This is a genomic window from Pseudorhodoferax soli, assembly GCF_003337555.1.
Classification (GTDB): domain Bacteria; phylum Pseudomonadota; class Gammaproteobacteria; order Burkholderiales; family Burkholderiaceae_C; genus Pseudorhodoferax; species Pseudorhodoferax soli.
Genome location: NZ_QPJK01000008.1, coordinates 54,427 through 109,001, shown reverse-complemented (window position 1 = coordinate 109,001; position 54,575 = coordinate 54,427). Strand labels below are relative to the sequence as shown.

The window sequence follows — 54,575 nt, the reverse complement described above, 5'->3', positions numbered from 1 at the left end:
TTCTACGAGCGCCACTTGGCGCTCGAAACCGCGAACATTCAACATTGCGGTGTAGTCGGGGTTATCGCGCATCGTTGGATACATTTGTGCGATGGTGGCCTTCGCCTGTCCGACGAATTCATCGACACGACTCGCATGGATCAACACATAGTCGGGGGACAGACAAATCTGGCCGGCGTTGAACGTCTTCATCGTGAGGATACGTTCGGCGACGCAGCGCAGGTCGGCGTCGTGTCCCACGACGACCGGAGACTTGCCACCCAACTCCAACGTGACCGGAACCAGATTTTCCGACGCCGCGCGCATCACATGATGAGCTACTTGTGTGCTGCCGGTGAAAATAAGGTGGTCAAACGGCTGGGCGCTGAACGCCGCCGCGGTTTCCGGGCCGCCCTTTACCGTCGTCAGCTCGTCGCTGTCGAAGTACCGAGAGATGAGATCAGCTACCACCTCCGACGTTTGCGGCGTCAGTTCAGACGGTTTGATGATGGCCCGATTGCCGGCGGCGAATGCGGAAGCCAATGGCCCAATTGCCAGATGGACTGGGAAATTCCACGGGCTGATGATGCCCACTACGCCGAGAGGCTGATATTCGACCCATGCCTTCACGCCTGGGAACGGCTCGATTTGTGTGGGCGCCTTCATCCAGGCTTCGAGATGCTCAAGGTTGTAGCGCAGTGACTCGATGGGAGCAAGAATATCCGCGACCAGTGTCTGATGCCGGCTTCTGGTGCCATAGTCGGCGTTCACGGCGTCGATGAGCGTTTCCCGATGAGTGCGCAGCATGTCGATCGAGCGTTTGATACGATCCTTGCGAACCCCAATCGAAGGTGGCCCCGACCTGAGTTGCGCCTGCTTCATGACCTGGACTTGACTTCCGATCTGTTCAGCGGTCGGATCGGGAGGAAGTATGAAATTCGTCGCCATTGCATTTTTTCCTTACTGTGGATGTCTTCTCAAACACATGCGCGTCGGTGCCAGGCGGCATCTCACGCAACCGTAAACCCATTCCCATCTAATTACGCGTGTTGACGCGCGATGCCGAAGGGCACCGCTTGACCTCAGTCGACTGCTACGACAAGAGTTGCAGTGGTGAATTATCGGGAACAGCCATCAATGCCGCAGCTCTCGCCTTCGCCGGCACCGGTCATCTCTTCGGGCGCCTGGCGCGCAGCATCCAGAATGGCTCGCTCGAAGACGCCGACCTCTCGCGCTCCGGACACATAAACGCTGCCGTTGAACAGGAACAAAGGCACACCATTGGCAACGCGATTTGCCTCGGTCTCGTCGCGTCGAATTTTGGCAAAGATAAGAACGCATTCAAGGTCGAATGACGTGTCGGTAACGCCAACTTCGTTGGCCAACGAAATCAGCACATCCCGATCGAAAATATCGAGTCCGTCGGTGGTGGCAGCCTTGTACAGACGCTCCATCAGCCGCTCAGCGATCAGTGGCTCGTTAATGTGCTTGATCAGCGCGTGCGCTTGCGTCGTGTCTCCAAAACGCATGGTGTCGAAGTTGTAGACGAGGCCTTCCGCAAGCCCATTGGCACTGACCGCCGCCATCATCTGATCCGCGGCCGCGGCGCCGCCAAGTTTCTGGTGCAGGATGCTCTTGTAGTCCATCGGAAGCACGCCCCTTCCAAGGCGATAGGCTCGGTTGGTCACCACGACCTGAACCTGCCCGGCCAGCGACGCAACCGCTTTGTCAAAGCGCTTCTTTGCAATCCAGCACCACGGACATACAAAGTCGGACCACACTTCCACGTTCACTGTTTTCATCAGTATCTCCGTCGGATCATCCCACCCTACCATGCAGTAGGTAGGTTTTCGGGTTAAAAAAAGGGGCTGCATCTATCCCCTTCTGGAGGTGAACACAGTATTCTCAAGCATGTTGGGCGATCACTTGAATGACACTTGGGTTCAGCGGCGCTTTTCCCTTGGTGGCCCAGTTAATGAAGCAGGAACCTTCCAGAAGGCTCAGCAGCAAAAAAGCCTTATCTTTGGCTCCGCTGCCCTCGGTAATTTCCCCAAGATCGATGCCCTCGCTCAGTATCCTGGTCAGCCAAGTCAACTGCATGTCAAAGAACTGATGCGTCAGCTGTTGCAGCTTCGGCGGCAATACAGCCCTCTCGGCGGCAAGCGCGCCGCAAAGAGGCAGTAGACCACCATCGGCACTGGACCTGAAAATCTGAAAAAAGCTCTCCAGACGGCCGATGACGTGGCGATGCTGAATGTGGATTCGTTCGAGCTCGATGCGTAGGCGGACAAGATAGGCCTCGACGATCACTTGCCCCAAGTCTTCCTTGGTCGGGAAATGATGATGGATGCTTGCTTTGCGAATGCCTACCGCTTCGGCGAGATCAGCGTAGCTGAACGCGGTATAGCCTCGGGTACGCATCAGGGTTTCGGCAGTTTGAAGCAGAGCCTCGCGTGTGCCGGCGGCCATATCTTTCCCTCGTTTATAATTGCACTTCTTGCAATACTACCTACCCATAGGTAGGCTGTCAACAGCTCAAGCGCGGTGCGACAACGATGGTCGCCGTAATGATCACATGGTCACCATAGGCGGCCCCAAAAAACTGGAACAACCGTCGAGCTTCAGGCCTCTTACTACCCAACCCAGGATCGATATGCACGCTATCCAGGACCATTACCCCGCCGAATTCGCGCACTGTTACGGCTGCGGATCGGCCAACCCGCATGGGCTTCACCTCAAAAGCTTCATTGAAGGCGAGCGAACCCATGCGCGCTTTACGCCGGCGGCGATGTACAGCGGTGGCTACCCAGGCAATGTCTATGGCGGCCTGCTGGCTTCGCTGCTGGACTGCCATGGTACCGCCACTGCGGCGGCCTTTGCGTACCGGGCACAGGGCCGCGCCTTGGGCGACGGTGGCGCACCCATCCGCTTTGTCACCGGCTCACTGAAAGTGGACTACAAGCGGCCCACCCCGCTGGGCATTGAACTGCTCATCGAGGGTACGCTGCGCTCACTGGAAGGCCGAAAGGCCGTCATCGATCTGACGCTGAGCGCAGATGGTGAGGTATGTGTCACGGGCGAGATGCTGGCGGTGCAGTTCGTGGCGAAGGCTTGACGTCAGAAAAAACGTGCTTCCAGCCGTCACCGCGCGCGCTGCCTCCATCGAATAGGACGATTTCGTCGCCGTCAATATCGGTGTCTTTAAGGTCGGCACTGTCGATATGATGCATGAGGGTGCCGCTGACGCGTGAACACCTGCATCTGGCCGATGGTGTCCTCCTGGCTCATGGCGCTGACGAAGGCTCCAAGTTGATTCTCGAAGTCGGACACGAGCGAGGTGTGGTTGGGGAACATGAGATTGACGGCGGCGCAGAAATGCCAGCTCTTTCGTTGGGGCAACGGCAGGAACCCGCGCCAGCATGGGTTGGCTTCTGACGTCCCGTTGAATGTGGCATCGCGACTCAGAGAGAGCGTTTCTCTACCCAGTACAAAATGGAATTCGCGCATCGCCAGTGGACGCGAGTAGCGTGAGACCGGACTGACGACAATACCCTGCGCACGGCCCGCCGGGGACACTCGACATGTCGCTAGGCGGCGTTCTGACGGAGGACTCCCCAAAGATGCTCCAGCGAGTGCTCTCGATCATTTTGCTTCGACTAATAGCTTATGTTGAAGCCGTCTCCCGTCAGCGAACGAACATGCCATCGCGGCACTTTAGTCTCGCTTAATCGAGTCAGTGCATCATCCAGGCGGCTTTGCTTGGAGGATTCGATTTGGCTTTTTATCGACGCGCACTTGCAGTCCTTTTACTTTATTGTTTGGCGATTGGCAGTGCGTGGGCGGATGGCCTTCTTCCCGCCTGGGGCAATAGTGATCGGCAATTCCTGGATGCTGCTGAAGTCTTCAAGCTGGAGCCTGTCGAGCAGCAGGGTGATTCATTCTCGGCCGCGGGGCGTGTTGCCGATGGCTACTACGTCTATCGCCACGCCGTCAAATTGGTCAACGCGCAAGGCCATGAGGTCAGCCTAACCCTGCCGGCAGGAACGGCCAAACACGATGAGTTCTTTGGCGACACGGAAATCTATACGGGCGACGCGCTCAATCTGCGCTTTCCCGCCGCTGCCCCCGGCCCGCTGACACTGCACTGGCAAGGGTGCGCGGAAGCAGGTATCTGCTATCCGCCGCAGACCATGAATGTGGCATTGCCGGCAGTGGCGGCAGTGGCGGCCGGAGCATCCCCGGCCAGCGATGACTCGGTACAGGCGAGTTCGGCCGCGGCACCCACCACTACAGGCAGCGTGGGCGGCGCTGCCGAGATGGCCGAGGATCAAGTAGCAGCGCAGCGGCTTGCAGCGCTAGGTCCCGTATGGGGAACGCTGCTGTTCTTCGGCTTCGGGTTGCTGCTGGCTTTCACACCATGCTCGCTACCGATGATCCCCATCGTCTCCACGATGGTCGTAGGCAGCCAGGCCAAGCCGCGGCGGGCTTTATTCCTTTCTCTGTCCTATGTCCTGGCGATGGCGGGTACCTACGCAGCGGTGGGCGTGGCCGCTGGCTTGGCCGGCGCCAACTTGCAGGCCACACTGCAGTCGCCTTGGCTGCTGGGCGCGTTTGCAGCCTTGTTCCTGGTCCTGGCGAGTTCACTGTTCGGCCTGTTCGAGCTGCAGATCCCCTCGGCGCTGATGAATCGGGTTGGATCCGCCAGCAGAGATCAATCGGGCGGGAGCATCACGGGCGCGGCGGTGCTGGGCTTCCTCTCGGCGCTTCTGGTCGGGCCTTGCATGACCGCGCCATTGGCAGGCGCATTGCTGTACATCGGGCAGACCGGCAGCGCGGTCTACGGCGGAATGGCTTTGTTCGCGCTGGGTTTGGGCATGGGACTGCCCCTGCTGGCCATTGCCGTGTTCGGTGCCCGGGTTCTGCCGCGGCCTGGCGCGTGGATGGACCGCGTGCGCGTGGCTTTCGGCTATGTCATGGTGGGCATGGCCGTGATGATGCTCTCACGCTTCCTGCCCGGCACGGTCAGCCTGGTTCTGTGGGGAGCGTGGGTCTTGTCGGTGGCGATTGGCCTGATCGCGTGGGGACAGGCCGTGGCAGCGAAGCATCGGCTGGCATGGACGCTGCGGTCCGGCGCAATCTTCGCTGGCTTGTGGTCCGTCCTGATGCTGGTCGGCGCGGCCTCTGGCGGCGAATCGGCATTGCAGCCGCTGGCACACCTGCGCGGTGAATCGACTTCGACAGCACCGGCTGCGGCCGGTGTCGCTTACGTGCAGGCGAAATCGGTCGAGGACGTCGATGCGCATTTGGCGCAGGCCGCTTCGCGTGGCCAATGGACGCTGATCGACTTCTACGCCGACTGGTGCGTCAGTTGTCATGTGATCGAACGAAACGTATTCGGCGACCCCACCGTCGCGTCCCGACTGGCCCGGATGCAGGTCGTGCGACCGGACGTAACGCGCAATGACGCGACCGACCAGGCCCTGCTCAAGCGCTGGGGTGTCATGGGGCCGCCCACGCTCATTCTGGTCGGCCCGGACGGCACGGAACGCCGGGATCTGCGCGTAATTGGCGAGATCGACGCCCGCGCCTTCTTGGAGCGTTTGGACAAGGCAGGTTCCTGATGATCAGCATAGGTCCATTCTCCGTCCGTCTCGTTGCCGTCTTCTTAGCCGTCTTGCTGGCCTGGGCGGTAGCGCGCATGGTTGCCAAGCGCTTGCCCGACTCGCCGTACAAGGCGGCCAGTGGAATGCTGCTGGACGCAATGTTTGTGGGGTTTGTGGCGGCTCGCATCGGCTACATCGCGCAATGGTGGGACGAGTACGCGCAGTCGCCCATGTCCATGATTTTCATCGGCGACCAAGGTTTCTCCTGGTGGGTCGGTGTGCTGGCAGCGCTGGCGTTCGTCTGGTGGCGCACCCGTTCAATCCGGGCATTGCGCCGCCCTGTCCTGGTGGGAGTTACAGCCGGACTTTTGGCCTGGTTTGCCGCAGGTGGCGTGCTTGATCTGTTGCAGCGCTCCGCGCCGCCATTGCCGGCCTTGACACTCGCCACGCTCGACGAAAAACCTGTCGTCCTGAATTCCTATACCGGGCGGCCAGTCGTGCTCAACCTCTGGGCTTCGTGGTGTCCACCATGCCGTCGAGAGATGCCGGTGTTCGAGCAGGCGCAAGTGCAGTATCCCGATATCGCTTTCGTCATGGTCAACCAAGGAGAGAGCGCCCAGCAGGCGCGCGCCTTCCTTGAAACCCAGGGCTTGCAACTCAAGGACGTACTGCTCGACCCGGCCTCCCAGACCATGCAGGCCGTCGCATCGAGAGGCCTGCCCACCACCTTGTTCTTCGATGAGCACGGGCGTCTGGTGGATACACACCTGGGCGAACTCTCGATGGCCAGCCTCAAACACACGGTGTCGCGCCGTTTCGCGCCATCCCAACAGATCAAGACAGATAAGGAGTAACTATGTCTGCACAGCGCTCGCGCATTTCTTTCCTTCTGGCTGCCAGCTTCATGGTGGTCACCGGTTGCAGCCAGGCAGAAACCGCTGAGAAGCCGCCCGTCCTCAAGGTGCTGGAAGGCCAGGGCCTGACCGTCACGCAGGAATTCAAGGTCGGTGGCGGACTGCGCGCCTTCGCCGCAGTCGCAGGTGACCGGCCCATTGCCGTGTACATCACGAGCGATGGCAATGCCATCGTGGGAACTCGCCTGAACGCCAAGGGCGAGCCGATGGACGAAGCGGACCTGGAAAAGCTGGCCGCCAAGCCGGTCAGCGACAAGGAATGGTCGCAGCTCCAATCGTCTACCTGGGTGTTGGACGGCAAGGCAGACGCCCCGCGCGTCATCTATACCTTCAGCGATGCAAACTGCCCCTATTGCCACACCTTCTGGGAAGCTGCACGTCCCTGGGTGGATTCCGGCAAGGTCCAGTTGCGGCACATTCTGGTAGGGATCATCAAGGATGACAGCCCGGCCAAAGCCGCAGCTATTCTTGGCGCGCCTGACCGGACAGCGGCACTGGTGACGAACGAGCGGCAGTTTGGCCAGGGCGGGATTGCGCCAGCCAAGACCGTGCCTGCCGATGTGCGCAAGATCCTCGATGACAACCTGGCACTCATGATGAACACAGGCTTCCGGGGAACGCCCGGCATCGTTGTCCGCGGCCCCAATGGGGTTCTCAAGAAATATAACGGCATGCCACAAGGGGCTCAATTGGGTGAAGTGTTGGGACCACGCTGAATCAGCCGCAGAGTCGCCGAACTTGATGGCCGCTTCTCGCAGACCGCATCCCAGGCTGCTCACGGGAAATAGTGGAAAGGATCATTCACCATGCTTTTGCTGACGGGTGGACTGCTGGGCCTCATCAGCGGAGCCGTGCTGGGATTGACCGGTGCCGGCGGCGGCATCTTCGCGGTGCCGGCGCTGGTGTTCGGTCTGGGCATGGACATACGTCATGCCGCGCCTGTGGCGCTCCTCGCCGTGGGCGCTGCAGCGGCCCTGGGCGCTTTGCAGGGATTGCGCCAGGGCGTTGTTCGGTATAAGGCAGCGATGATGCTGGCGGCTGCTGGCGCCGTGACGGCTCCGCTGGGCGTGCAGTTTGCCCACTGGCTTTCGCCTCGATGGCTGAACCTGATCTTCGTCGCCATCATGCTCGTGGTGGCCTACCGGATGTTCATGTCCTCACGCGGCAGCCAGACCGAGGACGCTTTGGCCGACGAGCAAGCCCGGATCTGCAAGATCTCCAAGGACACCGGCCGCTTTGTCTGGAACCTGCGAACAGCGACCATGCTGGGAAGCATCGGTGTCATGTCCGGCTTGGCCACGGGCATGTTGGGCGTGGGCGGCGGATTCATCATCGTCCCGGCCCTGGCGCATTTCAGCGAACTGCGCATGCACAGCATCGTTGCGACCTCGCTCATGGTGATTGCGTTGCTGTCCGCCGTGACCGTGTTCATCGCGTGGAGCCACGGCCTGACGCTCACCGCGCCCGCATGGACATTCGTTCTCGCGGCGCTCGTGGGTATGTCGCTTGGCCGCGTTCTGGCGCGGAGGATTCCCTCAAGGTTGCTCCAGCGGATGTTCTCGATCTCCTGCGTGGCCGTGGCGGCCCTCATGCTGATGCGCAATGTTGGCTAAAAATTCGATATTTGGTTGATTGTGGACGGAGATTTTCAATGCAGACAAGGAAAGTAGATATCGCCATCATCGGCGCTGGAACCGCCGGCGTCGCGGCATTTAATACGCTCAAGGCGGCAGGCAAGGAGGTCGTCCTGATCGACCATGGACCGCTGGGGACGACATGCGCGCGTGTAGGCTGCATGCCGTCAAAGGCTGTTTTGCATGCGGGGATGAGGTGGATCACGGCCAAGAAGTTGCCCGCAGGCGCCACGCTCTTGGCGCACGGACCGCAGGCCCTGTGGGCACATGCCCGCCAGACACGCGATGCCCTGGCCGGCGGTGCTGCGGAGCGCATACGCAAGGCGGTCGGAAATAGCCTGATCATGGCCGAGGCGCGCTTTGTCGCGCCAGGCGCCTTGGAAGCTGGCGACCAGCGCATCGAGGCGAAGGCGTTCATCGTAGCCACGGGCTCGCGTCCGGTGATCCCCAAACCGCTCGATGGCGTCGCTTTCCGCATCCTGACCACCGATACCCTGTTCGAGCAGGAGCAACTGCCGCAGGGCTTGGGGATTCTCGGGCTGGGAGCCATCGGCCTGGAACTTGGCTTGGCTCTGACACGCCTAGACGTGCAGGTGATCGGTGCCGACCAACAGGATACGATCGCCGGCATTCAAGATCCTGAGGTGCAGGCCCGGGCGCGTTCGAAATTTGGCGACGAACTGCCCATGTGGCTGGGCGCGCCCGTCGAAGTCACCTTGGCAGGCAACAAGGTGCGCATGCGCACCGACGCGCATGAAGCGCTTGTGGATCGCCTGCTGGTCGTGACCGGCCGCCGACCCAATATCGACGCGCTCGACCTGGAAGCGGCCGGCGTCCCATTGGACAAGGCCGGCCGGCCGAACATCGATCCCGTCACGATGCGGGCATCGGACGCACCGATCTTCTTCGCGGGCGACGTGCAGCCGGATCGCCCGTTGTTGCATGAGTCCGTCGACGAAGGCCAGATGGCAGCCCAGGCCGCCTTGGCGAGCCTGCATGGAGAACAGTGGCAGGGAGCACCGCGTTGCGTGCCGATCACCATCCTGTTCACCGACCCCGACGTCTGCACGGTCGGCATGTCCTACCAGGCCGCAATGCGGAAAGATGCCGTGGTCGGTATTGCGGAAGGAAGTGGCAACGGGCGCTCGAAGATCCTCGGTGCCCAGGACAACCTGCTGCGCATCTACGTGAAACCTGACTCTGGCGCGTTGCTCGGGGCCAGCATGCTGCTGACGCAAGGCGAGCATCTGGCGCACCTGCTCGCCTGGGCGATCCAGGCCAAGCAGACCATCCATGATTTACTGGCGATGCCGTTCTACCACCCCTCCATCGAGGAGATGCTGCAGAGCGCCCTGAAGTCGGCTTCGCAGCAACTCAACCCGTAAACAAATCCCTTTTCCGCTGTCACGCCCAAACCATCATGAGCCAAGACATCCAACACCAAGCATTGAAAGTGATCCTGCATGCGCCGACGCCGGCAGCACTGGAGCGCGCACGCAAGAATGCTGTCAACCTCCTGCGTGATGCCCCCGATACAGACCTGCGCATCGTTCTCAATGCAGAGGCCGTCGAGGCCGCCCTTGACCATGCACATGCCGACATGGACGCCCGCACCTGGGTGTGCCCCACGACCCTGAATCGAATCGGCAGGGAAAACCGGCCACCGCTTCAGGTGATGACCAGTTCGGCCATCATCGAGATCGCTTATATGCTGCGAGCCGGATGGGTCTATATCCGATCCTAACAAAGGTGGAGCGATTTATCGTGCGACTGCGCGGCATTTTGGTGGCTCACGAATCTAATCGATTGGACTGTCATTCCGTCCCGCGACAAAGGACGCAGAACACACTGCGCCTAGAGGCCTGCCCCTGCAACGCCGTTGGCACGCCCAAGTCTCCCTGCGTCAACAATAGCACCAGCATCTAGCGTTGAGACTGCGCTTGATTTGATGCCGTGAGCACCACAGCCAAGACTGTTCGTGATGAAGGACATGCGACGAGCGAGGAAAGATGGAGCGCATGTTCACATCGCCTGGCCGGCCTGGGGACCGAGATGCGACGCGCAACAGCCTCAAACTAGCCACAGCCCATAATCGCTGGATGCTATGTCGATATATCAGGATGTAGAAACATGCATGACATGCGCGAATTACTCAACGCCCATCTGGAGCTAGAGCAACGAACCGCTATCCAGCGCGACTTGTGAAACCGTAGGGATATCAGACCATATCGAATCGGTCTTGATGGGCCTGACGCGTCGCATGATGCTGACGCCGTGAGCGCCATTGTCGAGCGCACCTCTTCCTTGTTGCTAGACGGGCCGGCAACTGGCTGGTACTTGCACACTGAGCAAGACAGGACCACCTGTGGCCGATGCCATGATCTCGTCGCCCACGTTGCAGGGCATCGTCCCAGGCATCAGCCACAGACATAACGACACAACCGCCCTTGGTGGGGCAAGAAAGGAGCCGGTGATGTAGCGCTTCCGAAAGGAGACAAGAAGATGCACACGGAACCACCATTATCAAAGGTTTTCTATCGTCCCATCGAGGCTGCGATACGGTGGGCTGGGTTGTTGCGGTACAAGGCGTTGATCCTCGCCTCGATCGCATCACCGCGGTGCCTGCCGCAGATGTTGGATTGCCCGCGGTGGAACGAGTGTCGGCTGTACTCGGAACGCATCTACGACGGAATCCTAAATGGAGAACTGCCGTACGGGAAAGGCGGCATCACGGCACACGATACTGCATTGATCGACTCGCCTGATCTGACGGTTCGTCACATTGATCTGAAACGCTGGATGCGCACCCACTATCCCGAGCATCGGCCGGGATTCCTGTTCAGCCGTGGCGAGCGCATGGCCCATCCTTTCATCACCCTGGAAACAGGACAGGCGCTCCTGCTGGAACGGCTGGCTCTGCAGGCCGCGCTGGACCATGGCCGGCGTGAGATGCGCGAACTGCAAGCGCAGCACGAAGCCTTGCTTAAGCAGTCCACCGTGCTCCTGGCATCCAAACAGTGCGCGATCAGTGACCGGGCGGAGACCACGTACCTGAACATCATTGGCGGCATGCTGACGTTGATGCTGGGTCAATCTCCATCGGGCGTGCCGTATTCCAGCTTCAAGACGCAGGAGGCCATCGTCACTGCATTGCTTGCCCACTATGGCGGCACCATGGGCATCACAGAGCGAACCTTGAACGGCAAGTTCGCCAATGCCAAGAAGAATGTGCGTAGCGCAGCAGCATGAATCCTTCCATCTTGTATGTGCAGTCGCGGAGATTGCATTTGCAGTGTCTTTCCGCAGCCATGTCTATTGAATAGAGGTCACGCCAACAAACGCCACTGAGCGTTCAGGAGTGACCGCCATGTCGCAAGTACCTGCACTGCCACCGCACGAGCGCCGCATCCTGCGGCTCGATGAAGTTGAAGCGAAGTCCGGCTTCAAACGCGCCCACATCTACAACCTGATGAAGAAGCGCCAGTTCCCACAGGCGCTGCGCCTGGGCGTGCGCGCCGTGGGCTGGGATTCGGTCGAGATCGACCAGTGGATCGCCGAACGCCTCAACAACCGCACCTGACCCGCTCCCCTCGGATTTCCCATCGCCAAACGGAGAGCGCCATGCAGGTCGTATCCATCATTTCAACGAAAGGTGGCGTCGGCAAGACGACCACGGCCGCCAACCTCGGCGGCCTCGCCGCCGACGCGGGGCTGCGCGTGCTGCTGCTCGATCTAGACGTGCAGCCCACCTTGTCCTCCTACTACGAACTGACCCACCGTGCGCCCGGTGGCATCTACGATCTGCTGGCGTTCAACGAGCGCGCCCTCGACCAGCTCGTATCTCGCACCATCATCGCGGGCCTGGACCTGGTGCTCTCGAACGATCACCGGGGTGAACTGAACACCTTGCTGTTGCACGCGCCAGATGGGCGCCTGCGGCTGCGCCATCTGCTGCCGGCGCTGGCGCCACTATACGACCTGGTGCTGATCGACACCCAGGGCGCGCGCTCAGTGCTGCTGGAGATGGCGGTGCTCGCCTCCGGCATGGCGCTGTCGCCCGTGACCCCGGAAATTCTCGCTGCTCGCGAACTGCGACGCGGCACCATGCAGTTGCTGGAGGACATCGCGCCATACCGGCACCTCGGCATCGAACCGCCATCCCTGCACCTGCTCATCAATCGCGTCCACCCCGTGTCCGCGAATGCACGGATGATCCAGCAGGCGCTGCGCGACCTGTTCCAGGACCATGCCGGCATATGCGTGCTGGGCACCGACGTGCCGGCCATCGAAGCCTATCCGCGCGCTGCGACGCGCGGCCTGCCGGTGCATCGCGTCGAGCATCGCCAGCCACCGGGCAGAGTTGCGCCCGCCGCGCTCGACACCATGCGCGCGCTCGCCGGCGAACTGTTCCCGCAGTGGCAAGACAGATTCGCCCTCGTGTCCGGTCGTCCTCCACGTTCTATTGCAACCGGGAGGCCCAATGGCGAACGCACATGAACTGGCCCGTGGCCACAAGCGGCTGCGCGCCCTGATCGAGTTCGCGGTGAGCGAAGGCTGGCACGTCAAACGCACCCGGGGCGGACACCTCAAATTCACCAAGACCGGCTGCGCCGCCATCTATACCAGCTCGACCGCGAGTGATTACCGGGCGGATCTCAACGCCCGTGCGCAGATCCGCCGCGCCGAGCGCGAGGCCCGCATGGCCCGGGCCGCCAACGCAGAGGGATGCGGCCATGGCTGAGATGACCTCCCAGGACATGGCCGGCAAGCTGCTTGCCGCCGGGTTCGAGCGCAGCGGCCCATCGGCCACGGCTCTGAGCGACCCCATCGCCGACACGCCGATGGTCGTGACACTGGACCAGTTGCGACCCTACGACCACGACCCCCGCAAAAAGCGCAACTCGGCCTACGATGAAATCAAGGCTTCCATTCGAGAGCGCGGCCTGGATGCGGCGCCAGCCATCACACGCCGTCCTGGCGAGGCGCACTACATCATCCGCAACGGCGGCAACACCAGGCTGGCGATCCTGCGTGAACTCTGGGCAGAGACGAAGGACGAGCGCTTTTTCCGCATATCGTGCCTGTTCCGGCCATGGCCTGCGCGCGGAGAGATCGTTGCGCTGACCGGGCATCTCGCCGAGAACGAACTGCGCGGCGGCCTCACGTTCATCGAGCGCGCTCTGGGCGTCGAGAAAGCCCGCGAGTTCTATGAAGCGGAAAGCGGCACCACCCTGAGCCAGTCCGAGCTGGCCCGCCGCTTGGGCGCCGACGGCTTCCCCGTGCAGCAGTCGCACATCAGCCGCATGGCCGATGCGGTGCGCTACCTGCTGCCCGCGATCCCGACCGTGCTCTATGGTGGCCTCGGCCGCCACCAGGTCGAGCGGCTGTCGGTCATGCGCAAAGCCAGCGAGCGCACGTGGGAACACTATGCCAAGGGCCGCTCCCTGCCGCTGGACTTCGACAGCTTCTTTCTGGAGGTGCTGTCGCAGTTCGACGCCCAGGCCGATGAATTCTCCCCGCAGCGTGTGCAGGACGAGTTGATCGGTCAGATGTCCGAGCTGCTGGGCATCGACTACGACGTGCTCGCCTTGGACCTGACCGAATCCGAGAGCCGCCACCGCGCCCTGGTCAGCGACCCAACACCGCCATCGGCGCCGCCGGCATTGCCTGAGCCTGGGGCCATCGCACGGCCGCCGATCGAACCGGCACCGTCCCCCGCTACAGCAGGACCTTCTGCAGGCCACCCTGCCGCCGCGCCGACAAGGCCCCAGGACGATGTGGCCCCGAGCGAGGCATCCGCAGCCCGCCCTGCGGCAGCGGCTGGCGATCGGCTTGCCGAGCACATCGTCTCTCCGGCACCGACGACCGAGCGGCTCCAATCCATCCAACGCATGGTCGCCGACCAGTTGGGCGATGCGCTGCCGCCCGACTTCTCCGCCAACGTGTTGCAGTCGATTCCCGTGCAGGCCGGTGGCCTCTATCCCATCTCGGATATCTGGCATATCGACCCAGGCCTCGACACACCCGACCGCCTGCGCATCCACATCGCGCAGTTCGCGCGCGAGATCGCGGGCGAGGCCGACCTGGACGCGTGTGTCGAGGATCGTTCTGATGGCATCGGGTTCGCGTGTCGTGCCCCGACCCAGGCTTCGTCGCCCCTCGCACGTGCCGTGCTCGCGCTGCTGGTTTCCCTGGCCGGTCAGCAGCCCGGTGACGTCGGCTTGGACTGCGGGCACCTCGTCAACGACCTGCCGGCGCTGTTGCACGGCCAGGGCCAACGTCATGCCGACGGGACCCGGCGACTGAGCGACACCGCGCTGGTCAAGCTGTTTCGGCTGCTGCGGCTGGCCCGGCGCCTGCTGGATCTGGAAGCCGGCGCTGTCGGTCCTGGGACCTGAGCGAGGGAGGCCCGCATGTCCGCACCGAACCCCCTCAACCAGGCCGTCATCGCGCAGGCGCTCTACGACCTGCGCAACGGGCAACTGCGCCGCTGCAAGGCGATGGGGTTCGGTGAGGAAGATTTGGATGCGCTCAAACATCCGGCGCTGATCAGCGTGCTGGCCAATGCCAACGTCTCCTGGTGCTCAGTCTCCGTGAACCGGGAAGTGCTCCGGCGATTGCTCAAACAGGCGCGGGACGTGGAGAAAGAGATCGCCACCGTCGATCGCATGCTCCGCCTGGGTGCCAGTACCGACATGGTGAGCCGCTTCTACGGACTGACGCATCAGGAAGTCGCGCTACGGCGCGAAGTTCTCGGCCTGCCCAAACGCAAGGGGCGCCATCCGGTTCTGGACGAGGAGCAGGACACCGAGCTGTGGCGGCGCTGGAAGGCCGTGACCAGCAGCAGGAATGTCGAGCTGGAGGATGAGACCTCGGTTCTTGATGCGGCAATGGACCTCGCCGAAGGCATGGCACTGCCACTGTCGGTGGTCTGGGCTGCGATCAAGAACTGGATCGATCAGGGATTGGGCTGAATCATGGCCGCGGATGACGCTGCACCAAGAACACCACGCCAAGGCCCCATCGCCCTCGCTGATCTGTTCGACAGCGCGCTGAAAGACCTTGCGCCAAAACCTCGCCCGCCCGCGCCCGAGCCGGCTCCCGCATCCGCATCCGCATCCGCATCGGCGCCGTCGCCTTCGCCTGCGTCCGCAACCGGCGACGGTTTCCTGTTCAGCGGCAATCGGCACGAGAGCGTACCGCGACGGTTGTTCCTCGACCGACGCCTGACGCCGCTGGAACGCAATGCCTGGCAAGTCTTCCGGATGATGCTCAACGAGGATGGCGTCACGGCGTTTCCGACGTATGAGCAACTTCGCCCGTGGCTCGCGTCAATGCCCTGCGCCGGGCAAGCCTCCCACGAGACCGTGGCACGGGCGCTGACGCTGTTGCGCCTGACGCGCTGGTTGAGTCTCGTGCGCCGCAGGCGTGACCCCAAGACCGGGCGCATCCTCGGCAACCTCTACGTCCTGCACGATGAGCCCCTGACGCCTTTCGAGGCGATGCAGCTCGACCCGGACTACTTGGAGCTCGTCAGCCAAGCCCTGGGCCATTCGGCCAAGGCCGTCCAGGTCGTGGGCTTGCACACCCTCAAGGAAATCGCCGAAGACCCGTTGTTGTCTGGCCGCACGTTGCCCTCGCGGCTGCAGGTCCTTGCCGAACGCCTCGCGAGCCAGGGCATTGGGTCGCAGGAGAGTTATCCACAGAAGGATAGGGTTCACGATTCCGAAGAAGGGGCGCCGAGCCTTCTTCGGAATTCTGATGACCCCTCTTCGGATTCCGAAGCAGGGCCGAAACCCGCGTCAGACGGCGCTCTTCGGAATCCGAAGCAGGACCGTACTGTACGTAGTAGTCGTATGAATGAAGTACGTACTACCGCGCGTGAGCGTGGGCAGGCGCGTGCGATGCCAGGAGTTCGCCTGCCTGATCGCTTTCTCGGCTTGAAGGAAGAGCAGCAGGCCGCCGCCATCGTGGCATTGCAGCAGGTCGATGCTCCGCTACGCCAGGCCGTGCTGGACGAATGGGCGGATCGCTGTCGCGGCAGCACCATCCGCAACCCGGCAGGCTACCTGTTCGGCATCATCCAGCGCGCCATCCGTGGCGAGTTCAACGCCTGGGCCAAGCAAGCCGGGTCAGCACCGCCACCTGCCCCTGCACGAGATGCACCGCCTGAACCACCGCGCAATGTGGTTCCACCCGAGGTGGCCCGGCAGCACATTGACCGGCTGCGCGACCTTCTGCGCAGTAGCTGAGCGCGACGAGCGACAAGGGCGTGAAGCAGACGTCGATGGCCGTCAGTAGAGCTATCCCCAGGGGATAGATGTACTACAAGCTGTAACGCCGACAGGCACGGCATGGCACTTCGGTCCAGGGGGGCCGTAATGGCGTCGGTTGCATGAGCGCACGCACCATTTGCGCGAGCAGCGCTCCATGGCTTTCGATGGAGCTATCCCCTGGGGATAGCTCGTGTCACAGGCCACCGCTGCCACGACAACCGGGTCCCGGTTCATTTCGGTTTGTTGACTGACTGCCTTCCGTTGCGTGCCGATCCTGACCGCTCCTTTTCCCAAGCGAGCGGACGCCATGGCAACCAACGAACCTCTGCAACTCAATCTCGGCTCTTTGCGCAGCGCGATGTCGCTGACGCTTCACACCCACCACGCCTCGCGCATCTGGCATGGCCGCGCCGCCGCCGAGGGGCGACCCGGCATCGTCGGCCTGAACGGCTACATCGCCGTGATGAACAAGATGAAGCGCGGCTCGGAGCAGGACGACCCGTACAGCGACTGGTGGATGTTGCGCATCGAGGAAAAGCTCGACCAGACCAGGACCACGTTGCAATCGCTGCGCGAGCAGGTTGACCAGGCACTGGCCGGCGTGCCTGCGGCGTTGAGCCTGGGTGAGAACCTCAACGTGCAGCCGGTGAAGCTCCCCTTGTTCGTGAACGCGCAGCTCGGCTTTGCCGCCGTCTATCTGCTGGCCGACTACGACGACATCGCCCGCAAGCTGATCCTCGCCCACCACACCGCGCTGATCGATCGCTCGACGTTGGAGCGCTGGCTCAACGAAGGTGCCCACGCGCTGCGCAGCCTGTTCAGCCTGGCCCAGCAATACCGCTACTCGGGCTGCACCCGCGACGACTTCGCGGCCAAGAACGCCGCAGCTCGGGCAGCATTGGAGAAGTTCGGCGAACTGCCGCAGGACGTGCTCGAAGGCATGCGCCGCTCGAAGTTTGCGCCGCCCGTCGTGCGCCGTGGTCTGCAACAGCGTGGTGATAGCGCTGCCGCAGCCGCATCTCCCACCGACGAAGGCGCTGCCGCCGATTCGGCCGAGGCCAAGTCCACAGCCGCCGGCGAGGACGAACCGGCATGAGCGACCCGAACCGCGAACCGCGCTACTTCCGTCGTCTGGAACAGCCAGCCTTCATGCGGCTGGAACACGCGGCCTCTCTAAAAGGCCTTTTAAAGCCTTTTAAAGGTAAAGGGGACTTCGAGGCCTGGGCCAGCCAGTGCTTCGCCATGCGCGACGAGTTGATTGCCCTGGCGCAGCGACAGGTGCTGCCACAGGCGTGCGGGCATCCCTTCCACCTGCTTCCCGTCGAGCTGGCCCAGCAGACCACTGGCGCAGGCACGACCTTTCTTCGCTGGCGCAAGCACGATCGATCGGCCATGGGCGTGGCGTTGTGGCAGGAGCTGATGGCGAGCCCCAGCACGCCGGTCAACCTGCTGCACGACCTGCACGAGATCGAACTGCAGCGCGTCATGCTGAACATGCAGATCAGCCTGCTGCACACCCTGGGCAGGCAAGCACAGGAATGCGCCAGCAAGGCCGCGCAGGCGGACAACACCTACCTGCGCCGGCTCGCGTCCGTTCCTGCCGCAGTGCGCGATCGGTGATTGCGCCTGCCATCCGAGCACGCGCCCGAGCCCAACGAGGCACGGGTATTTCAACCACCACGGAGATTCCAACATGAGCACACAATTCATCGGCGAGGGCAACATCGGATCGCCTCCCGAGTACCGCGAATTCCCCAATGGCAACGACGATCCTCGCCGGTTGCTCCGGCTGAACGTGTACTTCGACAACCCCGTCCCCACCAAGGGCGGCGAGTTCGAGGACCGCGGCGGCTTCTGGGCGCCGGTGGAACTCTGGCACCACGACGCCGACCGCTGGCAGCAGCTCTACCAGAAGGGCATGCGGGTGCTGGTCGTCGGCCGCATGGAGCGCGACCCCTGGACGGACAACGAAGATCAGCCGCGTGAGACTTGGCAGGTCAACGCGCGCAGTGTCGGCATCCTGCCGTACCGCATCGAGTCTGTGGCCCTCAGCCCGAAGCCACAGGAGGCAGAGCCGAAGCCCCAGGCCACCCAGGAATCGACGGCGCCGAAAGAGACCAAGCGCAGGAAGTGATCGGGCATGGAGGGCGGCTGCCGCAGTGCTTCGCCGCCCTCCATGCGCTGCGAATTATCCCCAGGGGATAGCTCCACCAACGTCCACCGAGTTCCACGCGCGCTCCCGGAAATCGCGGCTCTCGGCCCGCACACTTCCGGCCACGCACCTTCCCCGCACTCGCCATTTCATCGGCGTGAAAGCGGTCGCTGCCGCATGCGGCTTGTTTGCTGCTGCCAGGGGCTGCGCTCGGCATCCTCGATCCCAGCAACTCCATGAACAACAGGAATCGGGATGGACGGATATGCGGCTGTTCTTGTGCGAGAAGCCCTCCCAGGGCAAAGACATTGGCCGGATTCTCGGCGCCACGCAGCGCGGTGAAGGCTGCCTCAACGGTTCCGGCGTCACGGTCACCTGGTGCATCGGCCATCTCGTGGAGGCGGCGCCGCCCGAGGCCTACGACGAGCAGCTCAAACGATGGTCCGTTGAGCAGTTGCCCATCATTCCCCAGCACTGGCGGGTCGAGGTCAAACCGAAGACCGCCACGCAATTCAAGGTCGTCAAGGCGCTCTTGGCGAAGGCGACTCACCTGGTTATCGCCACCGATGCCGACCGCGAGGGCGAATTGATCGCCCGCGAGATCGTGGAGCTTTGCGGCTACCGCGGCCCCATCGAACGCCTGTGGCTGTCGGCGCTCAACGATGCGTCCATTCGGGCGGCACTGGGCAAGCTGCGGCCTTCGGCCGAGACGCTTTCGATGTACCACTCGGCGCTGGCGCGCTCCCGTGCGGATTGGCTCGTGGGCATGAACCTGAGCCGGCTGTTCACGGTGCTGGGGCGACAGGCGGGTTACGACGGCGTGCTGTCGGTCGGCCGCGTACAGACCCCGACGCTCAAGCTCGTTGTGGACCGCGACCGCGAGATCGCGCGCTTCGTGTCCGTACCATACTGGGCCATCGCCGTGTCCCTGTTCGCAGGCGGTTCGACTTTCGCCGCGCAATGGGTTCCACCCGATGCGTGCACCGACGACGCAGGCCGCTGCCTGCGGCAGCCGGTCGCACAGCAGACCATGCAGCAGATCCGCGCTGCGGGCAGTGCCCACGTCGTGTCGGTGGAGACTGAGCGTGTCCGCGAAGGCCCGCCGCTGCCGTTCGACCTGGGCACCTTGCAGGAAGTGTGTTCCAAGCAGCTTGGGCTGGACGTGCAGGAAACCTTGGAGATTGCCCAAGCCCTGTACGAGACGCACAAGGCCACGACGTACCCCCGCTCGGACTCCGGCTACCTGCCCGAGAGCATGTTTGCCGAAGTGCCCACCGTTCTCGACAGCCTGCTCAAGACCGATCCCTCGCTGCGCTCGATCATGGGCCAGCTCGACCGCTCGCAGCGCTCGCGCGCCTGGAACGATGGCAAGGTCACGGCGCACCACGGCATCATCCCGACGCTCGAACCGGCGAAGCTCTCCGCCATGAGCGAGAAGGAACTGGCCGTGTACAGGCTCATCCGGTCGCATTACCTGGCGCAGTTCCTCCCTCACCACGAGTTCGACCGCACTGTGGCCAAGTTTTCGTGCGGGGGGCAGAACCTGGCGGCCACGGGCAAGCAGGTTGTCATCCCGGGTTGGCGCCAGGTGCTCGCCGAGCCGCAGGCCGAAGACGGTGATGGCGAGGGCGATACTGCGGTCCGCGCCCAGGTGCTGCCCGCGCTGCCGAAACTGTATGAGGGCCTGGCATGCCAGGTGGCCGACGTCGATCTCAAGGCACTCAAGACGCTGCCGCCCAAACCGTACACGCAAGGCGAGTTGGTCAAGTCCATGAAAGGCGTCGCCAAGCTGGTGTCCGATCCCCGCCTGAAGCAGAAGCTCAAGGATACGGTTGGCATCGGCACCGAAGCGACGCGGGCCAACATCATCGGCGGCCTGATCGCTCGCGGCTACCTCGTGAAGAAGGGGCGCGCCATCCGCGCCTCGGATGCGGCTTTCACTTTGATCGATGCCGTGCCTGCGGCGATTGCCGACCCTGGCACCACCGCCGTCTGGGAACAGGCGCTCGACATGATCGAGGCCGGACAGCTCACCCTGGACGTGTTCATCGGCAAGCAGGCCGCGTGGATTTCGCAGTTGATTGCGCAGTACGGCAGCGCCTCCCTGTCCATCAAGGTTCCCCAAGGGCCGGCATGCCCGCAGTGCGGCGCACCCACGCGCCAGCGCAGCGGCAAGAGCGGCCCGTTCTGGTCGTGCAGCCGCTACCCGGACTGCAAAGGCACGCTGCCAGTCGAATCCGGCAGCTCCAAGCGCGGCGCCTCGCGCCCGCGCCGTAGCGGCCGCAAAGGCTCCTGACCGCCCCCGTTCCCCGTGAGCCGTGCCCGCCTTCGGCGGCGTGGCCCCTGTCCCGCACTCCGCCGCATGCCCTGCGGGACGCCCAGCGCGCAACGCCTTCTTGATCCGTGTGCGCGTCCCGCCCAGCCGTCCCCGGCCGCGGGACCTGAAGGTAGCTTCTCTGCGAGCCGCACCACGCGCGTTCTGTTGATCTGCGTTTCTTCCGCCCTCTGCGAAGGGTCTCCCGGTGGCTTGCCAGGCTGCACGAGCCACCGGGAGACCCTTCGTGGTCAGCGGTAATCGGTGCCGGTGCCCGCCGGTGCAAAAACGGGCTCCCTTTGTGCGCGGATGTGCGCCAGACGATGCCGGCCCCAGCCACGACATGGGCCGGGTGTGATTGCTTGATGAGCAGACGGTTCTAGCGACGACCGGGCCTGCCAATCAGCCCACGGGTGGTTCCTCTTTTCTCCCGAGCCGAAGGCCGTTGGGCCTTCGGCGCCATTCTCCTGCCCATCAACGTCCCGGCCCGGCCATTGGCCTGGGCCACACGAACAGGAGAGACGACATGCACCCTCAACCTTGCGCACCGCTGCTGTACGGCAGACGGAGGTCGAGAACGGCATGCCCGCCTATCGCGCGGCCATCGCCAATGGTACGCTCGGCTGCAGCCGAGGCCGTAGCCCAAAGGCTGGACTACCTCTTTTGCAGAGGTAAACCTCGGGATGAACTGGGCGAAAACATGCCTTATGTGCCCGCCTTACGGCGAGCTGTTTCCGATGCTTCGCGCAGGATTTCCCGCCCCCCATTCGCTGCGATTGCGGCCACGATGACGCCCAGCACCAGATCCGGGATGTTCGACCCGAACCCCATCACCAGCACCCCGGACAGCACAATCGCACCATTGACGATGGAGTCGTTGCTGGTAAAGATCGCTGACGCCTTGAAGTTCACATCTTCCCCGCGATGGCGGCGCAGTAGTCTGAGGCACACTAGGTTCAAAGCCGCGTTCAGCGCGGCCATGGCCATCATGGCTGGGCCGACAGGCTCTTCCCCTCCAGCGAAGCGGCGTAGGACTTCCAACAGCAGCAGCGCGGCCAGGCCGATTAGCAAGAAACCCGACAAGCGGGCCGCGCCCACCTTGACCGTTGCCGCACGACCGACGGCATACAGGCTAACCGCATAGACCGACGCATCGGCGAGGTTGTCCAACCCGGCGCCCATCAGCGCCGTAGAGCCAGCCCAGATGCCAAGGGCAATGCCGGCGGCGGACTGCGTCAGGTTGATCAGCAACACAGTCAGAAGAATCTTTCGGTCCTTCGCATCGCTCGCATCTAGGCGGCCCAACTCGTCGTTTTCGTGATTTCTGTGGTTTTCAGCCATGCATTGTTCCTTCCAAATCGATGGATGCTGAAGCCTGTAGCGGCTGGAGAGTCAAGGCGCAGATGCAACGAACTTGCCACAGGGTCTTCCCGGACGCCCTTGACTCTACCGTAGCTAGAAGGTTTTCCAATCCAGTCAGAGCTTTAGGACAGAACAGATGAGCACCAATGCGCCCCCTTCATTGCGACTGTCATCCGGTATGGCTGCTATCCACTGATCCGTGGCGCCACTGCGGTTGTGCTCTTCGGCGAGCTCGCGACCGGCCGGCCGTCTTTTCCGACGGAGCTACTCACAGTGATCGTCGCGCTCGCTTGTGCCGCCTTGCTAGAGGGCGGGCGGCCTTTCCACTCCCCGTTGAGCCAGTAGCGGCGTTCCAAGCTGTGGTTGGCCGTCGGCGCATGGCTCGGCTTCTTGGTCGTGCATCTGGCCTTCCAGCACTCCAATCTGGGATACCGGGTCGGGCCGTTGGGATTGTTGATCGGGGTGGCTGAAGCCCATCGCTGGCATCACAAGCGTGAGCACGAAGACGCCCAAGTCAACTACGGCGATTTCTGGATGCCCGGGGGCCACTTGTTCAGCGCTTTCCGGTCGCAAAAGCACACGCTGGGCGCCAAAGAGTGACACTCAAGAAAGATGGACTTTCCAATGGACTACGGCCCGCAGCTTGTCTATCCCTTCCGGAGCCGGCCAGCAGCGGCAAACGCTTGCGCTGCTGGCTATACGATCTTGCCCACGTCGCATTCTTGCGCGAGTCGGGCCTTGCGGCTTCTTGCGAAGCGATCGCGAGTTGCGTGGCGTGCCCATGAGTCGGGCCGCGTCGTGGCGCACTGCTACCTTGGCCTGCACCTGCACCTGCGCAGCCACGCCGCGATGCTCGGTCTGGCCTGGAGAACCCGTAAGGTGGCGGAGATTGCGGCGCGCAGGTCGTCCGGCTCGCGCTGGCTCCTGTGGGCCACGCCCTCGGTCGCACGCCGTCTCAAAACGTCAGAATCGCGCGCTTTCGCATGATGGAGCGCGGCACGTGGCTCTCAGAACTGGACCCGATCACTTCCAGCACCGATGACACGCTCGAGCTTCAGGCGGGCTCGGCCAAGCTGTTGAGAATGCCGCACTCGCGCGAGGTTCGGGCGCTATCGCAGGAGCGTCGCAGATCCATTAACTCGCGCTCCAAGGCGCGCAATTCCTTCATCTTGGTCCGCACTTGCGCGATATGAGCGTCGACCAGCGCGTTCACCTCGCCGCAGCCCAACTCTGGCCGATCCCGTAAGTTCAGCAGTTGACGGATCTCATCCAGCGTCATGTCCTTCGCCCGGCAGCGGCGGATGAACAGCAAGCGCTGCAAATGGACTTCGTCATAGAGCCTGAAGTTGCCCTCGCTACGTGCAGGCTCGGGCAGCAAGCCTTCTGACTCGTAAAAGCGCACGGTCTGCACCAAGCAATCTGCCTTCTTGCCCAGTTCACCGATCCGCATCATGGTTGCTTCCTATAAAAAACTTGACTCTATATCTACTAGAGGTTTTCTAATGATGGCATCCGGGGAAAACCTTGTCAATGAAGAGCGATCTATGAACAAAGAACCTTCCAGCCCATGCGCCTGCTCCGGCGGCAATGGCCAACAGACGGCGTGCGCCAGTGAGCAGGCCAGCACTGAAACCACCGTTTTCCACGTGAGCAACATGGATTGCCGCAATGAGGAAGCACTGGTGCGGCGAACGCTGGAGGGCATGCCCGGTGTCGAGCGGCTCCTGTTCGATCTTCCGCAGCGTTTGTTGACCATTTCGCACCGCGAAGTCTCGGCCGATGCCTTGGAGCAAGCGCTGAATTCGGTGGGCATGAAGGCTCAGGCTGTCCGAGACGCCGCCGTGTCGACCACCTACCGCATCGAGAACATGGACTGCCCGAGCAAGGAGAAACTCATCCGCTCGCACCTCGGGGCAGTCGAGGGAATTCAGGACCTCGACTTCGACCTCGCTGAGCGCACCCTGTCGGTGAAACACCTCGCTCAGGCACGCGCGCAGATGGAGCAGGTCCTGGCCTCGATCGGCATGCGCGCCAAGGAGCAGACCTTCGGCCACACGGGGCCGATCGAAGCCGCGGCTGTGATCCCATCCTCGGCCCTGCAGCAGCAACCAACCGCTGCCGTTTCCGCGCCGCCGATCGGCGAGCGGGTGACGTACCGGATCGAGAACATGGATTGCCCGACGGAAGAAGCGCTGATCCGCGACCGGCTGGGCAAGCTGCCGGGTGTGACCGCGCTCGACTTCAATCTGATGCAGCGTGTGCTGGGAGTCCAGCACACGCTGGCGACCTCAGCGCCGATCGAGAAGGCGCTTGCTTCCATTGGAATGCAGGCTGCGCGGCAGGACATGCAGACAGCCACCACGGTACTTCGCATCGCGAAGATGGACTGTCCGACCGAGGAAAGTCTGATCCGCGGCAAGCTGCAAGGCATGCCGGGCGTGCAGGGAATGGATTTCAACCTGATGCAGCGCACGCTCACGGTTCGGCACACACCCGACGCGATCAAGCCGGCAGTCGAAGCCATCGAATCGCTGGGCATGGAAGCCGAGGTCCAGAGGACTGATGAGCCGCGCGATGCCCCGGTGGCCGCGCACAAGACCAATTGGTGGCCGATGGCGGTTTCGGGCGTTGCGGCGGTGGCCGCCGAAGGCGTGTACTGGGTCAACGACGGCAATCATTGGGCCGTGATCGTGCTGGCACTGGTTTCGATCTTCACCGGCGGCCTCAGCACCTACAAGAAGGGCTGGATCGCGCTGAAGAACCTCAACCTGAACATGAACGCCCTGATGGCCATCGCGGTCACCGGCGGCATGGCGATCGGCCACTGGCCGGAGGCCGCCATGGTCATGTTCCTGTTCGCGTTGGCGGAAGTGATCGAGGCGAAGTCGCTGGACCGCGCCCGCAACGCCATTCGGGGGCTGATGGACTTGGCGCCCGAGACCGCGACCGTGCGGCAGGCCGATGGCTCATGGACAGAGCTGCCGGCCAAGGAGGTCGCAAAGGGCGCGGTGGTCCGCGTGCGTCCTGGCGAGCGCATCGCACTGGACGGCCTGATCACCTCGGGTCGATCGGCCATCAACCAGGCGCCCATCACCGGCGAGAGCCTGCCCGTCGAGAAGGCCGAAGGTGACCAGGTCTTCGCCGGAACCATCAATGAGACCGGCTCTTTCGAATACAAGGTGACCGCAGGCGCCAGCGACTCGACGCTCGCGCGCATCATCCATGCCGTGGAGTCCGCGCAGGGCAGCCGTGCGCCCACGCAGCGCTTCGTCGACCAGTTCGCCCGCGTCTACACGCCGGCGGTGTTCGCGGTGTCCGTGCTGGTTGCCGTCGTGCCGCCGCTCGCCTTCGGCGGCGCATGGTTTGACTGGGTCTACAAGGCCCTGGTACTGCTGGTGATCGCCTGCCCCTGCGCTCTGGTCATCTCCACGCCGGTCACCATCGTCAGCGGCTTGGCCGCTGCCGCCCGACGCGGCATCCTGATCAAGGGTGGCGTCTACCTGGAGGGCGGGCGCAAGCTCAAGGCGTTGGCCCTGGACAAGACCGGCACACTCACACATGGCAAGCCCGAGCAGACCGACTTCGTGCCGCTGATCGGCGAGGCGCAGGAAGTTGCCGCCTGGGCCGCAAGCCTCGCGGCACGCTCGGACCATCCTGTGTCTCAGGCCATCGCCCGCAAGGCGAACCGTGACGGCATCGCGCTGCACGAGGTCGACGACTTCGCGGCGCTGCCTGGCCGCGGCGTGCGCGGCCGCGTCGCCGGGCGCATGTTGCACATGGGCAACCACAGGCTCGCCCAGGAGCTGGGCCTGAGCGAAGCGACGCTCCAGGCTCGGCTGGAGACCCTGGAGCGCCAAGGCAAGACAGCGATCCTGCTGATGGACGATGCGACCGTGCTCGGCATTTTTGCAGTGGCCGACACCGTGAAGGAAACCAGCCGTGAGGCGGTGGCCGACCTGCAGGCGCTGGGTGTGCGCACGCTGATGCTGACGGGGGACAACCAGCACACGGCCGCGGCCATCGCTGCCCAGGTCGGAATCTCTGAAGCCCGTGGTGACCAACTGCCCGAAGACAAGCTCAAGACCATCGAAAGCCTGGTCGGCGGCGAGGGCCAGGTGGGCATGGTGGGCGACGGCATCAACGATTCGCCCGCGCTCGCCCGTGCCGACATCGGCTTCGCCATGGGCGCGGCCGGCACCGACACCGCGATCGAAACAGCCGACGTCGCCCTGATGGACGACGACCTGCGCAAGATCCCCGCCTTCATCCGGCTGTCGCGTAGCACTGCGGCGATCCTCACGCAGAACATCGTTCTGGCCCTTGGCATCAAGGCGGTGTTCCTTGCGTTGACGTTCACAGGGCATGCCACCATGTGGATGGCTGTGTTCGCTGACATGGGGGCAAGTCTTTTGGTTGTCGTCAATGGGCTGCGCCTCCTGAAGTTCAAGGCGGCATGAACAATGGATGAACCATCTCTTCGCAAGACGCAGTGGTACTCACTCGCGATCGTTATATTCGCCGGCGATCAGGCAGCTAAGAGCTACATTGACGCGACAACTCCCTTGGGTTGGTCGCACGAGGTGGCGTCATTCTTCAACCTAGTTCACGCTCTCAATCCCGGCGCGGCGTTCAGCTTCCTTGCTGGCGCGGGCGGCTGGCAGCGGTGGTTTTTTCTGGCGATCGCGTTCGCAATATCGGCATGGCTCGCATGGCTGCTCTCCCGGCCGCTGCGCAAAACGGAAGGCCTTTCGTACAGCCTCATTCTGGGCGGCGCATTGGGCAACGCGTTCGACCGCGCCACGCGCGGGCACGTTATCGACTACATCGACTTTCACCTGCACGGCTGGCACTGGCCCGCCTTCAACATCGCTGACATGGCCATCGTGGGCGGGGCGATCGCGCTGGTGGCCCAGTCGTTCATGAGCGTGGAGAACCCGGCCGCCACAAAGGAGTCCCAGTGACATTGGGACGATCCGGAAATTCGCAATGCACACGGTGCAGGACACCAATCTGAAGAGAACGGCCCCCAGCATGAGCGGCCGCGGCTTGGCCCTCATGCTAGCGCCCACCGCCGCTTTTGCTGCAACGCCCTGTTGCGATGGCGGCGATTGCTGCAACGACGTCGCAATGCCTTGCTGTGAATAAACAGCACGCAAGCCAGTTGACCTGGCAATTATGAAAGTCCATCACGGCGATGCTGGCCTTTTTCGTTCCAATGAGCCGTCACGGAGAGGTGATGATGAAGCTATGCCGGGATCCTGCAAGCTTTAGGACGGTCTTCTTTACCGCATAGCGATATGCTGATGTCACCCGTTCGCCTCGCCTGGCAAGTACAAGTAGTTCGTCGCGGTTTTCTGGCCGTGTCCGCCCGCTTCGCTGGCCCTTTTGCCCCAAACAAGCGCAATCATGCCTGCGTTACCACCAAAGTTCGCCCCCGCCAGTTGCTGTTCCTAAAGGGCATCAAGCTCAACGCCATCGCCGACCGGCCAGCGTATTTCGCATCGCTGCGTGCCCGTCGGGGCCAGCCCATCGTCATCCTCGCAGAGCTGGGACCGGACGAGGCATTCGCCCTGTGGAAGCAGCATGTACTGGGCGACAGGCCTCGCTGACCCAGTTTCGCCTCATCCTCCTGACAGCCCCGCACTTATTGCGGGGCTTTCTTTTTTCCGCGTTCGCCAATCGGGGCTGTTGCAAATGCCGATTTCCGGCTGACGCGGCTCGCCTCGCGCATGAAGCTGCCCGCATGTGTCGCTGATTCGTCAGCACCATGCCAGCAGCCAGAGTTTCCAGGCTGCCGCGGATTCTTTCCGCGCTACCCGCCAGTCCGCCATCGCATCGAGTCTGCGGACGCGCGTCACCCGTGACGCCGATGCTTTTTTCTCAACCGCGTGCGGGAGCTGCCATCCCGTGAGGGACGAGGCCCCGCTTTTTCCAAGGAGCCCGTCCATGTCCCAGCAAGCCTCTTTCGGCCAGTTGGCCTTGATCCATTGCGGCAAGTTCCTGCCGCTCGAAATCCTGCATAGCGCCGCCGGCCACTACATCGGCACGCGCGATACAGAAGGTCCCGTTTCGCGGGAATCCTGCCAGTACTTCCGCAGCTATGCCGCGGCTCAACGTGCCCTCGAAAGAGGCGGCTGGTCCCAGCTCGCCACACCCTGATCCAACTGGAGGAACCACGTCATGAACCAGCTTTTGCCCCAGGAAGTCGTCGATCAGATCATGCGGGAAGAGCAGCATTTCGCCGCCGCGCCCCAAGCCTTCTTCGAGGTCTGGAAGCGCGGCGTCGAGATCGCAGGCCCGCAATGGTTTGGCGACGGCACGCGCGAAGGCCTGAACCAGGCAAAGAGCAAGTGGGATCTGCGTCCCGACATGCTGCGTGCCAACGACGCACTCGGCGTCCTGAGCAGCGGGGAACGCATGTTCCTGTCCGCCATGTTCAGCTTCTACAACGCGCGCGAGGGCGGTGCCATGCTCAAGCGCTGCCACTTCCAAGGACTGTCGGACTTCGATGGTCTCGATCTGCAACGTCGCCAGGTGATCGCCGACCTGCTGCTGAACTACAGCGGTTGGTGAGCCGGTCCCTGGCACACCTTCATCACTGCGTTCACGGGACCCCATGAGGGACATGCGCCTCGTTCGAGGCCATGTCCCTCGCGTTTTCTCCCCGCCCAGCGCCATCCGGCATCAGGCGGTTTCCCCTGCGGATGCCATCGTCCGCAAGGGCTGGCTCCGTTCATTCATCGAAAGGAGCCTTCATGGCCAACAACTACTACGAAGCCACCGGCGTTCTCGTGCTCGACCGTGTGACGCCCGTCATCCAGGCGCTGTTCGGCGCCTTCGCGCTGGACGAGAGCCACCCCGGCAACGGGCAGGCCTACATCGCCCAGATCGCCGAGACCACCAATCCGCAATGGCCGGACGTGCTCGATGGCCTGGAAGACCTGGCCACGCAACTCGGTATTCCGATGCCGGACGACGAAGGGCTGTCGATCCCGCCGCTGCTCGAACTGCTCGCCGTGCACTTCCGTGCCGATGAGGACGAAGAGCTGGGGAACTTGATCGACCGTCATTCGTTCGAGGACACCGCCGATCTCGACGCATTGTTTCTGATCGCCACCCGGTTCGATGACGGGCACCACCTGACCGCCATCCAGTTCGAGGGCTGCTGGTACTGCAGCAAGCCGCGGCTGTTCGAGTTCGGCGGCAACGGCTGCTACCTGAGCCGCGAGGTCCGCTTCATCAGCTCCTCCTCCCAGGCCCTCCAGCTCGGCGACCAATTGCGCAAGACCATTGTGGCCGCCGACATCGAAGAGGCTTCGGCCCTGATCGCGCTGGAGACCATCAATCTGCTGGCGGGCGTCAGCGACGAGCCATTCCGCATGAATTTGCGCCGGCGCGTCGCCGAGCGATTGGCCCAAACGCCAACGATCAGCGTCACCTGACGCTGTTTCCTTTCTTTCCACCCACCGGGGTCAATTCCCGGTGGCGGGGATTTGCTCCATCATTATTCTGTTGGAGAAATCCCATGTCCCAGAATCCCAATCCCTTTCTACGCGGCTACTGGAATCTGAAAATCGTCCGCACGCTGTCCATCAGCTACGAGGACGGAAGCCCGCATGTTTGGCGAAACATCCACCCGAGCCAGCAGCACCTCTGCGACGCGGCGCTGGTTTCTTCTCCTTGCATCATCACCAGCGACTTCGCGGTGGTCAGGACTGGCACCGAACCTGTCGGCGCCGCACTGATCGCCGAATGCGACGCGGCTGAAGGGGGCAGCGGCGAAGGCATGGTGGGTGCCGTGGTGTACGCGATCCACGGCGACGACTTCGACGGCCGCCCCGTCCACATTGGCGACACCTATTCGGCCGAGGCCGCACGGGAAGTCGTGCAGCGGTTGAGCTTCGAGACCGGCTACTACAGCCGGTGCTGGGAAATCAGCAGCGCGCACATCAGCCGCGAAACCGGCCAGTACCTGGCCAACCTGGCTGACCTCGCGACGCCGGAGGCCTTTTTGTTCATCGCGTTCCGGATTCCCTACAGCCCGGCGATCGGCGTCAAGCTGATCTCCACGCCCTGGACGGACCAGCACCTGCAGGACGTCGAGGGGATCGCCGCCGAGCAGCTTCGGCAGGAGCACCGCAGCAAGGGCATGCCGGACGAGCTGGCACAGATCCTTGAACTGGCCGGCCAGGCCGACGTGCGCATCCTCATCCTCGATGCCGACGCACCCGTGTTGCCGGGCCTATCGCTGGCCGGCGAATAGCTGCCACACACATCCCCGGCCTTCCTTGTCCTCACCGCATGCCGGCCCGGTCTCCCGCCAGAGAGCCGGGCCGGCGCACTTTCACAGGAGCGATCCCATGTTCCCCGACCTCATCACACCCGCATCCGACTTCGAGCACCAACTCGGAGCCTGCGTCAACGCCATGAGCCAGGAAGATGCCATCGGCCAGATCCTGGTATTCGAGCGCATGAGCGGCACGCTGCACATGCGCCATATCGCCAGCGCCGACCTGGTGGACACCGACGTGGACGACTACGAAATGGTCGTCTTCGACGGTGGCAACACAAGCGGCGACACGTGGAAACACGTGTTCTTTCCGCGTCAGCGCGAGCACTACTTCGTGTACCAAGCCTGATTCCTCCAGCCCCTTTCGAGGGGCTTTTTCTTGCCCGCAGCACAGGAAAACGGTTGTGGTGCGGTGCCGTTTCCTGCGGGCAGGCAGACCGCCCCAGGGCCATGCTTGCCCCATGTTCGTCGGCGTTGCCGGCACATGCCCAGGCAGTCGAGACCTTCGAGGCTGCAAGCGCGGGAAACCGTGCTGGTCGTTTCTTCCTACGGACCTACCGCGTCCATCCACGCCACCCACAAGGGACCTCTCCCTTGCGGGCGGGGAATCCCTTGTTTTTCCTCAAGGAGTTTCCCCATGGATCGTTCCCTCATCAAATCCATGATGCCTTCGCTGGTCGCAGGCCATGTGCCCCGCAACGTGCGGTCGTTCAAGTACCGCGTGTTCGATGATCAGCCGCTGTCCTCAACGCTGGGCTTCGCCATCGACCCCCAACCCTTCGACGGCAAGGTGGTCGCCGCGACCGACGATGCCATCGTCGTCAAGCTCAAGCCTTCCGAGTTCGCGGTGCTCGATCCCAGCCTGGTGACCACGGTTCCTGCCGAAGGCGCCAAGGTGCATGTCCAACCCTATGCCCGTCGTCGCTTCGACGGACTGCGCGCGGACACGCCGGAGGTCATCACCGAGGAGACTTCGGACGGCACGCCGTACACCATCACGAGGCACATCCTCGGCTCGGCGCCGGCCAAGCTGCCCATTCCCACGCCGCAGTGCATGGAGTTGGGCCAGCTCATCGAGCAGTTGGAGGAGATGCCGGCCCCCGATCGCTTCCGGCGCATCACCCACATGCTGGTGGATGCCGGTGCCCGCGACTTCACCTGGGTCGATCCCACGCCCTCCAAGATCATCGAGACCCCGCCGGCGATCAGCTTCACGGTCTCGACCGCGAAGTTCGAGGGCCGGGTGACGATCCTCTACGACCGCGGCGGAGACACCTACGTGGTGGAACTGCACCGTCAGAACGGTGAATCGGTCGAACTGGTCGATCGGCACGACGAGGTGTATTTCGACATGCTCGGCGAAGTGCTGGAGAGGCTCATCGACGACGGGCGCTGGCGCCAGATCGACGTGAGCATCCTCGACGCGAAAGCGGCCCGCAAGCGCCAGGCCGTCCCGGCATGACGCCCCGCAGCGAAACCGGGCGGTCCTGCGGCTGACCCGAGGCATCCGCCACGGCGTTCCAGCCGTTCCGGCCGCGTGCACTACAGGCCCTTCATCCCATCGGATGGAGGCCTTTCTCATTCTTCCACACAGGAGATTTCATCCATGTCACTGCGATTCAAAGGCGCTGACCTGCGCCCCGTGCTGACCGAAGCCATCGCCAATCAGGGGTCGTCTCAGAAAACGGAAAAAAATCGTACGCTAAGAGCCGAAGTGGGCCCTTTAGCAGCAATGCAAAGCTGCGATCAACGGGCAGGAAACATTGCCATGGTGCGCGTTGCACTCTCTCACTAGCGTCGACAGGGCCTCTTCCATCCGCGTGAGGTCCGCCATGCGTGCGCGCACATCGGCCAGCCGGTGAGCAGCCAGTTCGGCCGCCTCGCTGCAATGGGTGCCGTCCTCCAGTTTCAGGAGCTGGCCGACTTCATCCAGGCTGAATCCCAGGCGCTGGGCTGACTTCACGAACTTCACCCGCGCCACGTCCGCCTGCCCGTAGCGGCGGATGCGACCGTAGGGCCGCTCCGGCTGGGGTAGCAAGCCCTTGAGCTGATAGAAGCGGATCGTCTCCACGTTGACCCGGGCTGCCTTGGCGAAGGCCCCGATGGTCAGATTCTCTTGAGCGTTCTCCATGGCGCTTGACTCCGTAGTTGACTACGGAAGTAACGTTACAGCATCAAGCGAAGTCCCGGAAGGAGAACCTTATGTCGGAACCCAAGAACGGCTGCGGCGCACTGGCGACCGGCGGCGTCGCGGCCGTCCTCGCCTCGGCCTGCTGCCTCGGCCCCCTTGTCCTGGTCGCGCTCGGCTTCTCTGGCGCGTGGATCGGCAACCTGACCGTGCTGGAGCCGTATCGGCCGATCTTCATCGGCGCAGCGCTCATCGCGCTGTTCTTCGCCTGGCGCAGCATCTTCCGACCAGCCCATGCCTGCAAGCCCGGCGACGTTTGCGCCGTGCCCCAAGTGCGGACTGCCTACAAGGTGATCTTCTGGATCGTGGCCGCCCTGGTTCTGGTTGCCCTCGCGTTTCCCTACGTCCTGCCGCTGTTCTACTGAAAGGAGATCACCATGAAGAAACTCACCACCCTCACCACCCTCATCGCCCTGGCCGCCGCTCTAAGCGCGCCCGCCTGGGCTGCCACCAAGACCGTCACCCTGTCGGTGCCCGGCATGACCTGCGCCGCGTGCCCGATCACGGTCAAGACGGCTCTGTCCAAGGTCGCCGGCGTCGAGAAGGCCGAAGTCAGCTTCGAGAAGCGGGAGGCCGTCGTCACCTTCGACGAGGCCAAGACCAATGCCGACGCCTTGACCAAGGCCACCGCAAACGCGGGTTACCCGTCCAGCGTCAAGCAGTGAGGGCGTAATCATGGCCGAGGCGATCACCCTCCACATCGAAGGCATGACCTGCACGTCGTGCGCCGAGCACGTCCAGCAGGCTTTGACGAACGTGCCCGGCGTGCGCGCGGCCTCGGTGTCCTATCCGCAGCGGCAGGCCGAAATCGAGGCGGATGCAGGCGTGAGCGTGGCCCCGCTGGTTGCCGCAGTGGCCACGCTCGGCTATCGCGCACGGCTTACCGACACGCCGAACAAGCCTGCCGGCCTGCTAGACAAGGCGCTGGGCTGGCTCGGTGGCGAAACGAAGCATGTTGGCGGTGAACAAGCGCTGCACGTGGCTGTGATAGGCAGCGGCGGCGCGGCGATGGCGGCTGCCTTGAAGGCCGTGGAGCAAGGCGCCCGCGTCACGCTGATCGAGCGCGGCACCATCGGCGGCACCTGCGTCAATGTCGGCTGCGTGCCGTCCAAGATCATGATCCGCGCCGCGCACATCGTCCACCTGCGCCGCGAAAGCCCGTTCGATGCTGGCCTGCCGGCCGCAGCGCCCGCTGTACTGCGCGAGCGGCTGCTGGCCCAGCAACAAGGCCGCGTCGAGGAGCTGCGCCATGCCAAGTACGAAGGCATCCTGGCAAGCACTCCGGCCATCACCGTGCTGCGCGGCGAGGCCCGGTTCAGGGACACGCGCACGCTGACCGTGGCGACCGCTGACGGCGGCACGCACGAGGTGAACTTCGACCGCTGCCTGATTGCCACCGGCGCGAGCCCGGCGCTTCCGCCAATCCCGGGCCTTGCGGACACACCCCACTGGACCTCCACCGAGGCGCTGGAAAGCAGCTCGCTCCCCGAGCGGCTGGCCGTGATTGGTTCCTCCGTGGTGGCGGTCGAGTTGGCGCAAGCCTTCGCCCGGCTGGGCAGCCAGGTCACGATCCTGGCGCGCAGCACGCTGTTCTTCCGAGAAGACCCGGCCATCGGGGAAGCCGTAACAGACGCCTTCCGCGCCGAGGGCATCGAGGTGCTGGACCACACCCAGGCGAGCCACGTTGCCTATGCGGGCGGGGAATTCGTGCTCACCACCGGGCAGGGGGAAGTGCGCGCCGACAAGCTGCTGGTCGCCACCGGTCGCGCGCCGAACACGCGCAGCCTGAACCTTGAAGCGGCAGGCGTCGAAGTCAATGCGCAGGGAGCCATCGTCATCGACCGCGCCATGCGCACGAGCGCACCGCACATCTTTGCTGCCGGCGACTGCACCGACCAGCCGCAGTTCGTCTATGTGGCGGCGGCGGCCGGCACGCGCGCCGCGATCAACATGACCGGCGGCGACGCGGCGCTGGACCTGACGGCGATGCCGGCGGTGGTGTTCACCGATCCGCAGGTGGCGACCGTGGGCTACAGCGAGGCGGAAGCGCACCACGACGGCATCGAGACCGACAGCCGGCTGCTGACGCTCGACAACGTGCCGAGGGCGCTCGCCAACTTCGACACGCGCGGCTTCATCAAGCTGGTGGCGGAAGCTGGCTCAGGGCGGCTGATCGGCGTACAGGCGGTCGCGCCGGAAGCGGGCGAACTGATCCAGACGGCCGCGCTGGCGATCCGCCACCGGATGACCGTGCAGGAGCTGGCCGACCAGTTGTTCCCCTACCTGACCATGGTCGAGGGACTGAAGCTCGCGGCGCAGACCTTCAACAAGGACGTGAAGCAACTGTCCTGTTGCGCCGGATGAGGAAAAGGGAGGTGTTCGATGAACGCCTACAGCCGCGCCAACCGCCGCATCTACGCGGCCTTGTCCGATCCCCTGTCGGCCACCCACCGGCACCGCCTCGACGATCTGCTCAAGCGCCACGACAACGGCAAGACGACCTGGCTGGCCTGGCTGCGCCAGTCGCCCGTCAAGCCGAACTCGCGCCACATACTCGAACACATCGAGCGCCTCAAAGCCTGGCAGGCGCTCGACCTGCCTTCCGGCATCGAGCGGTCGGTGCACCAGAACCGCCTGCTCAAGATCGCCCGCGAAGGCGGCCAGATGACGCCCGCCGATCTGGCCAAGTTCGAGGCACAGCGCCGCTACGCGACCCTGGTGCGCTCGCCATCGAGGGCATGGCCACCGTCACCGACGAAATCATCGACCTGCACGACCGCATCCTGGGCAAGCTGTTCAACGCTGCCAAGCACAAGCATCAGCAGCAGTTCCAGGCGTCCGGCAAGGCGATCAACGCCAAGGTGCGGCTGGCCACCTCGATCAAGCAGGGCACGGTGACGGCCTCGCTGATGCTCAGGAAACTCGGCAGCTACCCGCGCCAGAACGGCCTGGCCGTGGCGCTGCGCGAGCTGGGCCGCATCGAGCGAACGCTGTTCATCCTGGACTGGCTGCAAAGCGTCGAGCTGCGCCGCCGCGTGCATGCCGGACTGAACAAGGGCGAAGCCCGCAACGCGCTAGCCCGCGCCGTGTTCTTCAACCGGCTGGGCGAAATCCGCGACCGCAGTTTCGAGCAGCAGCGCTACCGGGCCAGCGGCCTCAACCTGGTGACGGCGGCCATAGTGTTGTGGAACACGGTCTATCTGGAACGGGCCTCAAACGCCTTACGCGGTCACGGCCAGACTGTCGATGACGCCCTGTTGCAGTACCTGTCGCCGCTGGGCTGGGAGCACATCAACCTGACCGGCGATTACCTCTGGCGCAGCAGCGCCAAGATCGGCGCGGGCAAGTTCAGGCCGCTACGACCGCTGCAACCGGCTTAGCGTACGATTTTTTCCGTTTTCTGAGACGTCCCCAATCAGTGCCGCATTGTCCTGGTCAAGGATCAGGGCGTGTACTTCCTCGCCGAGCGTGGGGAGCGTCGCCCGGATGGGCGCCAGGCACTGCTCGCCTACGCCGTCGGATGCAACCCGGACACCGACCCGTTCGATGACTGGTGGCACCTCGCCGGCCGCGAGCTGGGCGGCGATGACTTCGCGGAGTATTTCGACCCGAAGGACGGCCTGTTCACGCGCCTCCAGCACTCGGCGGACGATCTCGTGCTTTCCGCCACCGCCACGCACCTGTCCTTAGCAGTGGTGCCTCCCGCCTGACGCGGCAACCGCCTCGCAGCCCCCGCATCGGGGGCCTTCTTTTGTTCGCACCGCCGCCATCGCCGCGCGTGCGCGTTTGTCTCCAGCCGCCGAGGCACGCCCCGCCGGCCACAACGCCGGCATGCCACCGGAGACAACCGCATGAACACGCCATCGACCTCGCCGAGGCTGCACCTCCTACCGGTGTCGCTGCGCACGGCCAATGCATTCGTTCTGTCGCACCATCGCCACCACCGCCCGGTCCAGGGCGCGAAGTTCGCCCTGGCCGTCACGCTGAGCGACAGCGACCTGATCCACGGCGTGGCCATTGTCGGCCGCCCGGTCGCGCGGCACCTGGACGCTGGAAGTCACGCGGCTGTGCACCGACGGCACACCCAGCGCCTGCAGCAAGCTCTACGGCGCGGCCTGGCAGGCGGCAAGGGCGCTGGGCTACATACGCCTGCTCACCTACACCATGCCCGACGAAGGTGGCGCCAGCCTGCGCGCCGCCGGCTGGCGGCTGATCGGCGCGCGCGGTGGCGGCGCCTGGAGCCGTCCCGGCCGTCCGCGCGCCGATACCCCCGAGCACCTGCGCGGCGCCAAGTGCCTGTGACAGGCGCCGGGTGGCGCGGACAAAGGGAAGCGCCCGGGTGCCGATTGATTGCTGCCGCGCGCGCGAGGCCCCGCCATGCTGGCCCCATGCCTGCTGACGTCGTCAGCGACATGCCAGGCAACCATCGGTCTTCGAGGTTGCGGCGCAGTTCCCACTGCGTGACCGAGCCAGCTCGCACCGCATCCTTCCGCGAGCGGCCACCAGCCTCTGGTGGCGGATGCTTTCGCCTTATCAACCCACCGCGGGGTCACGCACCTTCCCCGCATGCGTGGGCCGGTGTGTCTCCGCTTCATCCCAATGGAGATTCACCATGAACACCACGTCCAACGAGAAATCGTATTTCGACCTCCACACCTCGGGCATCGGCTACATCCAGCGTGTCCGTGAAGTGCCCGTCCGGGGCGGCCGCCGTGCGCAGCCTTTCCTGGCATGCACCATCGCCGCGCTGGTCGGCCCCGCCCGGGACCCCAGCTACCGCTACTTCGACGTCAAGGTCTCGGGTGCCGAGGCCAAGAAGCTCGTTCAGCGCTACATCGGCGTTGACGATCCCAAGCAGCGCCCGCTGGTGCGCTTTCGCCTCGGTGACCTGTGGGGCGATGTGTACATCCGCGACAAGGGTGAGCAGAAGGGTCAGGCCGCCGCGTCCCTCAAGGCGCGACTGCTCAAGGCCGAACTGATCGACCGGGCCGAACTGGCTTCGATCGAGCAGCACGAGTTGATCACCCGCGGCATCGGCTATCTCAATCGTGTGAAGGACGTCACCCCAAAAGCTGGCGACTCGTTCCTCTCTTGCACCGTCGCGGCACTGGCCGGGCCTGTCGATGAACCGGAGTATCGGTACTTCGACACCATCGTCGCCACCCCGGAAGCCGAGCACCTGGTTCGCCGGTGCGTTCAGGCCGTCGAGGGTGACCGCAAGGTGCTGATCGCCTTCCGTCTGAACGACATGAAGATCGATCCGTACATCCGCACCAAGGGTGAGCACGCCGGGGAACCGGCCGCCAGCCTGGAATCGACGCTGGTCCACATCGGTCTCATCAAGATCGACGGCACCCAGGTCTATCCGACGAGCCAGGCGCAAGCCGAGGCGCCGCCGGCCGAAGACGCATCCGCGTCCGAAGCCGACGATGCCATCGACACGGCCACCGAGCCCGCCGAGCGCGAGCCCGAGGCGCAAGTCCAGGAGCAGGAGCCGGCATTGGCTGCTTCGTTCTGATCCGGCACGGCCTCTCACGGGGCCTTGTCGCTTTTCCTCCCCACGTACGCCGCGTCCCCAGGACGCGTGCTTGCGCATTTCATCCCCCGAGTTCCGCGTGGTCTCACGGCCACGCGGTTGTCGAATTTCTCAAAGGAGATCAGCCATGTCTCTGGTATCCCGCTTTGCTCCGCAATCCCCGATCCTGCGCTCTGATCGCCCACTCTCGGACGACCGCATTCGTGCCGTCGTTCCGTCGATCTTCGCCGACGCTCCACATGGGAGCCGGTCCGATCGGTATGCCTACATACCGACCTCGACCGTGCTGACCAAGCTGCGCCAGGAGGGCTTCGAGCCCTTCATGGTGTGTCAGACGCGCGTGCGCAACGAAGACCGGCGCGAGTACACGAAGCACCTCATCCGACTTCGCCATGCAAGCCAGATCAACGGCGACGAGGCGAACGAGATCATCCTGCTCAACAGCCATGACGGCACGAGCAGCTATCAGATGCTCGCCGGCATGTTCCGGTTCGTCTGCCACAACGGCCTGGTTTGCGGTGACACCACCGCAGACATCCGCGTTCCCCACAAGGGCGACGTGGCCAGCCAGGTGATCGAAGGTGCCTACGGAGTCCTCGAAGGTTTCGAGCGCGTGCAGAACGCGCGCGATGCGATGCGCACCATCACCCTCGATGAGGGCGAAGCGGAGGTCTTTGCGAACTCTGCGCTCGCACTCAAGTACGACGATCCGGCCAAGTCCACGCCTGTCACCGAGAGCCAACTGCTGGCCCCTCGGCGATGGGACGACCGCAAGAACGACCTGTGGGCCGTCTTCAACCGCGTCCAGGAGAACCTAGTCAAAGGGGGCCTGAACGGACGCACGGCCAACGGCCGCAATCAGCGCACCCGTCCGGTGCAAGGCATCGACCAGAACCTGCGCCTGAACCGGGCGTTGTGGCTGCTGGCCGAAGGCATGCGCCAGCTCAAGGCGTGATGCCACGCGGACCTCGCCCACCTCGGGCGAGGCCATTTCCTCTCATCCACCGGGTGCCGTCGGCGGCCCGTCATTCATCATCAGGAGAACCATCATGGCAACCCCATCGGCTTCCGAGAAATCTGTTGCGCCCATCGTCGTCCCCGGCCAGCTCACGCTGCGTACCATCCGCGGCAAGAACGGCCCGTTCACGGTTGGCCGCCTCGCGACGCACCTCGGTACTTTCGAGGTCAAAGACCCGGAGCTGGAGCAGTACCCCGAAGGCAAGTACGACGGGGAATTCATCATCAGGTACATCTTCCCGAAGTCCTATCCGGTCGGCGGCGGCATGCGGTTCGAGATCCGTGCCAGCCTCGACGGCATGACGCTCAACGGCATCGACAAACTCAGCCGCGACGAAGCCCGCAGCTTCGCCACCCAGGACGTCGATCCGCTCGATGAAGAGCAAGGGGCGCAGCCTGCGGCAACGCCGGCCAAGCCCACCAAAGCGTCCAGGCCCGCCAAGCCCGCACCCGTGCAGGCGTCCGCGGACCCGCTGGTCGATACCACGCCCTTCGGCGTGGATGCGCCACCGCCTGCTACGGCCGCTGCCCCCGGCAGCACCGAAGACGGTGACGCCGCGCTCTTCGGCCTGCTGTGGCCGCTGGGCGAGTCCGTGAAACTGGATTCGACCATCGACCGCCGCACCCTGCGCGCGCAGATCGCCCGCCTGGGCGAGCTGGGCTACGCGCTGGACTTCAAGACGCAGGAGTGGAGCCGCCAGGCCGAACCAAAACCTGCGTGATCGCAGACGCCGCATGCGCGGTGTTCTTCATCCACCCGCCGGGGTTCCTTTCCCATGCGGGGGAGGCCCTGGCCATTTTCTGGAGGTCTCCATCATGTCCACCATCGCTTGCGATACCCCGCGTTCAACGCTGGATGAACCCGCGTGGCGGGACCTTTGCAAAGCGGCCGCCGCACACGCCCAGCGCGGTTGCGGCTTGTCCTACGACCACTACGTGACGCTCTTCAGTTCGGCGATCGACGCACAGGCCAATCGTTTGCCGGATGAGCAACGTGCTCAGGCTCTCGAAATCGCGGCCCAGGAATGGGACTACGCAACACCTGCCGAACGGCAGGAAACCCAGGACTGGAATGCGGAGCATGGCTATTGCTCGCACGGGATCGAGTTCGGCTACTGCCCGGCCGGTTGTGATCGAGACGATGACGACTGGGATTGAGGGCGACGCATAGGTTCCTTCGCCGCAGATGCGGCATTCCATCACCCGCTGGGGGTTCTTCCCCACGGGGAGGCCTTCAGCTCAACTTTTCGAGGAGGCCTCTCATGGGCTGGTATTTCTCAAACCAATCGCGGTCCGAACTGATCGCGGAACTGATCGCACCGCAAGAGACCGAGCGCGCCAGCGTCAAGGTCATCGCTCACACCCTGCGCGGCAACGTGCTGTGGTCCGTCGCCGAAGTGACCGCCAAGGTCGAAGGCGTGCATCGTGATCTCGCACCGGGCCAGTCCCTGCGCTACATCCGCTGCGATCTGCTTGAACGAAGCGGCGGCCAGTGGGGCTACAAGTCCTTGGACGAGTCCATGCACCCGTACTACTACACGTGCCCGCTGTCCTATCTGGACCTCGCACCGGAGCAGTCCGCCGACTGGCGTGCAGGCGTTCGCGCCTACCACGCCCGGCGGCGCACACCCACGGCATCCGCGGCATCCGCCGCGGCGTCGATGGCCTGAGCCAGGAGGAACCGACATGGACCCGATCCTGGCAACGCTTCCGCCCTCGTTGCTGGCACTCGTTGAAGGGAGTTTGTCCAACGACGAAGTGTCCTCCGACGAGGAAATGCTGGCGTACTTCATCGACAACGGCCTCACCGAGGACCAGGCACGGCAGGCACTGACCTACCGCGACCAGTACCTCAACAACATCTACCTGGAAGGCTTCACGCCGATCACTTCGGCGGACGAGCCGCTTCACTTCAACCCGCACACCCGGCAGTTCGAGCCGGACTGAGCGGTTTTCTTCCACCCCCTGGGGCAGTACTTGCCCCAGCGGGCGGTGCTGTTCCCGTTCATCCGAGGACACCACCATGCCCGCAAACACTTCTTCCACGCTGTACCGCATCGACGAATGCCCGGACGTGATGGCCGACGCCTGCGTCGGCGATGACCAGGGCAACCTGATCTTCCTGTCCATCTGGGCGCGGGACACCGCCGTCCAGCAGTTCCTCGCTCGCCTGACCCTCGGGCGCGACGAGCAGGGACTGGACCAGTTCCACGTCATCACCGACCAGGGCGGCAGCGTCCCGGTATTCATCGGCAACGTCGATCGCCTGGAAAAGCGCATCACGCGCGCGTACCGGCGGACGCTGTTCGGCTCGCTGTCCAACGTGTGGCTGTTCGACCGGCGCTGCGTCAAGCCCGACAAGGCCAACGCCAGCGCATTGGCACTGCTGCCACGCGACAGCGCCCACAGGCTTGACCGCCTGTGGATGCTGGTGCGGGACACCTGCCCGTTGCCGCTGCTCGATCACTGGCGCGAGACCGTGCTGGAACTGCTGCAAACCCGCGAGATGCTGGCCCGCCTTCCGTTCGCCCTCGGGCCGCTGGAAGGCCATCGGCTCGCCATCGACGTGCCGGCGCTGACCCTGGCGCTCGGCTCCCTGATCCGCAGCGACGCGCTCACCGCCTATCCGTATCCGGCCAAGATTTGGACGCCGGAAGCGGTAGCGGCTTGACCCACCCTCGGAGGCACGCCTTGGCGTACTTCCGTGTTTCATCCCCGCCAACCAGGAGACTTCCATGGCCCTCATGTTCCCGCGGCTCGCCCGCAATTTCGTCAAGAACGGATATTTCCCGACCGACGAACCCACGCTCGAAAGAGCGCTCAACGCACTGATGCCCAGCGACGGGCCGATGTGCATCCTCGATCCCTGCGCCGGCGAAGGCGTGGCGATCGCCGAAGCCGCCCATGCCCTCGGGCGCGAGCAGGCAAAGGCGTTCGCCGTCGAGTTCGACGCGGAGCGGGCGCGCCATGCCCGCGGCCTGGTCGATCACTGCCTGCACGCGGACCTGATGGACACGATGGTCTCCAAGCAGTCCTTCGGGCTGCTCTGGCTCAACCCGCCGTATGGGGACCTGTCCAAGGACGTCAACGGCAACATCGGCTATCAGGGCCAGGGCCGTGCCCGCCTTGAAAAGCTGTTCTACCAGCGCACGCTCTCGCTGCTGCAATACGGCGGCGTGCTGGTTTTCATCGTCCCCGGCTACGTGCTCGACGCGGAGTTGGTCGGCTGGCTGACGCGCCACTACACGGACCTGCGCATCTACCGAGCGGTGGAGACGCAGTTCAAGCAGGTGGTGATCTTCGGACGCCGGGTGCGCCAGCGCGAGCAGGTGCCCGATGGCGTCAAGGCCGTGCGCAATCTGCTGTTGCAGGTAGGGCAAGGCGAAGTCGAAGCCGAGGAACTGCCGAGCGAGTGGCCGTTCCTGCCGTACATCGTCCCCGCCAGCCCGGCCGAGCCAGAGCATTTCTTCCGCGTGACGATGGAGCCCGAGCAGTTCGCCGATGAGGTTGGCAGGCTGCAAGGCTTGTGGCCATCGCAGGACACGCACCTGGGGGCTGCGCAGCAATCGCTGCGTCCACCGGCGCGGGCCTTGTCCCGCTGGCATCTCGCCCTGGCTCTGGCCGCGGGTGCGATCTCGGGGGTTGTGCGCTCCAAGACCGGGCGCGTGCTCGTCGTCAAAGGTGACACCCACAAGGACAAGACGCTCCAGCGGGAGTTCACCGAACGCGAAGACGGCTCCATCGCCGAGACCCGCATCCTCACCGACAAGTTCGTTCCCGTCATCCGCGCGTGGGACATGACACTTGGCTCCGCGACACGGGGCGAGGTGTTGACCATTCGCTGATCCACCGGACGCGCTGCCGTCCTGCTGTACCAACTCGAAGGAGAAACACCATGATCCCCAATCCGTTCAAGCGGCCTGCGCCGCACAAGCAACCGTTGTTCGCACCGAGTACGTTGAAGTTGAGCGAGAAGGTGCATTGGCTGGCCCGGCGAGGCCTGATCGACCCCTTGGCCTATGTCCAGCGCCATGTGCGCGGGGACTGGGGCGAGATCGATGAGGCCACACGCCAAGCCAACGACGTGGCGATCCAACAGGACAACCTAATGATCTCGCAGTTCAGGATCACGCCGGACCTGGCGCTGATCGTCAAGACCAGCGAGGACCACCAGACCACGGTGGTCCAGCTTCCCGAAGAGCGGGACCTGATCTGAGGCCCCACATCGTCATCCTCATCCACCTGACGGAGCCACTTCACTCCGGCAGGGGTGTCGTGGCTCAATGACTCATCAAGGAGGAGCCCATGGCATCGCATCGCATCGAAACCTACTGCCAGCGGCTGGCGTTCCCCATCGGGGCGCTCATCTTCAGCAGAGGTGTAGACCGCCTGGTCCGCGCGGGTCGCCTGGACCCGATCCCGTACTTCAGGCGCCACACCCGTGGCGACTGGGGCGACGTCAACATCCAGCAATGGCAGACGAACAGCAGCGCGCTTCAATCGGGCGCGTCGCTGGAATCGCACTACGTGATCCATCCGGGGCTCGCCATTCGCATCGTCACCGATTCGCAGCGCTGCGCAACCGTCATCGTGCTTCCGTCCGAAGACTGAGCACGGTTCACCTGCGGGCCGCCCAGGCCAGCACCTTCAACCACCCTCAGCCACGCGTCGATTCTCTTCCCACCACGGGGCATGCCATTGCCCCGCTGGGGGTGGTGCATGCCCCATTTTTCTTTGGAGCATCACCATGTCCCTCGATCTCGAAACCACTGCCGCTGAATCCGCGCCCGTACAGGGCGAACTGCTCGACGCGGAATCTTCCCCTCTGACCCTGAGCCTTCAGGATTTTGTCGGCGAGTTCGGCGACGAACTACTCGACGCCCTCAACAGCGCTAATCCGCCGGTCTATACCGGCCAACCGCAGGCGCACCGGCAACTGGTGGTCGCCAGCCTCAAGCGCAAGCTGTTCCCAGCCCAGGCCGAAGTCGTCCACGCCGCCGCCGAGCTGCTGATCGACCGTGGCGAACGTGCTGCGATCGTCAATGGCGAGATGGGCTGCGGCAAGACGACCGTCGGCATTGCCACGGCCGCCGTGCTCAACGCCGAAGGCTATCGCCGCACTCTGGTGCTGTCGCCGCCCCACCTGGTTTACAAGTGGCGGCGCGAGATCCAGGAGACGGTGGCCGGTGCCAAGGTGTGGGTACTCAACGGGCCGGATACGCTCGTCAAGCTCATCAAGCTGCGCGAGCAGTTGGGCGTGCAGCCCACGGGCCAGGAGTTCTTCGTCCTGGGGCGCGTCAGGATGCGGATGGGCTTTCACTGGAAGCCTGTCTTCACCACGCGGCGCACCCGCCACGGCGACGTGGCGGCCTGCCCGGACTGCGGCACGGTCATCACCGACCTCGACGGCGAGCCGGTCAACCCGATCGCGCTCCAAGCCGAGGAGTGCCGCAGGAAGTGCGGCCACTGCGCCGCGCCCCTGTGGACACTGATCCGCCCGCGCAGTCTGTCCGGCAGCGACCAGTCCTCGGCCGTGCTCAAAGCCTTAAAGCGCATACCGACCATCGGAGAGGTCACCGCGCAGAAGCTGATGCAAAAGTTCGGTGACGGGTTCCTGGCGTCGATGCTCGGCGACAACATCCATGAGTTCATCAACCTCATGGATGGCAACGGCGAGCTGGTGTTTTCCGACCGTCAGGCCACGCGCATGGAACGTGCGATGGCCAACATGGAGTTCGGCTTTGGCGAGGGCGGCTATCAGCCGTCCGAGTTCATCAAACGCTACCTGCCGCAAGGCACGTTCGACCTGCTCATCGCCGATGAGGCACATGAGTACAAGAACGGGGGCAGTGCCCAGGGCCAGGCCATGGGCGTGCTGGCGGCGAAGGCTCGCAAGACCTTGCTGCTGACCGGCACGTTGATGGGCGGCTACGGGGACGACCTGTTCCACCTGCTGTTCCGAGCCCTTCCGGGGCGGATGATCGAAGACGGCTACCGCCCGACCACGAGCGGCAGCATGACCTCGGCTGCGATGGCGTTCATGCGCGATCACGGGGTGTTGAAGGACATCTACTCCGAGAGCACCGGCACGGCGCACAAGACGGCCAAGGGCACCAAGGTATCGGTGCGCACGGTCAAGGCCCCGGGGTTTGGCCCCAAGGGCGTGCTGCGCTGCATCCTGCCGTTCACGATCTTTCTCAAGCTCAAGGACATCGGTGGCAACGTCCTGCCGCCGTATGACGAGGAGTTCCGTGAAGTCGCGATGGACACGGCGCAAGCCGCGGCCTACCGCGATCTGGCGGGTCGGCTGACCGCGGAGCTGAAACAGGCTCTGGCGCGACGCGATACGACCTTGCTGGGTGTGGTCCTCAACGTGCTGCTGGCCTGGCCGGATTGCTGCTTCCGGTCGGAGACCGTGGTGCATCCGCGCACGCGCAACACCTTGGCGTTTGTCCCGGCTCAGTTCAACGAGTTCGAGATTAGCCCCAAGGAGCGTGAGCTGATCGACATCTGCAAAGCGGAGAAGGCGCAGGGCCGCAAGGTTCTGGCCTACACGGTCTATACCGGCACGCGGGACACCACGTCGCGCCTGAAGGTGCTGCTGGAGCAAGAAGGCTTCAAGGTGGCGGTGCTGCGCGCAAGCGTGGATGCCAGCCGCCGCGAAGACTGGATCGCTGAGCAACTGGATCGTGGCATCGACGTGCTCATCACCAATCCCGAGCTGGTCAAGACGGGATTGGACTTGCTGGAGTTTCCGACGATCGTGTTCATGCAGTCGGGCTACAACGTGTACTCGCTCCAGCAGGCGGCACGCCGCTCCTGGCGCATCGGGCAGAAGTTGCCGGTGCGCGTGATCTACCTCGGCTACGCCGGTTCTTCGCAGATGACCTGCCTGGAACTGATGGCCAAGAAGATCATGGTCTCGCAGTCCACCTCGGGCGACGTGCCCGAATCGGGGCTGGATGTCCTGAACCAGGATGGTGATTCCGTCGAGGTCGCACTGGCCCGGCAACTGGTCGCCGCCTGAACTTCACGCAATGCCGACGACCGAGAGGTCGTCGGCTCTTTTTTCAGCGCCTCGCAGCGTCAAATTGCACCTTGCCGTACACGCCTGGACAGTGATTCAGCGCTTTCCTTGCGCTCGCTGTAACGATCCACCAGATACGGCGCCACGTCGCGCGTGAGCAGCGTGAACTTCATCAGTTCTTCCATCACGTCCACCACGCGGTCGTAGTAGGCCGAGGGCTTCATGCGTCCGGCCTCGTCGAACTCCTGGTACGCCTTGGCGACCGAGGACTGGTTCGGGATGGTCAGCATCCGCATCCAGCGGCCCAGCACGCGCATCTGGTTGACGGCGTTGAACGACTGCGAGCCGCCCGATACCTGCATCACCGCCAGCGTCTTGCCCTGGGTCGGGCGCACCGCGCCGACCGACAGCGGAATCCAGTCGATTTGGGTCTTCATCAGGCCGGTCATCGCGCCGTGGCGCTCCGGCGAACTCCACACCATGCCCTCGGCCCATTGCACCAGTTCGTGCAGTTCCTTGACCTTCGGGTGATCGGCCGGCGCATCGTCCACCAGAGGCAGCCCGGACGGATTGAACAATCGGGTCTCGCCGCCCAGCGCCCGCAAGATGCGTGCGGCTTCTTCGGCTGCGAGGCGGCTGAACGAGCGTTCGCGCAGCGAACCATAGAGCAGCAGGAAGCGCGGCGCGTGCGTGGCCCGTGCCGGCGCGAACAGATGTTCGGTGTCCGGTTGCTGGAACAGCGCCGTGTCGATGTTCGGCAGGTCGAGACGAGATTCAGACACGGCGGCCGTCCTGATCGACCACCGGCTCGCCGTCTTCCTTGTTGAACGCGCCGCGCTGCGGCTGCGGCAGCAGGTCGAGCACGGCTTCCGAAGGCCGGCACAGGCGCGTGCCTAGCGGCGTGACCACGATAGGCCGGTTGATGAGGATGGGATGCTGGAGCATGAAGCCGATCAGGTCGTCGTCGCTCCACTTCGGGTTGCCCAGGTCGAGGTCGGCATAGGGCGTGCCTTTCTCGCGCAGCACGTCTCGCACCGGCACGCCCATCGCCGCGATCAGCGCCTGGAGCGTGTCGCGGTCGGGCGGCGTTTTCAGGTACTCGATGATGGTCGGTTCCTCGCCGCTGTTGCGGATCAGGCCCAGCACGTTGCGCGAGGTGCCGCAGGCTGGGTTGTGGTAGATCGTGATGGTGCTCATGGATGCCTCTTGGAGGTTACGAAGTGGTCGCGCGGCGTTCGTACCAGCCGCGTGAGCGATTGACCACGCGCACCACCAGCAGCATGACCGGCACCTCGATGAGCACGCCGACCACTGTTGCGAGTGCTGCGCCGGAATGGAAGCCGAACAGGCTGATGGCGGCGGCCACGGCCAGCTCGAAGAAGTTGCTGGCACCAATCAACGCGGATGGCCCAGCGACGCAGTGCTTTTCGCCCACCTGGCGGTTGAGCCAGTACGCCAGACCGGAATTGAAGAACACCTGGATCAGGATCGGCACCGCCAGCATGGCGATCACCAGCGGCTGCCGGATGATGGCCTCGCCCTGGAAGGCGAACAGCAGCACCAGCGTCAGCAACAGCGCGGCGATGGACAATGGGCCGATGCGTTCCAGTGCCCTGTCGAACACGGCCTGCCCCTTGCGCAGCAGCGCCCGGCGCCAGAGCTGGGCCAGGATGACCGGAATGACGATGTACAAACCCACCGACACCAGCAAGGTGTCCCACGGCACCGTGATCGACGACAGGCCCAGCAGCAGGCCGACGATGGGTGCGAAGGCGAACACCATGATGGTGTCGTTCAAGGCCACTTGCGACAGCGTAAATACCGGATCACCGCCAGTCAGCCGACTCCAAACGAAAACCATTGCGGTACACGGTGCAGCAGCCAGCAGGATCAGGCCGGCGATATAGCTGTCGAGCTGATCGGCGGGCAGCCAGTCGGCAAAGACGTGGCGGATGAAGATCCACGCCAGCAACGCCATTGAGAACGGCTTGACGGCCCAATTGATGAACAGCGTGACCCCCATGCCCCGCCAATGCTGGCGCACCTGGCCAAGCGCGGCGAAGTCCACCTTCAGCAGCATGGGGATGATCATTACCCAGATCAGCAGGCCGACCGGCAGGTTGACCTTGGCAATCTCCATGCGGCCGATGGCCTGGAATGCGGCGGGCGCGAACTGGCCCAGAGCGATCCCCGCGATGATGCACACCGCCACCCATAGCGTCAGGTAACGCTCAAAGCCGCTCATGGCGGAGTTTGCTGGCGCGGGGCCGGCAGTATCGGTTGCGCTCATCGGGCGGGCCTCACTGGCGGCCGATGTCGCGCAGTTCACGCTGCAACGACATGGCATCGAGACTCTTGATCGGAAGCGACAGGAACAACTCGATACGTCGGCGCAGCGTCATGGCGGTATCGAAGAACGCCTTGCTTTGTCGTTCCAGGGTGCCTTCCACGGCTGCCGGGTCAGGCACGCCCCAATGCGCCGACACCGGCTTGCCCGGCCACAGCGGACACGCCTCGCCGGCTGCGTTGTCGCAGACGGTGAAGATGAAATCGAACACCGGCGCATCGGGCTTCACGAACTCGTCCCAGCTCTTGCTGCGGTAGCCCGTTGTCGGAAGGTGCAGCCGCTCCAGCGTGGCGAGTGCCAGCGGGTGAACTTCGCCTTTCGGATGGCTACCTGCCGACCAGGCGTGAAACCGCCCTTGGCCCATGTCGTTGAGGATGCCTTCGGCGAGGATGGAGCGGGCCGAATTGCCCGTACAGATGAACAAGGCGTTGTAAGTGGTATCGGTCATGGTCAGCAGCAGGTCTTGGATGGAGAAACCTCGCATACGCCACCTTGGCAGCAATGCTCGGTCAGGTAACCGATCAGACCGTCCATGCGGCCGTACTCGGCGCGATAAATCAGGTTGCGGCCCTGCTGCTCGATGCTGACGAGGCCAGCATGGGCCAGTTCCTTCAAGTGGAAGGACAAGGTGTTGCGGGCCACGTCGAGCTGGTCAGCTAGCGTGCTCGGCGTCAGTCCGCCCGGGCCAGCAACGACCAAGGCGCGGAACACGCGCAGGCGCTGGGTGTGAGCCAGGGCGTTTAAGGCGGAAATGGCTTGATCCTCTTTCATTATTCGATAATACAACATTTATAGAATTAATGTGCAAACCACAGTTGGATTTGCGGGTTGCGCTATGTGTTGGACTGCAAAAGCGGGCACCCCCCAGTTCGCATTTCTGACTGACCGCGCAGCCGCGCGCAGCCAAGGTATCGGCATCGCAACAGAAGAGCCGATGCCATGCCTGCAATCCATGTATCCCGGTGTCTGGTCGGTACCAGCCTCCTGGCCGCAGCCTTGGCCAGCGGCTGCGCGACCACGCCACCGCCGCTGGCCGCCAGCACCGTCGAGGACGTCCCACCCGCGCCCGAGGCTGCACCGCCCGAGTTCATTCCCGTCGTGCGCTATGGCCGCTACACCCTGGTGGAGCTGGCGCCGATGGCGGCGCAGCGCGATCTGCTGGTGCAGACCATCGACGTGTCCATGCCCGAGGAGGTCCGCGCCACGGTCGGCGACGGGCTGCGGCATGTGCTCAAACGCAGCGGCTACCAGCTTTGCGAGACCCCGCATGCGGTGATCGAGCTGTACGCGCTGCCGCTGCCGGCGGCGCACTTGCATCTCGGCCCCATGACCTTGCGCGATGCACTGCTCACCCTGGCCGGTCCGGCTTGGGAACTGCACGCCGATGACCGGACGCGGCAGGTCTGCTTCGAGCGGCCTGGTCGCGACACCGGTGCCGAGCCGGTGTCCGAGCCGCCTGCTGCCGAGGCCGTGCAGACGTTCCCCTTTGCGGGAGGCCAGCCATGAACGCGGCACAGCCGCTCCGGCGCCCGACCGCCGCCGTGGTGTTGCAAAGCCTGCTCTGGCTTTGGCTGCTGGGTCTCAGTGTCTTCGCGATCCTGGGCCACCAGACGATGACCGATCAGGCCGACCAGCAGCAGCTCGATGTCCGGTTGCAGCGCCTCGAAGCCCAGGTGACCGGGCTGGCCGAGACCACGCGGGCCTTGCAGCAGCAGCCCGCAGCCGCCACCGCCGCAGGCCTGCAAGACGCTCGGCAGGCAATGGAGGCGCGCATCGTTCAAGCCGAACAGGCGCTGGGTGGCTATGCCACCGCCGAGGACGTTCAGGCGCTGCGTACCGAAGTCGAGCAGATCAAGGTGCGCCAAGCGACTGCGCGTGCAGCGGCGCCTACCCAGCGGCGCACCCCGAGCCAACCGGCCACCGCCAAGTCCGAACCGCCGCCGCTGCCATTTCGTGTCGTCGGCGCTGAGCTGCGCGCGGGTCAGCGCAGCGTGTCCGTCGCCCCGAGTGCCGGAGATTTCACGCCCGATCAGCTCCAGGTGCTGCTGCCGGGTGATGCGCTGGGTCCGTGGCGCCTGCAGGCGATCGAGGGCAATGCCGCGGTGTTCCAGGCCGGCGACCAGACCCGTCGCGTGGCGATTCCTTGACCGGAGCCCACCACATGAAGCCGTCGATCATCCTGTACGCGTTCCTGCTGGGCTCCATGCAGTTGCCCGCCTGGGCGCAGCAGCCCGCCACGACCCCCGCCCGCAATGCGCAGAGCCAGGAGCGCCCGCTGGCCGCCCGCATCCTGGACGACCGGGTGGCAGGCGAATGGGGCCTGCAACCGCAGGAATGGGCGCGCTATCGCGACTTGATGGATGGGCCGCTGGGCATCTACTCGCCAAATCTGGACCCGCTGTCCGCCCTGGGCATCGAGGCGCGCACCGACGAAGAACGGCGGCGCTACGCAGAGCTGCAGGTGCAAGTCGAAGCGCGCCGCGTGGAGAAGCTGCTCGCGTACCAGCGCGCCTACGACGAGGCCTGGCAGCGCCTGAACCCCGGCATGCAGCGGGTGAACCTGTCTGACGAGAGGCCAGGCGCCGCCGCTGCGCGGGGCAGCGGTCGCACGGCAGTGTTCATCAAGGACGGCTGCGCGGCTTGCGGGCAACTCGTCCAACGCCTGCAATCCTCGGGTGCCGAGTTCGACCTTTACATGGTCGGCAGCCGCCAGGACGATGCGCGCATCCGCGACTGGGCCAAGCGCGCCCAGATCGACCCGGCCCGGGTGCGCAGCGGCGGCATCACGCTCAACCACGACGGCGGCCGCTGGCTGTCGCTGAGCCTGCCCGGCGATTTGCCTGCGGTTGTGCGCGAAGTGAACGGCCAATGGCAACGCCAGCCGTAACGGCGCTGCTGCGCGCACTGGCGCTCACTGCGGGCCTGTTCGCCTGCGCCGCCCATGCCCAGGAGGTTCCGCCACCGGCCTACGAGCTTGCCGCACAGCGCGCGGGCATTCCCTCGACGGTGCTCTACGCCGTGGCCTTGCAGGAGAGCGGCATGCGACGCAATGGACGCATCGTCCCATGGCCGTGGACCCTGAATGTCGCCGGCCAGTCGCGGCGCTTCGCCACCCGTGCCGATGCCTGCGCCGGTTTGCAGCAGGCGATGCGATCTACGCCACCCACGCGCATCGACGCGGGCCTGGGCCAGATCAACCTGGGCTACCACCCGCACCGCTACACCCATGCCTGCGACTTGTTGGACCCGTACCGCAATCTCGCCAGCGCCGCCGAGATCCTCAAGGAGCAGTACACCCCCGGTGAAGACTGGCTGCTGGCCATGGGCCGCTACCACCGGCCCGCGGGCGGTGAGCCTGCCGCCCGCTATCGACGCAGCGTATCCCGACACCTCGCCCGCGTGCAGGGCACGCACTCAATCGCCACGGCGCGAGCCGTGCGTCAGGAGTCGACCCCATGACGAAACCGCTCTGGACCCTGCGGGGCCTGCTCGCGCTGCTGGCGGCGCTGCCGTTGGTCGCGCATGCCGCCGAACCGCTGATCGTGGTCGAGGACCGCGGCGGCGCGTCGGCGCTGCCGTACTACGAAGCGCTTAACCTGCAGCCACGCGCCAACAGCGCGTTGCGGCCTCCCATTCCGACGCCGCAGATTCCCGCCACCCCCGCTGACGAGGCAGCGATGCTGCCGGTACGCAGCGCGAAGCTGATGCCCGGCTTCGTCGCGCGGCGCGTGATCGAGGCACCGGGCCTGCGGCCTTTCGTGGTCATCGGCGACGATGAGACCTCGCAAGCCTGGCTGCGCCGTCACGCGGCGTCGCTGCACGACCGCGGCGCGGTCGGCCTGGTGGTCAATGTCGAGACCGCGCAGGCTTTGGCGCGGTTGCGCGCACTGGCGCCTGGCGTGCCGATGGCCCCCGTGGCCGGCGATGATCTGGCCGAACGCCTGGGCCTGCGGCACTACCCGGCGCTGATCACGGCGACCGGCATCGAGCAATGAGGCCATGTCGGGGAAACAGCCCGTCGAAGTCCTGTTGCGCCCAGCGGTGGAGCTATACACCGTCGCGGCATGTGCGGGCGCCGCGTTTCTGTCCCTGGTGGCCCCGTGGTCGCTCGCGCTGAGCCCAGCCATGGGCGTCGGTGCCGCACTGGCGTTCGGCGCCTATGGCGCGATCCGCTACCGCGATGCGCGGGTGATCCTGCGCTACCGCCGCAACATCCGGCGCCTGCCGCGCTACGTGATGACGAGCAGGGACGTGCCGGTCAGCCAGCAGCGCCTGTTCGTGGGGCGCGGTTTCCTGTGGGAACAGAAGCACACCCACAGGCTGATGCAGACGTACCGGCCGGAATTTCGCCGCTACGTCGAGCCAACACCGGCATACCGGCTGGCGCGACGCCTGGAGGAGCGGCTGGAGTTCGCACCGTTTCCACTGTCTCGCCTCGTACGGCTCACGGGCTGGGATGTGTCATTCAACCCCGTGCGGCCACTGCCACCGGTAGGCGGCCTGCCGCGATTGCACGGCATCGAACCCGACGAGGTCGACGTCAGCCTGCCACTGGGTGAGCGCGTCGGCCATTCGCTGGTGCTGGGCACCACGCGCGTGGGGAAGACGCGGCTGGCCGAGTTGTTCGTCACCCAGGACATCCGTCGCACGAATGCAGACGGTGAGCATGAGGTCGTGATCGTCATCGACCCCAAGGGCGACGCGGATCTCTTGAAACGCATGTACGTCGAAGCCAAGCGAGCGGGTCGCGAGGGCGAGTTCTACGTCTTTCACCTCGGCTGGCCCGAGTTCTCTGCACGCTACAACGCGGTGGGGCGCTTCGGACGCATCAGTGAAGTCGCCACGCGCATTGCCGGGCAACTCTCCGGCGAGGGCAACAGTGCAGCGTTCCGCGAGTTCGCATGGCGCTTCGTCAACATCATTGCGCGCGCATTGGTGGAACTGGGGCAGCGCCCGGACTACATGCTGATCCAGCGGCACGTAATCAACATCGACGCGCTGTTCATGGAGTACGCCCAACACTACTTCGCCAAGACCGAGCCCAAGACCTGGGAGGTGATCGTCCAGATCGAGGCCAAGCTCAACGAGAAGAACATCCCAAGGAACATGATCGGGCGCGAGAAGCGTGTGGTGGCGCTGGAGCAATACCTCTCCCAGGCGCGCAACTACGACCCTGTGCTCGATGGCCTGCGCTCGGCGGTGCGCTACGACAAGACCTACTTCGACAAGATCGTTGCATCGCTGCTGCCGCTGCTGGAAAAGCTCACCAGCGGCAAGATCGCCCAACTCCTGGCGCCGAATTACTCCGACCTGTCTGACGCGCGCCCGATCTTCGACTGGATGCAAGTCATCAGGAAGCGCGCCGTGGTCTATGTCGGCCTGGATGCGCTGTCGGATGCTGAAGTCGCCGCGGCGGTCGGCAACTCCATGTTCTCCGACCTGGTGTCGGTAGCCGGGCACATCTACAAGCACGGGATCGACGACGGCCTGCCGGGTGCCTCGGCTGGCACGCGCATTCCCATCAACGTCCATGCCGACGAGTTCAACGAACTGATGGGCGACGAGTTCATCCCCCTTATCAACAAGGGCGGCGGTGCCGGGCTGCAGGTGACCGCGTATACGCAGACGCTCTCGGACATCGAGGCCCGCATCGGCAACCGCGCGAAGGCCGGCCAGGTGATCGGCAACTTCAACAACCTGTTCATGCTGCGGGTTCGGGAAACCGCCACCGCGGAATTGTTGACCCGTCAATTGCCCAAGGTGGAGGTCTATACCACCACCATCGTCTCCGGCGCGACCGATGCCTCGGACATCCGCGGGACGACGGACTTCACCAGCAACACGCAAGACCGCATCAGCATGTCGAGCGTGCCGATGATCGAGCCATCCCACGTCGTCGGCCTGCCCAAAGGCCAATGCTTCGCGCTGCTGCAGGG

General features: G+C 64.2%; 62 protein-coding genes and 3 pseudogenes (2 of these 65 only partly in view). 54 read left to right on the top strand and 11 right to left on the bottom strand.

Features of this window, described 5'->3' with window-relative positions:
* The 3 genes from DES41_RS25860 to DES41_RS25850 form a co-directional block, all read right to left on the bottom strand.
* Window positions 1-927: the 5' portion of a coniferyl aldehyde dehydrogenase gene (locus tag DES41_RS25860; protein WP_114470501.1), read on the bottom strand. 513 nt of this gene lie to the left of the window's left edge; only the first 927 of its 1,440 coding nucleotides appear in the window; the start codon lies at window positions 925-927; the stop codon falls past the left edge of the window.
* Window positions 928-1,097: 170 nt separating this feature from the next.
* Window positions 1,098-1,781: a DsbA family oxidoreductase gene (locus tag DES41_RS25855; protein WP_114470500.1), complete on the bottom strand. Its 684-nt coding sequence runs from the start codon at window positions 1,779-1,781 to the stop codon at window positions 1,098-1,100.
* A gap of 103 nt (window positions 1,782-1,884) precedes the next feature.
* On the bottom strand, window positions 1,885-2,448 hold the full coding sequence (locus DES41_RS25850; protein WP_114470499.1) for a TetR/AcrR family transcriptional regulator: 564 nt from the start codon (window positions 2,446-2,448) through the stop codon (window positions 1,885-1,887).
* A gap of 184 nt (window positions 2,449-2,632) precedes the next feature.
* Here DES41_RS25850 and DES41_RS25845 point away from each other — a divergent pair, with 184 nt between their 5' ends.
* The 19 genes from DES41_RS25845 (at window position 2,633) to DES41_RS25755 (ending at window position 20,854) form a co-directional block, all read left to right on the top strand.
* Window positions 2,633-3,094, top strand: a complete 462-nt coding sequence (locus DES41_RS25845) for a PaaI family thioesterase (protein ID WP_114470498.1) — start codon at window positions 2,633-2,635, stop codon at window positions 3,092-3,094.
* Between the two features lie 113 nt (window positions 3,095-3,207).
* Window positions 3,208-3,414: a hypothetical protein gene (locus tag DES41_RS39905; protein ID WP_211333077.1), complete on the top strand. Its 207-nt coding sequence runs from the start codon at window positions 3,208-3,210 to the stop codon at window positions 3,412-3,414.
* A gap of 338 nt (window positions 3,415-3,752) precedes the next feature.
* Window positions 3,753-5,600 carry a protein-disulfide reductase DsbD gene (gene dsbD, locus DES41_RS25835; protein WP_114470497.1) on the top strand — a complete coding sequence of 616 codons (1,848 nt, stop codon included), beginning with the start codon at window positions 3,753-3,755 and terminating at the stop codon, window positions 5,598-5,600.
* On the top strand, window positions 5,600-6,436 hold the full coding sequence (locus tag DES41_RS25830; RefSeq protein WP_114470496.1) for a TlpA disulfide reductase family protein: 837 nt from the start codon (window positions 5,600-5,602) through the stop codon (window positions 6,434-6,436). Before dsbD ends, DES41_RS25830 begins: the two co-directional genes overlap by 1 nt.
* Window positions 6,437-6,438: 2 nt before the next feature.
* On the top strand, window positions 6,439-7,212 hold the full coding sequence (gene dsbG / locus DES41_RS25825) for a thiol:disulfide interchange protein DsbG (RefSeq protein ID WP_114470495.1): 774 nt from the start codon (window positions 6,439-6,441) through the stop codon (window positions 7,210-7,212).
* A gap of 90 nt (window positions 7,213-7,302) precedes the next feature.
* Window positions 7,303-8,109: a sulfite exporter TauE/SafE family protein gene (locus DES41_RS25820; protein WP_114470494.1), complete on the top strand. Its 807-nt coding sequence runs from the start codon at window positions 7,303-7,305 to the stop codon at window positions 8,107-8,109.
* Between the two features lie 38 nt (window positions 8,110-8,147).
* A complete protein-coding gene (locus tag DES41_RS25815; protein WP_114470493.1) occupies window positions 8,148-9,515 on the top strand; it encodes a dihydrolipoyl dehydrogenase in 1,368 nt (455 codons plus the stop codon).
* 35 nt (window positions 9,516-9,550) lie between these two features.
* Entirely contained in the window at window positions 9,551-9,874 is a 324-nt protein-coding gene (locus DES41_RS25810) for a DsrE family protein (RefSeq protein ID WP_114470492.1), read from the top strand.
* Between the two features lie 758 nt (window positions 9,875-10,632).
* Complete coding sequence (locus DES41_RS25805; RefSeq protein ID WP_114470491.1) at window positions 10,633-11,379, top strand: hypothetical protein; 747 nt, start codon at window positions 10,633-10,635, stop codon at window positions 11,377-11,379.
* Window positions 11,380-11,497: 118 nt separating this feature from the next.
* Window positions 11,498-11,710 carry an AlpA family transcriptional regulator gene (locus DES41_RS25800; RefSeq protein ID WP_114470490.1) on the top strand — a complete coding sequence of 71 codons (213 nt, stop codon included), beginning with the start codon at window positions 11,498-11,500 and terminating at the stop codon, window positions 11,708-11,710.
* A 41-nt stretch (window positions 11,711-11,751) separates the two neighbouring features.
* Window positions 11,752-12,627, top strand: coding sequence for a ParA family protein (locus tag DES41_RS25795; protein ID WP_114470489.1), 876 nt, complete (start codon window positions 11,752-11,754; stop codon window positions 12,625-12,627).
* Window positions 12,611-12,871, top strand: a complete 261-nt coding sequence (locus DES41_RS25790; RefSeq protein ID WP_114470488.1) for a hypothetical protein — start codon at window positions 12,611-12,613, stop codon at window positions 12,869-12,871. Before DES41_RS25795 ends, DES41_RS25790 begins: the two co-directional genes overlap by 17 nt.
* Window positions 12,864-14,528, top strand: a complete 1,665-nt coding sequence (locus DES41_RS25785) for a ParB family protein (RefSeq protein ID WP_114470487.1) — start codon at window positions 12,864-12,866, stop codon at window positions 14,526-14,528. Before DES41_RS25790 ends, DES41_RS25785 begins: the two co-directional genes overlap by 8 nt.
* 15 nt (window positions 14,529-14,543) lie before the next feature.
* The gene (locus DES41_RS25780) at window positions 14,544-15,104 is read left to right on the top strand and encodes a DUF2857 domain-containing protein (RefSeq protein ID WP_114470486.1); all 561 of its coding nucleotides are present in this window, start codon (window positions 14,544-14,546) and stop codon (window positions 15,102-15,104) included.
* A gap of 3 nt (window positions 15,105-15,107) precedes the next feature.
* Entirely contained in the window at window positions 15,108-16,382 is a 1,275-nt protein-coding gene (locus DES41_RS25775; protein ID WP_114470485.1) for an STY4528 family pathogenicity island replication protein, read from the top strand.
* A gap of 331 nt (window positions 16,383-16,713) precedes the next feature.
* A complete protein-coding gene (locus tag DES41_RS25770; RefSeq protein WP_012112316.1) occupies window positions 16,714-17,502 on the top strand; it encodes a PFL_4669 family integrating conjugative element protein in 789 nt (262 codons plus the stop codon).
* Window positions 17,499-18,026: a DUF3158 family protein gene (locus tag DES41_RS25765; RefSeq protein ID WP_003098978.1), complete on the top strand. Its 528-nt coding sequence runs from the start codon at window positions 17,499-17,501 to the stop codon at window positions 18,024-18,026. Before DES41_RS25770 ends, DES41_RS25765 begins: the two co-directional genes overlap by 4 nt.
* Before the next feature lie 73 nt (window positions 18,027-18,099).
* Complete coding sequence (locus DES41_RS25760) at window positions 18,100-18,540, top strand: single-stranded DNA-binding protein (protein WP_003098976.1); 441 nt, start codon at window positions 18,100-18,102, stop codon at window positions 18,538-18,540.
* A 283-nt stretch (window positions 18,541-18,823) separates the two neighbouring features.
* A complete protein-coding gene (locus DES41_RS25755; RefSeq protein ID WP_003116834.1) occupies window positions 18,824-20,854 on the top strand; it encodes a DNA topoisomerase III in 2,031 nt (676 codons plus the stop codon).
* 723 nt (window positions 20,855-21,577) lie between these two features.
* Here DES41_RS25755 and DES41_RS25750 read toward each other — a convergent pair.
* A complete protein-coding gene (locus tag DES41_RS25750; RefSeq protein ID WP_003098972.1) occupies window positions 21,578-22,213 on the bottom strand; it encodes a cation efflux transmembrane domain-containing protein in 636 nt (211 codons plus the stop codon).
* Window positions 22,214-22,597: 384 nt separating this feature from the next.
* On the opposite strand from DES41_RS25750, the gene DES41_RS39265 reads away from it, so the two are divergent.
* Window positions 22,598-22,834, top strand: a complete 237-nt coding sequence (locus DES41_RS39265; RefSeq protein ID WP_003098970.1) for a sterol desaturase family protein — start codon at window positions 22,598-22,600, stop codon at window positions 22,832-22,834.
* 12 nt (window positions 22,835-22,846) lie between these two features.
* Entirely contained in the window at window positions 22,847-23,221 is a 375-nt protein-coding gene (locus tag DES41_RS39260) for a DUF3703 domain-containing protein (protein ID WP_011516992.1), read from the top strand.
* A 67-nt stretch (window positions 23,222-23,288) separates the two neighbouring features.
* On the opposite strand, the gene cadR is transcribed toward DES41_RS39260, so the two are convergent.
* On the bottom strand, window positions 23,289-23,687 hold the full coding sequence (gene cadR / locus DES41_RS25740) for a Cd(II)/Pb(II)-responsive transcriptional regulator (RefSeq protein ID WP_003098965.1): 399 nt from the start codon (window positions 23,685-23,687) through the stop codon (window positions 23,289-23,291).
* A gap of 91 nt (window positions 23,688-23,778) precedes the next feature.
* Between cadR and DES41_RS25735 the strand changes: the two genes are divergently transcribed.
* The 9 genes from DES41_RS25735 (at window position 23,779) to DES41_RS25695 (ending at window position 31,986) form a co-directional block, all read left to right on the top strand.
* A complete protein-coding gene (locus DES41_RS25735; RefSeq protein ID WP_211333076.1) occupies window positions 23,779-26,691 on the top strand; it encodes a heavy metal translocating P-type ATPase in 2,913 nt (970 codons plus the stop codon).
* A gap of 3 nt (window positions 26,692-26,694) precedes the next feature.
* Window positions 26,695-27,195 carry a signal peptidase II gene (gene lspA, locus DES41_RS25730; protein WP_003098955.1) on the top strand — a complete coding sequence of 167 codons (501 nt, stop codon included), beginning with the start codon at window positions 26,695-26,697 and terminating at the stop codon, window positions 27,193-27,195.
* A 336-nt stretch (window positions 27,196-27,531) separates the two neighbouring features.
* On the top strand, window positions 27,532-27,843 hold the full coding sequence (locus DES41_RS39900) for a hypothetical protein (protein WP_003108988.1): 312 nt from the start codon (window positions 27,532-27,534) through the stop codon (window positions 27,841-27,843).
* 337 nt (window positions 27,844-28,180) lie between these two features.
* Window positions 28,181-28,393 carry a hypothetical protein gene (locus DES41_RS25720; protein ID WP_003116833.1) on the top strand — a complete coding sequence of 71 codons (213 nt, stop codon included), beginning with the start codon at window positions 28,181-28,183 and terminating at the stop codon, window positions 28,391-28,393.
* Between the two features lie 21 nt (window positions 28,394-28,414).
* Window positions 28,415-28,807 (top strand): hypothetical protein, encoded by a 393-nt coding sequence (locus tag DES41_RS25715; protein WP_003116832.1) that lies wholly within the window; start codon window positions 28,415-28,417, stop codon window positions 28,805-28,807.
* A 182-nt stretch (window positions 28,808-28,989) separates the two neighbouring features.
* Entirely contained in the window at window positions 28,990-29,676 is a 687-nt protein-coding gene (locus DES41_RS25710) for a hypothetical protein (protein ID WP_003116830.1), read from the top strand.
* Between the two features lie 83 nt (window positions 29,677-29,759).
* Window positions 29,760-30,497 (top strand): DUF5983 family protein, encoded by a 738-nt coding sequence (locus DES41_RS25705; protein WP_003116829.1) that lies wholly within the window; start codon window positions 29,760-29,762, stop codon window positions 30,495-30,497.
* Window positions 30,498-30,594: 97 nt separating this feature from the next.
* Window positions 30,595-30,873 (top strand): hypothetical protein, encoded by a 279-nt coding sequence (locus DES41_RS25700; RefSeq protein ID WP_003116828.1) that lies wholly within the window; start codon window positions 30,595-30,597, stop codon window positions 30,871-30,873.
* Window positions 30,874-31,161: 288 nt separating this feature from the next.
* A complete protein-coding gene (locus tag DES41_RS25695) occupies window positions 31,162-31,986 on the top strand; it encodes a hypothetical protein (protein ID WP_003098941.1) in 825 nt (274 codons plus the stop codon).
* A gap of 261 nt (window positions 31,987-32,247) precedes the next feature.
* Here the strand turns inward: DES41_RS25695 and merR are convergent, their stop codons facing one another.
* Window positions 32,248-32,655 (bottom strand): mercury resistance transcriptional regulator MerR, encoded by a 408-nt coding sequence (merR, locus tag DES41_RS25685; protein WP_003098939.1) that lies wholly within the window; start codon window positions 32,653-32,655, stop codon window positions 32,248-32,250.
* A gap of 71 nt (window positions 32,656-32,726) precedes the next feature.
* On the opposite strand from merR, the gene merT reads away from it, so the two are divergent.
* The 18 genes and pseudogenes from merT (at window position 32,727) to DES41_RS25600 (ending at window position 46,292) form a co-directional block, all read left to right on the top strand.
* Entirely contained in the window at window positions 32,727-33,077 is a 351-nt protein-coding gene (gene merT, locus DES41_RS25680) for a mercuric ion transporter MerT (protein ID WP_003116827.1), read from the top strand.
* A 12-nt stretch (window positions 33,078-33,089) separates the two neighbouring features.
* The gene (merP, locus tag DES41_RS25675; RefSeq protein WP_003116826.1) at window positions 33,090-33,377 is read left to right on the top strand and encodes a mercury resistance system periplasmic binding protein MerP; all 288 of its coding nucleotides are present in this window, start codon (window positions 33,090-33,092) and stop codon (window positions 33,375-33,377) included.
* Between the two features lie 10 nt (window positions 33,378-33,387).
* Window positions 33,388-35,076: a mercury(II) reductase gene (gene merA / locus DES41_RS25670; protein WP_003098932.1), complete on the top strand. Its 1,689-nt coding sequence runs from the start codon at window positions 33,388-33,390 to the stop codon at window positions 35,074-35,076.
* A gap of 18 nt (window positions 35,077-35,094) precedes the next feature.
* Window positions 35,095-35,610 carry a Tn3 family transposase gene (locus tag DES41_RS39895; protein ID WP_003098931.1) on the top strand — a complete coding sequence of 172 codons (516 nt, stop codon included), beginning with the start codon at window positions 35,095-35,097 and terminating at the stop codon, window positions 35,608-35,610.
* Window positions 35,574-36,092: pseudogene (locus tag DES41_RS39890) on the top strand (Tn3 family transposase); the annotation flags it as partial. The gene DES41_RS39895 and the pseudogene DES41_RS39890, both read left to right, overlap by 37 nt.
* Before the next feature lie 33 nt (window positions 36,093-36,125).
* A pseudogene (locus DES41_RS25660) lies at window positions 36,126-36,422 on the top strand (DUF3085 domain-containing protein); the annotation flags it as partial.
* Between the two features lie 141 nt (window positions 36,423-36,563).
* A pseudogene (locus DES41_RS39255) lies at window positions 36,564-37,014 on the top strand (XF1762 family protein).
* Between the two features lie 310 nt (window positions 37,015-37,324).
* Window positions 37,325-38,230, top strand: a complete 906-nt coding sequence (locus DES41_RS25650) for a DUF3577 domain-containing protein (protein WP_003116825.1) — start codon at window positions 37,325-37,327, stop codon at window positions 38,228-38,230.
* Window positions 38,231-38,375: 145 nt separating this feature from the next.
* Window positions 38,376-39,203: a DUF932 domain-containing protein gene (locus DES41_RS25645; RefSeq protein ID WP_013391792.1), complete on the top strand. Its 828-nt coding sequence runs from the start codon at window positions 38,376-38,378 to the stop codon at window positions 39,201-39,203.
* Between the two features lie 94 nt (window positions 39,204-39,297).
* Window positions 39,298-39,987 carry a DUF3275 family protein gene (locus tag DES41_RS25640; protein ID WP_003116823.1) on the top strand — a complete coding sequence of 230 codons (690 nt, stop codon included), beginning with the start codon at window positions 39,298-39,300 and terminating at the stop codon, window positions 39,985-39,987.
* A gap of 94 nt (window positions 39,988-40,081) precedes the next feature.
* Window positions 40,082-40,423, top strand: coding sequence for a hypothetical protein (locus tag DES41_RS25635; RefSeq protein WP_003116822.1), 342 nt, complete (start codon window positions 40,082-40,084; stop codon window positions 40,421-40,423).
* A gap of 104 nt (window positions 40,424-40,527) precedes the next feature.
* The gene (locus tag DES41_RS25630) at window positions 40,528-40,935 is read left to right on the top strand and encodes a hypothetical protein (protein ID WP_003116821.1); all 408 of its coding nucleotides are present in this window, start codon (window positions 40,528-40,530) and stop codon (window positions 40,933-40,935) included.
* Between the two features lie 16 nt (window positions 40,936-40,951).
* Window positions 40,952-41,212, top strand: a complete 261-nt coding sequence (locus DES41_RS25625) for a hypothetical protein (RefSeq protein WP_003090124.1) — start codon at window positions 40,952-40,954, stop codon at window positions 41,210-41,212.
* Window positions 41,213-41,288: 76 nt separating this feature from the next.
* Window positions 41,289-41,936 (top strand): hypothetical protein, encoded by a 648-nt coding sequence (locus tag DES41_RS25620; protein ID WP_003116820.1) that lies wholly within the window; start codon window positions 41,289-41,291, stop codon window positions 41,934-41,936.
* A gap of 40 nt (window positions 41,937-41,976) precedes the next feature.
* Window positions 41,977-43,110, top strand: coding sequence for a DUF6094 domain-containing protein (locus DES41_RS25615; protein ID WP_281277231.1), 1,134 nt, complete (start codon window positions 41,977-41,979; stop codon window positions 43,108-43,110).
* A 50-nt stretch (window positions 43,111-43,160) separates the two neighbouring features.
* Window positions 43,161-43,481: a hypothetical protein gene (locus tag DES41_RS25610; RefSeq protein WP_003116818.1), complete on the top strand. Its 321-nt coding sequence runs from the start codon at window positions 43,161-43,163 to the stop codon at window positions 43,479-43,481.
* 89 nt (window positions 43,482-43,570) lie between these two features.
* Window positions 43,571-43,876 (top strand): hypothetical protein, encoded by a 306-nt coding sequence (locus DES41_RS25605; protein WP_003116817.1) that lies wholly within the window; start codon window positions 43,571-43,573, stop codon window positions 43,874-43,876.
* Window positions 43,877-44,012: 136 nt separating this feature from the next.
* Window positions 44,013-46,292: a helicase-related protein gene (locus tag DES41_RS25600; protein WP_013391793.1), complete on the top strand. Its 2,280-nt coding sequence runs from the start codon at window positions 44,013-44,015 to the stop codon at window positions 46,290-46,292.
* A gap of 59 nt (window positions 46,293-46,351) precedes the next feature.
* Here the strand turns inward: DES41_RS25600 and arsH are convergent, their stop codons facing one another.
* From arsH to DES41_RS25575, 5 genes are read right to left on the bottom strand one after another with little or no spacing between them, the layout of a single operon-like run.
* Window positions 46,352-47,074 (bottom strand): arsenical resistance protein ArsH, encoded by a 723-nt coding sequence (arsH, locus tag DES41_RS25595; protein WP_013391794.1) that lies wholly within the window; start codon window positions 47,072-47,074, stop codon window positions 46,352-46,354.
* The gene (arsC, locus tag DES41_RS25590) at window positions 47,067-47,489 is read right to left on the bottom strand and encodes an arsenate reductase (glutaredoxin) (RefSeq protein WP_013391795.1); all 423 of its coding nucleotides are present in this window, start codon (window positions 47,487-47,489) and stop codon (window positions 47,067-47,069) included. Before arsC ends, arsH begins: the two co-directional genes overlap by 8 nt.
* A 16-nt stretch (window positions 47,490-47,505) precedes the next feature.
* Complete coding sequence (arsB, locus tag DES41_RS25585; protein ID WP_013391796.1) at window positions 47,506-48,582, bottom strand: ACR3 family arsenite efflux transporter; 1,077 nt, start codon at window positions 48,580-48,582, stop codon at window positions 47,506-47,508.
* A gap of 10 nt (window positions 48,583-48,592) precedes the next feature.
* Complete coding sequence (locus DES41_RS25580) at window positions 48,593-49,087, bottom strand: arsenate reductase ArsC (protein WP_013391797.1); 495 nt, start codon at window positions 49,085-49,087, stop codon at window positions 48,593-48,595.
* A 2-nt stretch (window positions 49,088-49,089) separates the two neighbouring features.
* Window positions 49,090-49,410: an ArsR/SmtB family transcription factor gene (locus tag DES41_RS25575; RefSeq protein ID WP_016445103.1), complete on the bottom strand. Its 321-nt coding sequence runs from the start codon at window positions 49,408-49,410 to the stop codon at window positions 49,090-49,092.
* A gap of 168 nt (window positions 49,411-49,578) precedes the next feature.
* On the opposite strand from DES41_RS25575, the gene pilL2 reads away from it, so the two are divergent.
* The 6 genes in view from pilL2 to traD are tightly spaced (at most 14 nt apart) and all read left to right on the top strand, a layout consistent with a single transcriptional unit that may run on beyond the window.
* A complete protein-coding gene (gene pilL2 / locus DES41_RS25570; protein ID WP_013391799.1) occupies window positions 49,579-50,145 on the top strand; it encodes a PFGI-1 class ICE element type IV pilus protein PilL2 in 567 nt (188 codons plus the stop codon).
* Window positions 50,142-50,786 carry a hypothetical protein gene (locus DES41_RS25565; RefSeq protein WP_013391800.1) on the top strand — a complete coding sequence of 215 codons (645 nt, stop codon included), beginning with the start codon at window positions 50,142-50,144 and terminating at the stop codon, window positions 50,784-50,786. Before pilL2 ends, DES41_RS25565 begins: the two co-directional genes overlap by 4 nt.
* A gap of 14 nt (window positions 50,787-50,800) precedes the next feature.
* Entirely contained in the window at window positions 50,801-51,526 is a 726-nt protein-coding gene (locus tag DES41_RS25560) for a TIGR03759 family integrating conjugative element protein (protein ID WP_013391801.1), read from the top strand.
* The gene (locus DES41_RS25555) at window positions 51,508-52,098 is read left to right on the top strand and encodes a transglycosylase SLT domain-containing protein (RefSeq protein ID WP_114470482.1); all 591 of its coding nucleotides are present in this window, start codon (window positions 51,508-51,510) and stop codon (window positions 52,096-52,098) included. Before DES41_RS25560 ends, DES41_RS25555 begins: the two co-directional genes overlap by 19 nt.
* On the top strand, window positions 52,095-52,634 hold the full coding sequence (locus tag DES41_RS25550) for an integrating conjugative element protein (RefSeq protein ID WP_013391803.1): 540 nt from the start codon (window positions 52,095-52,097) through the stop codon (window positions 52,632-52,634). Before DES41_RS25555 ends, DES41_RS25550 begins: the two co-directional genes overlap by 4 nt.
* 4 nt (window positions 52,635-52,638) lie before the next feature.
* On the top strand, window positions 52,639-54,575 hold the 5' portion of the coding sequence (gene traD, locus DES41_RS25545; RefSeq protein ID WP_013391804.1) for a type IV conjugative transfer system coupling protein TraD. 253 nt of this gene lie beyond the right edge of the window; only the first 1,937 of its 2,190 coding nucleotides appear in the window; it begins with the start codon at window positions 52,639-52,641; the stop codon falls past the right edge of the window.

Excerpts from the sequence above, each read along its gene's own strand:
- DES41_RS25855 (WP_114470500.1), bottom strand. The coding sequence starts at position 1,781 with ATGAAAACAGTGAACGTGGAAGTGTGGTCCGACTTTGTATGTCCGTGG.
- DES41_RS25850 (WP_114470499.1), bottom strand. The coding sequence starts at position 2,448 with ATGGCCGCCGGCACACGCGAGGCTCTGCTTCAAACTGCCGAAACCCTG.
- DES41_RS25845 (WP_114470498.1), top strand. The coding sequence starts at position 2,633 with ATGCACGCTATCCAGGACCATTACCCCGCCGAATTCGCGCACTGTTAC.
- DES41_RS39905 (WP_211333077.1), top strand. The coding sequence starts at position 3,208 with ATGAGGGTGCCGCTGACGCGTGAACACCTGCATCTGGCCGATGGTGTC.
- DES41_RS25830 (WP_114470496.1), top strand. The coding sequence starts at position 5,600 with ATGATCAGCATAGGTCCATTCTCCGTCCGTCTCGTTGCCGTCTTCTTA.
- dsbG (WP_114470495.1), top strand. The coding sequence starts at position 6,439 with ATGTCTGCACAGCGCTCGCGCATTTCTTTCCTTCTGGCTGCCAGCTTC.
- DES41_RS25820 (WP_114470494.1), top strand. The coding sequence starts at position 7,303 with ATGCTTTTGCTGACGGGTGGACTGCTGGGCCTCATCAGCGGAGCCGTG.
- DES41_RS25815 (WP_114470493.1), top strand. The coding sequence starts at position 8,148 with ATGCAGACAAGGAAAGTAGATATCGCCATCATCGGCGCTGGAACCGCC.
- DES41_RS25810 (WP_114470492.1), top strand. The coding sequence starts at position 9,551 with ATGAGCCAAGACATCCAACACCAAGCATTGAAAGTGATCCTGCATGCG.
- DES41_RS25805 (WP_114470491.1), top strand. The coding sequence starts at position 10,633 with ATGCACACGGAACCACCATTATCAAAGGTTTTCTATCGTCCCATCGAG.
- DES41_RS25800 (WP_114470490.1), top strand. The coding sequence starts at position 11,498 with ATGTCGCAAGTACCTGCACTGCCACCGCACGAGCGCCGCATCCTGCGG.
- DES41_RS25795 (WP_114470489.1), top strand. The coding sequence starts at position 11,752 with ATGCAGGTCGTATCCATCATTTCAACGAAAGGTGGCGTCGGCAAGACG.
- DES41_RS25790 (WP_114470488.1), top strand. The coding sequence starts at position 12,611 with ATGGCGAACGCACATGAACTGGCCCGTGGCCACAAGCGGCTGCGCGCC.
- DES41_RS25785 (WP_114470487.1), top strand. The coding sequence starts at position 12,864 with ATGGCTGAGATGACCTCCCAGGACATGGCCGGCAAGCTGCTTGCCGCC.
- DES41_RS25780 (WP_114470486.1), top strand. The coding sequence starts at position 14,544 with ATGTCCGCACCGAACCCCCTCAACCAGGCCGTCATCGCGCAGGCGCTC.
- DES41_RS25775 (WP_114470485.1), top strand. The coding sequence starts at position 15,108 with ATGGCCGCGGATGACGCTGCACCAAGAACACCACGCCAAGGCCCCATC.
- DES41_RS25770 (WP_012112316.1), top strand. The coding sequence starts at position 16,714 with ATGGCAACCAACGAACCTCTGCAACTCAATCTCGGCTCTTTGCGCAGC.
- DES41_RS25765 (WP_003098978.1), top strand. The coding sequence starts at position 17,499 with ATGAGCGACCCGAACCGCGAACCGCGCTACTTCCGTCGTCTGGAACAG.
- DES41_RS25760 (WP_003098976.1), top strand. The coding sequence starts at position 18,100 with ATGAGCACACAATTCATCGGCGAGGGCAACATCGGATCGCCTCCCGAG.
- DES41_RS25755 (WP_003116834.1), top strand. The coding sequence starts at position 18,824 with ATGCGGCTGTTCTTGTGCGAGAAGCCCTCCCAGGGCAAAGACATTGGC.
- DES41_RS25750 (WP_003098972.1), bottom strand. The coding sequence starts at position 22,213 with ATGGCTGAAAACCACAGAAATCACGAAAACGACGAGTTGGGCCGCCTA.
- DES41_RS39260 (WP_011516992.1), top strand. The coding sequence starts at position 22,847 with ATGGACTTTCCAATGGACTACGGCCCGCAGCTTGTCTATCCCTTCCGG.
- cadR (WP_003098965.1), bottom strand. The coding sequence starts at position 23,687 with ATGATGCGGATCGGTGAACTGGGCAAGAAGGCAGATTGCTTGGTGCAG.
- DES41_RS25735 (WP_211333076.1), top strand. The coding sequence starts at position 23,779 with ATGAACAAAGAACCTTCCAGCCCATGCGCCTGCTCCGGCGGCAATGGC.
- lspA (WP_003098955.1), top strand. The coding sequence starts at position 26,695 with ATGGATGAACCATCTCTTCGCAAGACGCAGTGGTACTCACTCGCGATC.
- DES41_RS39900 (WP_003108988.1), top strand. The coding sequence starts at position 27,532 with ATGCTGATGTCACCCGTTCGCCTCGCCTGGCAAGTACAAGTAGTTCGT.
- DES41_RS25720 (WP_003116833.1), top strand. The coding sequence starts at position 28,181 with ATGTCCCAGCAAGCCTCTTTCGGCCAGTTGGCCTTGATCCATTGCGGC.
- DES41_RS25715 (WP_003116832.1), top strand. The coding sequence starts at position 28,415 with ATGAACCAGCTTTTGCCCCAGGAAGTCGTCGATCAGATCATGCGGGAA.
- DES41_RS25710 (WP_003116830.1), top strand. The coding sequence starts at position 28,990 with ATGGCCAACAACTACTACGAAGCCACCGGCGTTCTCGTGCTCGACCGT.
- DES41_RS25705 (WP_003116829.1), top strand. The coding sequence starts at position 29,760 with ATGTCCCAGAATCCCAATCCCTTTCTACGCGGCTACTGGAATCTGAAA.
- DES41_RS25700 (WP_003116828.1), top strand. The coding sequence starts at position 30,595 with ATGTTCCCCGACCTCATCACACCCGCATCCGACTTCGAGCACCAACTC.
- DES41_RS25695 (WP_003098941.1), top strand. The coding sequence starts at position 31,162 with ATGGATCGTTCCCTCATCAAATCCATGATGCCTTCGCTGGTCGCAGGC.
- merR (WP_003098939.1), bottom strand. The coding sequence starts at position 32,655 with ATGGAGAACGCTCAAGAGAATCTGACCATCGGGGCCTTCGCCAAGGCA.
- merT (WP_003116827.1), top strand. The coding sequence starts at position 32,727 with ATGTCGGAACCCAAGAACGGCTGCGGCGCACTGGCGACCGGCGGCGTC.
- merP (WP_003116826.1), top strand. The coding sequence starts at position 33,090 with ATGAAGAAACTCACCACCCTCACCACCCTCATCGCCCTGGCCGCCGCT.
- merA (WP_003098932.1), top strand. The coding sequence starts at position 33,388 with ATGGCCGAGGCGATCACCCTCCACATCGAAGGCATGACCTGCACGTCG.
- DES41_RS39895 (WP_003098931.1), top strand. The coding sequence starts at position 35,095 with ATGAACGCCTACAGCCGCGCCAACCGCCGCATCTACGCGGCCTTGTCC.
- DES41_RS25650 (WP_003116825.1), top strand. The coding sequence starts at position 37,325 with ATGAACACCACGTCCAACGAGAAATCGTATTTCGACCTCCACACCTCG.
- DES41_RS25645 (WP_013391792.1), top strand. The coding sequence starts at position 38,376 with ATGTCTCTGGTATCCCGCTTTGCTCCGCAATCCCCGATCCTGCGCTCT.
- DES41_RS25640 (WP_003116823.1), top strand. The coding sequence starts at position 39,298 with ATGGCAACCCCATCGGCTTCCGAGAAATCTGTTGCGCCCATCGTCGTC.
- DES41_RS25635 (WP_003116822.1), top strand. The coding sequence starts at position 40,082 with ATGTCCACCATCGCTTGCGATACCCCGCGTTCAACGCTGGATGAACCC.
- DES41_RS25630 (WP_003116821.1), top strand. The coding sequence starts at position 40,528 with ATGGGCTGGTATTTCTCAAACCAATCGCGGTCCGAACTGATCGCGGAA.
- DES41_RS25625 (WP_003090124.1), top strand. The coding sequence starts at position 40,952 with ATGGACCCGATCCTGGCAACGCTTCCGCCCTCGTTGCTGGCACTCGTT.
- DES41_RS25620 (WP_003116820.1), top strand. The coding sequence starts at position 41,289 with ATGCCCGCAAACACTTCTTCCACGCTGTACCGCATCGACGAATGCCCG.
- DES41_RS25610 (WP_003116818.1), top strand. The coding sequence starts at position 43,161 with ATGATCCCCAATCCGTTCAAGCGGCCTGCGCCGCACAAGCAACCGTTG.
- DES41_RS25605 (WP_003116817.1), top strand. The coding sequence starts at position 43,571 with ATGGCATCGCATCGCATCGAAACCTACTGCCAGCGGCTGGCGTTCCCC.
- DES41_RS25600 (WP_013391793.1), top strand. The coding sequence starts at position 44,013 with ATGTCCCTCGATCTCGAAACCACTGCCGCTGAATCCGCGCCCGTACAG.
- arsC (WP_013391795.1), bottom strand. The coding sequence starts at position 47,489 with ATGAGCACCATCACGATCTACCACAACCCAGCCTGCGGCACCTCGCGC.
- arsB (WP_013391796.1), bottom strand. The coding sequence starts at position 48,582 with ATGAGCGCAACCGATACTGCCGGCCCCGCGCCAGCAAACTCCGCCATG.
- DES41_RS25580 (WP_013391797.1), bottom strand. The coding sequence starts at position 49,087 with ATGACCGATACCACTTACAACGCCTTGTTCATCTGTACGGGCAATTCG.
- DES41_RS25575 (WP_016445103.1), bottom strand. The coding sequence starts at position 49,410 with ATGAAAGAGGATCAAGCCATTTCCGCCTTAAACGCCCTGGCTCACACC.
- pilL2 (WP_013391799.1), top strand. The coding sequence starts at position 49,579 with ATGCCTGCAATCCATGTATCCCGGTGTCTGGTCGGTACCAGCCTCCTG.
- DES41_RS25565 (WP_013391800.1), top strand. The coding sequence starts at position 50,142 with ATGAACGCGGCACAGCCGCTCCGGCGCCCGACCGCCGCCGTGGTGTTG.
- DES41_RS25560 (WP_013391801.1), top strand. The coding sequence starts at position 50,801 with ATGAAGCCGTCGATCATCCTGTACGCGTTCCTGCTGGGCTCCATGCAG.
- DES41_RS25555 (WP_114470482.1), top strand. The coding sequence starts at position 51,508 with ATGGCAACGCCAGCCGTAACGGCGCTGCTGCGCGCACTGGCGCTCACT.
- DES41_RS25550 (WP_013391803.1), top strand. The coding sequence starts at position 52,095 with ATGACGAAACCGCTCTGGACCCTGCGGGGCCTGCTCGCGCTGCTGGCG.